Annotated in this window: 47 protein-coding genes and 1 pseudogene (2 of these 48 cut by a window edge); 11 read left to right on the plus strand and 37 right to left on the minus strand. The window is 71.2% G+C overall.

All coding sequences use genetic code 11. The annotated features are described in order from the left end of the window. A protein-coding gene (locus tag MB828_RS13960; RefSeq protein ID WP_301648416.1) for a 2-hydroxyacid dehydrogenase crosses the window boundary here: on the minus strand, positions 1 to 240 show its 5' end (the start). Its footprint begins 711 nt before the window's first position; the window shows 240 of its 951 coding nt (coding positions 1–240); its start codon is at positions 238 to 240; the stop codon falls past the left edge of the window. 74 nt (positions 241 to 314) lie between these two features. Between MB828_RS13960 and MB828_RS13965 the strand changes: the two genes are divergently transcribed. Both MB828_RS13965 and MB828_RS13970 read left to right on the plus strand, forming a co-directional pair. Continuing rightward, positions 315 to 1313 carry an aldo/keto reductase gene (locus MB828_RS13965; protein ID WP_301648417.1) on the plus strand — a complete coding sequence of 333 codons (999 nt, stop codon included), beginning with the start codon at positions 315 to 317 and terminating at the stop codon, positions 1311 to 1313. Positions 1314 to 1453: 140 nt separating this feature from the next. After that, on the plus strand, positions 1454 to 2605 hold the full coding sequence (locus MB828_RS13970; RefSeq protein WP_301648418.1) for a PQQ-dependent sugar dehydrogenase: 1152 nt from the start codon (positions 1454 to 1456) through the stop codon (positions 2603 to 2605). On the opposite strand, the gene MB828_RS13975 is transcribed toward MB828_RS13970, so the two are convergent. From MB828_RS13975 to MB828_RS13995, 5 genes and pseudogenes are all read right to left on the minus strand, one after another. Then, on the minus strand, positions 2593 to 5619 hold the full coding sequence (locus tag MB828_RS13975) for a helix-turn-helix transcriptional regulator (protein WP_301648419.1): 3027 nt from the start codon (positions 5617 to 5619) through the stop codon (positions 2593 to 2595). The genes MB828_RS13970 and MB828_RS13975 overlap by 13 nt on opposite strands. Positions 5620 to 5780: 161 nt before the next feature. After that, positions 5781 to 6026: a hypothetical protein gene (locus MB828_RS13980; RefSeq protein WP_430381378.1), complete on the minus strand. Its 246-nt coding sequence runs from the start codon at positions 6024 to 6026 to the stop codon at positions 5781 to 5783. 154 nt (positions 6027 to 6180) lie between these two features. Further along, complete coding sequence (locus MB828_RS13985) at positions 6181 to 6852, minus strand: hypothetical protein (RefSeq protein ID WP_301648420.1); 672 nt, start codon at positions 6850 to 6852, stop codon at positions 6181 to 6183. Between the two features lie 35 nt (positions 6853 to 6887). After that, positions 6888 to 7127 (minus strand): annotated as a pseudogene (locus MB828_RS13990) (GNAT family N-acetyltransferase); the annotation flags it as partial. An 11-nt stretch (positions 7128 to 7138) separates the two neighbouring features. Continuing rightward, positions 7139 to 7456, minus strand: a complete 318-nt coding sequence (locus MB828_RS13995) for a hypothetical protein (RefSeq protein WP_133027224.1) — start codon at positions 7454 to 7456, stop codon at positions 7139 to 7141. 186 nt (positions 7457 to 7642) lie between these two features. Here MB828_RS13995 and MB828_RS14000 point away from each other — a divergent pair, with 186 nt between their 5' ends. Then, complete coding sequence (locus tag MB828_RS14000; protein ID WP_301648421.1) at positions 7643 to 8440, plus strand: SAM-dependent methyltransferase; 798 nt, start codon at positions 7643 to 7645, stop codon at positions 8438 to 8440. A gap of 56 nt (positions 8441 to 8496) precedes the next feature. Here the strand turns inward: MB828_RS14000 and gatB are convergent, their stop codons facing one another. The 7 genes from gatB to MB828_RS14035 form a co-directional block, all read right to left on the minus strand. Beyond that, positions 8497 to 10011, minus strand: coding sequence for an Asp-tRNA(Asn)/Glu-tRNA(Gln) amidotransferase subunit GatB (gene gatB / locus MB828_RS14005; protein ID WP_133027222.1), 1515 nt, complete (start codon positions 10009 to 10011; stop codon positions 8497 to 8499). Positions 10012 to 10026: 15 nt separating this feature from the next. Beyond that, positions 10027 to 10269: a hypothetical protein gene (locus MB828_RS14010; RefSeq protein WP_133027221.1), complete on the minus strand. Its 243-nt coding sequence runs from the start codon at positions 10267 to 10269 to the stop codon at positions 10027 to 10029. After that, on the minus strand, positions 10266 to 11759 hold the full coding sequence (gene gatA / locus MB828_RS14015) for an Asp-tRNA(Asn)/Glu-tRNA(Gln) amidotransferase subunit GatA (protein ID WP_133027220.1): 1494 nt from the start codon (positions 11757 to 11759) through the stop codon (positions 10266 to 10268). The genes MB828_RS14010 and gatA overlap by 4 nt, the downstream gene beginning before the upstream one ends. Before the next feature lie 6 nt (positions 11760 to 11765). After that, positions 11766 to 12062 (minus strand): Asp-tRNA(Asn)/Glu-tRNA(Gln) amidotransferase subunit GatC, encoded by a 297-nt coding sequence (gene gatC / locus MB828_RS14020; protein WP_018544665.1) that lies wholly within the window; start codon positions 12060 to 12062, stop codon positions 11766 to 11768. A gap of 218 nt (positions 12063 to 12280) precedes the next feature. Next, complete coding sequence (locus tag MB828_RS14025) at positions 12281 to 14527, minus strand: putative bifunctional diguanylate cyclase/phosphodiesterase (protein WP_301648422.1); 2247 nt, start codon at positions 14525 to 14527, stop codon at positions 12281 to 12283. 213 nt (positions 14528 to 14740) lie between these two features. Further along, the gene (gene ligA / locus MB828_RS14030) at positions 14741 to 16936 is read right to left on the minus strand and encodes an NAD-dependent DNA ligase LigA (RefSeq protein ID WP_301648423.1); all 2196 of its coding nucleotides are present in this window, start codon (positions 16934 to 16936) and stop codon (positions 14741 to 14743) included. A 12-nt stretch (positions 16937 to 16948) separates the two neighbouring features. Further along, a complete protein-coding gene (locus MB828_RS14035) occupies positions 16949 to 17950 on the minus strand; it encodes a methionine synthase (protein WP_301648424.1) in 1002 nt (333 codons plus the stop codon). A 170-nt stretch (positions 17951 to 18120) separates the two neighbouring features. Here MB828_RS14035 and MB828_RS14040 point away from each other — a divergent pair, with 170 nt between their 5' ends. After that, entirely contained in the window at positions 18121 to 19329 is a 1209-nt protein-coding gene (locus tag MB828_RS14040; protein ID WP_301648425.1) for a cytochrome P450, read from the plus strand. A gap of 154 nt (positions 19330 to 19483) precedes the next feature. After that, complete coding sequence (locus tag MB828_RS14045) at positions 19484 to 20713, plus strand: cytochrome P450 (protein WP_301648426.1); 1230 nt, start codon at positions 19484 to 19486, stop codon at positions 20711 to 20713. 15 nt (positions 20714 to 20728) lie between these two features. Here the strand turns inward: MB828_RS14045 and MB828_RS14050 are convergent, their stop codons facing one another. Together MB828_RS14050 and MB828_RS14055 are read right to left on the minus strand one after the other, a co-directional pair. Then, positions 20729 to 21436 (minus strand): SDR family oxidoreductase, encoded by a 708-nt coding sequence (locus MB828_RS14050; protein WP_301648427.1) that lies wholly within the window; start codon positions 21434 to 21436, stop codon positions 20729 to 20731. Positions 21437 to 21443: 7 nt separating this feature from the next. Then, complete coding sequence (locus tag MB828_RS14055; protein WP_301648428.1) at positions 21444 to 21983, minus strand: TIGR00730 family Rossman fold protein; 540 nt, start codon at positions 21981 to 21983, stop codon at positions 21444 to 21446. Between the two features lie 120 nt (positions 21984 to 22103). On the opposite strand from MB828_RS14055, the gene MB828_RS14060 reads away from it, so the two are divergent. After that, on the plus strand, positions 22104 to 22430 hold the full coding sequence (locus tag MB828_RS14060; protein ID WP_133027212.1) for a DUF427 domain-containing protein: 327 nt from the start codon (positions 22104 to 22106) through the stop codon (positions 22428 to 22430). On the opposite strand, the gene mnmA is transcribed toward MB828_RS14060, so the two are convergent. Then, positions 22406 to 23542: a tRNA 2-thiouridine(34) synthase MnmA gene (gene mnmA, locus MB828_RS14065; protein WP_133027211.1), complete on the minus strand. Its 1137-nt coding sequence runs from the start codon at positions 23540 to 23542 to the stop codon at positions 22406 to 22408. The genes MB828_RS14060 and mnmA overlap by 25 nt on opposite strands. Before the next feature lie 71 nt (positions 23543 to 23613). Here mnmA and MB828_RS14070 point away from each other — a divergent pair, with 71 nt between their 5' ends. Beyond that, positions 23614 to 24306, plus strand: coding sequence for an N-acetylmuramoyl-L-alanine amidase (locus MB828_RS14070; protein ID WP_301648429.1), 693 nt, complete (start codon positions 23614 to 23616; stop codon positions 24304 to 24306). 223 nt (positions 24307 to 24529) lie between these two features. Next, on the plus strand, positions 24530 to 26143 hold the full coding sequence (locus MB828_RS14075; protein WP_301648430.1) for a multicopper oxidase family protein: 1614 nt from the start codon (positions 24530 to 24532) through the stop codon (positions 26141 to 26143). A 310-nt stretch (positions 26144 to 26453) separates the two neighbouring features. Here the strand turns inward: MB828_RS14075 and MB828_RS14080 are convergent, their stop codons facing one another. Beyond that, positions 26454 to 27194 carry a GntR family transcriptional regulator gene (locus tag MB828_RS14080; RefSeq protein ID WP_301648431.1) on the minus strand — a complete coding sequence of 247 codons (741 nt, stop codon included), beginning with the start codon at positions 27192 to 27194 and terminating at the stop codon, positions 26454 to 26456. 158 nt (positions 27195 to 27352) lie between these two features. Then, positions 27353 to 27532 carry a hypothetical protein gene (locus MB828_RS14085; protein ID WP_301648432.1) on the minus strand — a complete coding sequence of 60 codons (180 nt, stop codon included), beginning with the start codon at positions 27530 to 27532 and terminating at the stop codon, positions 27353 to 27355. A gap of 197 nt (positions 27533 to 27729) precedes the next feature. Here MB828_RS14085 and MB828_RS14090 point away from each other — a divergent pair, with 197 nt between their 5' ends. Next, positions 27730 to 28512 (plus strand): SDR family NAD(P)-dependent oxidoreductase, encoded by a 783-nt coding sequence (locus MB828_RS14090; RefSeq protein WP_301648433.1) that lies wholly within the window; start codon positions 27730 to 27732, stop codon positions 28510 to 28512. A gap of 278 nt (positions 28513 to 28790) precedes the next feature. Here MB828_RS14090 and MB828_RS14095 read toward each other — a convergent pair whose 3' ends face one another. From MB828_RS14095 to MB828_RS14110, 4 genes are all read right to left on the minus strand, one after another. Next, positions 28791 to 29651 (minus strand): intradiol ring-cleavage dioxygenase, encoded by an 861-nt coding sequence (locus tag MB828_RS14095; RefSeq protein WP_430381379.1) that lies wholly within the window; start codon positions 29649 to 29651, stop codon positions 28791 to 28793. 244 nt (positions 29652 to 29895) lie between these two features. After that, positions 29896 to 31059, minus strand: a complete 1164-nt coding sequence (locus tag MB828_RS14100) for a cysteine desulfurase family protein (RefSeq protein ID WP_301648434.1) — start codon at positions 31057 to 31059, stop codon at positions 29896 to 29898. A 179-nt stretch (positions 31060 to 31238) separates the two neighbouring features. Further along, positions 31239 to 31511, minus strand: a complete 273-nt coding sequence (locus MB828_RS14105) for a DUF4190 domain-containing protein (RefSeq protein ID WP_301648496.1) — start codon at positions 31509 to 31511, stop codon at positions 31239 to 31241. A 34-nt stretch (positions 31512 to 31545) separates the two neighbouring features. After that, positions 31546 to 31713, minus strand: a complete 168-nt coding sequence (locus MB828_RS14110) for a hypothetical protein (RefSeq protein ID WP_165941645.1) — start codon at positions 31711 to 31713, stop codon at positions 31546 to 31548. 121 nt (positions 31714 to 31834) lie between these two features. On the opposite strand from MB828_RS14110, the gene MB828_RS14115 reads away from it, so the two are divergent. Continuing rightward, complete coding sequence (locus tag MB828_RS14115; protein WP_301648435.1) at positions 31835 to 32464, plus strand: TetR family transcriptional regulator; 630 nt, start codon at positions 31835 to 31837, stop codon at positions 32462 to 32464. A 73-nt stretch (positions 32465 to 32537) separates the two neighbouring features. Here MB828_RS14115 and MB828_RS14120 read toward each other — a convergent pair whose 3' ends face one another. Next, positions 32538 to 32909, minus strand: coding sequence for a hypothetical protein (locus MB828_RS14120; protein WP_301648436.1), 372 nt, complete (start codon positions 32907 to 32909; stop codon positions 32538 to 32540). A gap of 194 nt (positions 32910 to 33103) precedes the next feature. Next, entirely contained in the window at positions 33104 to 33967 is an 864-nt protein-coding gene (locus MB828_RS14125) for a thioesterase family protein (protein WP_301648437.1), read from the minus strand. Positions 33968 to 34142: 175 nt separating this feature from the next. Here MB828_RS14125 and MB828_RS14130 point away from each other — a divergent pair, with 175 nt between their 5' ends. Then, positions 34143 to 35366, plus strand: a complete 1224-nt coding sequence (locus MB828_RS14130; RefSeq protein WP_301648438.1) for an alpha/beta hydrolase — start codon at positions 34143 to 34145, stop codon at positions 35364 to 35366. Here the strand turns inward: MB828_RS14130 and MB828_RS14135 are convergent. The 13 genes from MB828_RS14135 to MB828_RS14195 all read right to left on the minus strand — a co-directional run. Continuing rightward, positions 35275 to 35934 carry a trimeric intracellular cation channel family protein gene (locus MB828_RS14135; RefSeq protein ID WP_133027200.1) on the minus strand — a complete coding sequence of 220 codons (660 nt, stop codon included), beginning with the start codon at positions 35932 to 35934 and terminating at the stop codon, positions 35275 to 35277. The two genes, MB828_RS14130 and MB828_RS14135, sit on opposite strands and share 92 nt — an antisense overlap. A gap of 47 nt (positions 35935 to 35981) precedes the next feature. Then, on the minus strand, positions 35982 to 37373 hold the full coding sequence (locus MB828_RS14140) for a M1 family metallopeptidase (protein WP_301648439.1): 1392 nt from the start codon (positions 37371 to 37373) through the stop codon (positions 35982 to 35984). A 101-nt stretch (positions 37374 to 37474) separates the two neighbouring features. Continuing rightward, positions 37475 to 38491 carry a 3-oxoacyl-ACP synthase III family protein gene (locus MB828_RS14145; RefSeq protein ID WP_301648440.1) on the minus strand — a complete coding sequence of 339 codons (1017 nt, stop codon included), beginning with the start codon at positions 38489 to 38491 and terminating at the stop codon, positions 37475 to 37477. Then, a complete protein-coding gene (locus MB828_RS14150) occupies positions 38488 to 40095 on the minus strand; it encodes a hypothetical protein (protein WP_301648441.1) in 1608 nt (535 codons plus the stop codon). The genes MB828_RS14145 and MB828_RS14150 overlap by 4 nt, the downstream gene beginning before the upstream one ends. A gap of 5 nt (positions 40096 to 40100) precedes the next feature. After that, positions 40101 to 41240, minus strand: a complete 1140-nt coding sequence (locus MB828_RS14155) for a 2-oxo acid dehydrogenase subunit E2 (protein WP_301648442.1) — start codon at positions 41238 to 41240, stop codon at positions 40101 to 40103. Further along, the gene (locus MB828_RS14160; protein ID WP_301648443.1) at positions 41237 to 42250 is read right to left on the minus strand and encodes an alpha-ketoacid dehydrogenase subunit beta; all 1014 of its coding nucleotides are present in this window, start codon (positions 42248 to 42250) and stop codon (positions 41237 to 41239) included. The genes MB828_RS14155 and MB828_RS14160 overlap by 4 nt, the downstream gene beginning before the upstream one ends. Continuing rightward, entirely contained in the window at positions 42247 to 43182 is a 936-nt protein-coding gene (locus tag MB828_RS14165; RefSeq protein WP_301648444.1) for a thiamine pyrophosphate-dependent dehydrogenase E1 component subunit alpha, read from the minus strand. Before MB828_RS14165 ends, MB828_RS14160 begins: the two co-directional genes overlap by 4 nt. Further along, a complete protein-coding gene (locus MB828_RS14170) occupies positions 43179 to 43427 on the minus strand; it encodes an acyl carrier protein (protein WP_301648445.1) in 249 nt (82 codons plus the stop codon). Before MB828_RS14170 ends, MB828_RS14165 begins: the two co-directional genes overlap by 4 nt. Then, positions 43424 to 43621: an MbtH family protein gene (locus MB828_RS14175; RefSeq protein ID WP_301648446.1), complete on the minus strand. Its 198-nt coding sequence runs from the start codon at positions 43619 to 43621 to the stop codon at positions 43424 to 43426. Before MB828_RS14175 ends, MB828_RS14170 begins: the two co-directional genes overlap by 4 nt. 57 nt (positions 43622 to 43678) lie before the next feature. Next, positions 43679 to 45010 (minus strand): MFS transporter, encoded by a 1332-nt coding sequence (locus tag MB828_RS14180; RefSeq protein ID WP_301648447.1) that lies wholly within the window; start codon positions 45008 to 45010, stop codon positions 43679 to 43681. Between the two features lie 4 nt (positions 45011 to 45014). Continuing rightward, positions 45015 to 51248, minus strand: coding sequence for a condensation domain-containing protein (locus tag MB828_RS14185; RefSeq protein WP_301648448.1), 6234 nt, complete (start codon positions 51246 to 51248; stop codon positions 45015 to 45017). After that, positions 51245 to 52030 (minus strand): thioesterase II family protein, encoded by a 786-nt coding sequence (locus MB828_RS14190; protein ID WP_301648449.1) that lies wholly within the window; start codon positions 52028 to 52030, stop codon positions 51245 to 51247. Before MB828_RS14190 ends, MB828_RS14185 begins: the two co-directional genes overlap by 4 nt. Then, a protein-coding gene (locus tag MB828_RS14195) for a non-ribosomal peptide synthetase (protein ID WP_301648450.1) crosses the window boundary here: on the minus strand, positions 52027 to 57671 show its 3' portion. It continues 1183 nt past the right edge of the window; only the last 5645 of its 6828 coding nucleotides appear in the window; its start codon lies off the right edge, out of view; its stop codon occupies positions 52027 to 52029. The genes MB828_RS14190 and MB828_RS14195 overlap by 4 nt, the downstream gene beginning before the upstream one ends.

The following is a 57671-nucleotide window of genomic DNA, read 5'->3' on the forward strand; positions in this document are numbered from 1 at the left end:
CTGGGCCGCGATCATGTCGTCGACGCCGGCGGTGAGGGTCTGGATCAGCCGCACGTTCCGCATCCCCGCCAGCGGCCGCACCTTCGCGGACTGCCGCTTCATGTAGGGGACGACGTACACGGCACAGTCGGCGGGGTCACCGGGAAACTCCTGGTCGCCGTCCCAGAAGAGGTAGTCGAGCCCATCGGGCAACGCGGTGAACTCATCCGGCGGGATCGGCAGCCATACGTCTTGGGTCATGGTCAGGAGGCTATGTCAGGCACGTGGGCGTGCAGAGGTTAGGTTGGGGGGTCGAGAAGGAGGTTCACGGGCTGGTGGAGCGCAGGACGATCGGCGCGGGGGCGCTCGCGGTGGGGGCCGTCGGACTCGGGTGCATGCCGATGAGCTGGGCGTACAACGGGTCGCGGCAGCGGGGCGACGAGTCGGTGCGGGCGGTGCACCGGGCGCTGGACTTGGGCGTGACGCTGCTTGACACGGCGGACATGTACGGTCCGTTCACCAATGAGCTGCTGCTGGGACGGGTGCTCAAGGAGCGGCGGGCGGAGGCCTTCGTGTCGACGAAGGTGGGTCTGCTGGTGGGCGACCAGCACATCGTGGCGAACGGCCGCCCCGGGTACGTGAAGCGGGCCTGCGACGCGTCGCTGCGCCGGCTCCAGACCGACGTCATCGACCTCTACCAGCTGCACCGCGCCGATCCCGAGGTCCCGGTCGAGGAGACCTGGGGGGCCATGGCGGAACTGGTGCAGGCGGGGAAGGTGCGCGCGCTGGGGTTGTGCGCCGTGGGGGCGCGCGGGGGGCGCAGGTCGGGGGCGCGGATGCACGACGCCACGCTGCGGCAGCTTCGGCGGGTGCAGCAGGTGTTTCCGGTGACCGCGGTGCAGGCGGAGCTGTCGGTGTGGTCGCCGGAGGCGCTGGAGGCGTTGCTGCCGTGGTGCGCGGCGCGGGGTGTCGGCTTCCTTGCCGCGATGCCTCTGGGGAACGGTTTCCTCACCGGGACGCTCAGGCCGGGTGAGGGGTTCGAGCCGGACGATCTGCGGGCCCGGCATCCCCGGTTCACGGCGGAGATGATGGCGGCGAACCAGCCGATCGTCGCGGGGCTGCGGAGGGTCGCGGGGCGGTACGGGGACGAGGTCACCGCGGCTCAGGTGGCACTGGCGTGGGTGCTGGCGCAGGGGGCGCACGTGGTGCCGGTGCCGGGGACGAAGCGGGGGCGGTGGGCAGCCGAGAACGCGGGCGCGGTGGATGTGCGGCTGAGTGCGGAGGATCTGGCGGAGCTGGGGCGGCTGCCTCCGGCGCAGGGGTCGTGGGACTGAGAGGCTGCCCGGTTCCGTCGTCGGTCGGGTGCGGGTGTGGTGTGCCCGGTCGCGCAGTTCCTCGCGCCCCTTGGGCGCGCGCTGCACTAACGTCGGTGGAAGAGCTGCCGGAAGGGGCTGTGATCGTGCAACGTCGTGCTGTGCTCGCTGTGTTGGCCGCGGCCGGGGTCCTCCTCGTGGCCGGGTGTTCCTCCGGTGGCGGTGGTGAGGGGCTTCCCACGCCGTCGTGGGCCGGGAGTACGCCGGGGAGTACGTCGGCCGGGGCGTCGACGTCGGCCGAGGCCGTGGCGCCCGCCAAGGGGTCGGTCAAGGTGCTGCGTACGGTGGCCCAGGGGCTGAAGTCACCCTGGGGGCTCGCGGTGCTGCCGGACGGGGCCGGGCTGCTGGTCTCCGACCGGGACGACGGGACGATCAGCAAGGTGGACGAGAAGACCGGGAAGATCACCGAGCTGGGCACGGTGTCGGGGGTGGCCGCCGCCGGTGAGGGCGGGCTCCTCGGTATCGCCCTCTCCCCCGGCTTCGCCTCGGACCACATGATCTACGCGTACTTCACCTCGGCCTCCGACAACCGGATCGTGCGGATGCTGTGGGACGGGGGCAAACCGGCCGGAGAGCAACTGGGCGCCCCCGACACTGTCTTCAAGGGCATCCCCAAGGGGTTCATCCACAACGGCGGCCGGATCGCCTTCGGCCCCGACGGCATGCTCTACGCCGGCACCGGGGAGAGCGGCCGGCGCGGTCTCGCCCAGGACCGGAAGTCGCTGGGCGGGAAGATCCTGCGGCTGACCCCGGAGGGCGATCCGGCCCCCGGCAACCCGTTCCCCGACTCCCCCGTCTACACCTACGGCCACCGCAACGTGCAGGGGCTGGCCTGGGACGACAAGCAGCGGCTGTTCGCCTCGGAGTTCGGCCAGGACACCTGGGACGAGCTGAACGCCGTCAAGCCCGGCGGCGACTACGGCTGGCCGAACGCGGAGGGCAGGTCCAGCGACCCCAAGTACGTGAACCCGATCGCCGAGTGGCACACCGACGACGCCTCTCCCAGCGGTATCGCCTACGTGAACGGCGTGATCTGGATGGCGGGTCTGAAGGGGCAGCGGCTGTGGCGCATCCCCCTCAAGGGGACGACCGCGGCCGCCGCGCCGCAGGCCTTCCTCACCGGCGAGTACGGCCGGCTGCGGACCGTCGTCGCCGCGGGCGGCGACAAGGTGTGGCTGGTGACCAGCAACACGGACGGGCGGGGCAAGCCCAAGGCGGGCGACGACCGGATCCTGGAGCTTCAGGTCACCTGACCCGCCGGGAACAGCTCCAGCCGGTGCGCCATCGCCGCCGCCTCGCCCCGGCCCGCGACGCCCAGCTTGCCCAGGATGTTGGAGACGTGGACGCTCGCCGTCTTCGGGGATATGAACAGCTCCTCGGCGATCTGACGGTTGGTGCGGCCGTCCGACACCAGGCGCAGGACGTCCCGCTCCCGGCTGGTGAGACCGAGCCTTTCGGCGGGGTCCAGGGCCCGCCCGGACGTGCCGGCGGTGAGGGTCAGGCGGGCGCGCTGGGCGAGCAGCGCGACGGCCTCGGCCAGCGGCCGGGCACCCAGGTGCTCGGCGACCGCGCCGGCCAGCCGGAGCAGTTCCCTCGCGCGCTCGCGCTCCTCGTCCCCTGCGGCCTCCTCCAGCAGGGCCTGGGCGAGGCGGCGGCGGACCCGGGCCAGGTCGTAGGGGCGGTCCAGGGTCTCGAAGTCGAGGACCACGTCCGACCAGAGGGCGGCGGTGTCGGTGCCCCGGGCGCGGTGCAGTTCGGCGCGGGTCCAGCGCTCGTAGGCTCCCCACACGGGGGCGCCGGTGGTGAGGTTGCGGACGGCCTCGGCGATCCGGTCGAGGACCCCGGCGCGGCCGTCGGCCGCCGCGGGCAGGGCGCGGGCGTCGGCCTCGGCGGTGCCGGCGGCCAGCAGCAGCGGCCAGCCGTAGCGCTGGGCGCCGGGCGGGAAGCCGAACGCCAGAGCACGGTCCAGTTCGGTACGGGCGTCCAGCAGCCGGCCCTCGGCGGCGGCCACGCCGATGGCGATCCGGGCCAGCGGCAGCAGCGCCTGCGGCATCGGGTCGTGGGTGCCGTAGTGCGTGCGGGAGACGGCCAGGCGGCGGGCGGCCTCCTCGACGTCGCCCCGGGCGAGGGCGATGTGGGCGAGCTTCAGCGCGCCTGCGCCCCGGGGCTTGGCGCTGGCGGCGGAGCCGAGGGCACCCGCGGCGGCCTCGGCGGCCTCGTCCCACTGGCCGAGGGTGTACAGCGAGTCGGAGAGGTTGCCCCAGACCCACACCTCGGAGTCCAGCAGGCCGAACCGGCGGGCGAAGACCAGGCCCTCCCGCAGGATGGGCACCGCCTCCCGGGACCGGCCGACCGCTTCCAGTTCGGAGGGCAGGTTCACGTAGGCGCGGCCCGCGACATGGGTGATGCCCTCCTGGAGCGCGGCCTCCCTGACCCGCTCCAGCTCCCGCAGTCCGTTCGCCACGTCACCCGCGTCGACCATGAGGCAGCCGAGGGTGATGCGCGCGTTGAGCTCGATGTCGCGGGCGCCGACCATGCGGGCGTACTCGACGGCCCGTTCGGCGGCGGCGAAGGCCTCCGGGCCTGGTTCGTGGAGCATCGACCAGGAGGCCACGTTGGCCAGCACGTCGGCGTGCACCTCCGAGGGCGGCAGACCGCGCACCAGGTCCTGGGCGGTGCCCAGTTCCTGCCAGCCGTCGCCGCGGCCCAGGCCCTGGACCAGACGGGAGCGCTGCACCCAGAACCAGGCCGCGCGTTGCGCGTCGTCGTCCTCCCCGAGGATCCGCAGGGCCTTCTTGGTGATCTTCAGGGCGCGTTCCCGCTCGCCACAGTAGCGGCCGGCGACCGCCGCCTCCGCCATCAGGTCGAGGTAACCGAGCGGGGTGGTGGCCGGGTCACAGCCGCAGGGAGGGTAGACGTCGGTGTAGTCGACCGGCCGCAGGGCCGCGCGGATTTCCTCGGGGACGGTGTCCCACAGCTCCATCGCCCGCTCCAGGAGCCGCAGTTGCTCGCTGTAGGCATGCCGGCGGCGGGCCACGACGGAGGCGTCGAGGACGGCGGGCAGGGCCTTGGCGGGGTCGTGGGCCTGGTACCAGTAGCTGGCCAGGCGGGTCACCCGCGCCTCGGCCGGCACCAGGGTCGGGTCGGTCTCCAGGGCCTCGGCGTACCGCCGGTTGAGCCGGGAGCGTTCGCCGGGCAGCAGGTCGTCGGCGACGGCCTCGCGGACCAGGGAGTGCCGGAAGCGGTAGCCGTCACCTGCCGGGATGGCGGTGAGGATGTTGGCGCCGACGGCGACCCGCAGCGCCTCGATCAGGTCGTCCTCGGCGAGCCGGGCGACGGCCTCGATGAGCCGGTACTCGACGGTGGAGCCGCCCTCGGCGACGATCCTGACGACCCGCTGGGCGCTCTCCGGCAGTGCCTCGACCCGTACCAGGAGCAGGTCGCGCAGTGAGTCGGTGAGGCCGGTGCAGCAGCCCTCGGCGGCGGCGACGGCCAGTTCCTCGACGAAGAAGGCGTTGCCGTCGGAGCGTTCGAAGATCTCGTCGACCTGGGCGGGGTCGGGTTCGGCGGCCAGGATGCCGGCGATCTGGCGGCCGACCTCCTCGCGGTTGAACCGGGCGAGTTCGAGACGGTGGACGGTGCGCAGCCGGTCGAGCTCGGCGAGCAGGGGGCGCAGCGGGTGGCGGCGGTGGATGTCGTCGGAGCGGTAGGTGGCGAGGACGACGAGCCGGCCGGTGCGCAGGGTGCGCAGCAGGTAGGCGAGGAGGTGGCGGGTGGAGGCGTCGGACCAGTGCAGGTCCTCCAGGGCGAGGACCACCGTGCGGTCGGCGGCGATCCGCTCCAGGAGGCGGGCGGTGAGTTCGAAGAGGCGGGCCATGCCCTGTTCGTCGTGGCGGCTCGAGGTGGCCTCGCCGAGTTCGGGCAGCAGCCGGGCCAGCTCCTCCTCCTGGCCGGCGGCGGCCGCGGCCCACTCGTCGGGCAGGGCGGCCCGCAGGGTGCGCAGGGCAATGGAGAAGGGGGCGAACGGCAGCCCGTCCGCGCCGATCTCCACACAGCCGCCGACCGCGACGACCGCGCCGCCGCGGCAGGCGGCGGTGGCGAACTCCTCGACCAGCCGGGTCTTGCCGACGCCGGCCTCGCCGCCGAGCAGCAGCGCCTGCGGCTCGGCGGCCCCGGCACGGGCGAGCGCCTCGTTCAGTGCCTCCAACTCGTCGCTGCGGCCTACGAACACGGGACTCACGGACCTGGTCTCCACAGGCCAGAGCATCGCACGCGGCACGGAGGGGACGGCAGCGGTTTTCCACAGCACCGGTGCGCTTGTCGTACGAGCTGACGGTATGGAGGAGTACCGGCGGCCGACCCCCGTACGGCCGCCGGTGGCTGTCCTCCCGGTCTTCGGACGGGCGTCGGCGCCCGGCCGGGGCCCGGTCATGCCGTGCGCGGGAGCCGGCGCCCGCCGCGGCCGACGGTATGGGTGGCGTCCGGCTCGGCGGCGTCGCCGGCCGGCTCGGCTCGGCGCGCGGCGCGGCGGACGCGGACGGCCTCGCGGGCGAGGCGGGCGTCGGCGGCCTGCCGGCGCAGTTCGGCGGAACGGATCTGGTGGAGTTCGTACGCGAGCATCGGGTTCTCCTGGAAGAGGCGGTGTGCGGACTTCGCCGTCCGCGATGCCTCCACCTTCGTCTCCCAGGGGGGTGCGCCACATCGGGAGAGTTCCGCATCTTCGGGCGGCCGCCGGGCCCGGGACGCGCATAAGGGGCCTCAGGTCGTCCGTAAGGTACTTACGGACGACCTGAGGCCCCTGGTGACCTGCGTTGTTCCCGCCGCTTCCTCAGCTGGTCGAGGGCAGCCCGAGGAGCGCGTCGGAGTACTTGAGGACGGCCAGCAGCAGGCCGATGACGGCGAGCGCGACACCCGCCCAGGCGACCGACTTGATCCACGGCGCCTGCGTCCTGCCGGGGGCCCCGAAGGCGGGCCGGACCAGCACCACGACACCGGTGACCAGCGCGACCAGCGCGAAGAGGCCGGCCCACAGCGCGGTGGTCTGCCACGCGTCGCCGTAGACCTCCTTGACCTGCTTGGCGACGCTCGCCGTCGACGAGGTCTGGAGCTGGCCGATGAGGGTCTCGCGGGCCGCGGCGACCGAACCGATCCAGCCACCCGTGAGGGAGACCAGGCCGAGCGCGACGGAGACGACGGCGCCGGCGCCCTGCCCGACTCCGGACGGGCCCTCCGGCTCCTCCTCGGCGAGGGCCGCCAGTTCCTCCTCGGTGAGGTCGTCGAACTCGTCCGCGTCCGCCTCGGCGGCCTCCGCGGCAGCCTCACCCGCGGCCGGTGACTTCTCCTCGGCCTCAGCAGGAGCCTTCTCCGCCGTCTCGGCCGGAGCCTTCTCCGCGGTCTCGGCGGGAGTCTCGGTGACGGCAGCCGTCGCCTCCTCGGTCGCCTTGTCGTCGTTCTTCGCCTCGGCGCCGGTCCCGGCCCCGTCCACTGTCTTCGTTCCCATACCTCGCACCGTACGGACGCTGTCTGAGAGGTCTCTTAATGATCGTGCTGTGCGGTACGCGCGCGTGCCGCACACCACTCGGGGGCCAGCACCGACCAGACCTCGGTGTCCGTGCCCACGCCCCGGTGGGGGTGGTTCTCCCGCAGCACGCCGTCGCGGGTCATGCCCGGCCGCCGGGCCACGATGATGCCCGGTTCGCCGGCCGACGACGCATGCCACTCCACACGGTGCATGCCACGCTCGTCAAACGCCCAGCCCACAAGGACCGCATGCCCCGGCCGGCTCCTCAGTCGAACTGGTCCCCGAGGGCCATCACCATGGTCCCCAGGATCATCAGCCAGAGGGCCACCCGGGTGCGCCCCCTGGCCCCCAGCGCCGACGCCACCACACAGACGACGGCCCCGGAGCCGTAGGCGGTCGGTACGAGGGCGGGCACCCCGCCCAGCCGCATCGAGGAAGCGGTGAGCCCCATCAGGGCCAGCAGCGCTCCGGTGACGGTGGCGGTCCAGCGGGCCCGGCGGGCGTCCTCGAGGACGTCCTCGTCGTCGGCTGCCTCCACCTCGGCTGTCTCCGGTTCGGTGTCGGACTCGGCGTGTGCGGTCATGGCGGGCGAGCGTAGTACCCGCACCTGGGGAATGCGGCTGCGGAGTGCCTCCACAACTGCTAGCTTCCGCTGGTCAGCCTTGTCCGGCCCCTCGCCGACGACCGAAGCGGGTGCATTGTTTGCCGGTTCGAACGAGCTCCTACGCATCGCCTTCCACTACGAAGATCACAAGGAGCCCGTTCACCGATGTCCGATTCCGGGATCACGGACGACCGCCTGACTGACCGTCTCACCCTGCCGCGTTACCCCCTCAGCAGCACCTACGACGCCCGCTGGACCGTCGAGAACCAGATGGGTCCGCACGCCCTGTGGCTGCTGGAATGGCTGGCGCCTGCCCTCGGCCTGGACACCCTGCGCCCCTGCGCGCGCGTCCTCGACCTGGGCTGTGGCCGTGCGATGACCTCGATCTTCCTGGCCAGGGAGTTCCACGCGCAGGTCACCGCCGCCGACCTGTGGGTCAAACCCGACGACAACGCCCGGCGCATCGCCGAGGCCGGGTTCGCCGACCGGGTGCAGCCCGTGCACGCCGAGGCGCACGACCTGCCCTTCGCCGAGGGCGGCTTCGACGTGGTCGTGAGCATCGACGCGTACCAGTACTTCGGCACCGACGACCTCTACCTGCCCACGCTCACCCGGCTGTTGAAGCCCGGTGGCCGGATCGGCGTGGTGGTCCCGGCGGTGCGGGAGGAGATCACCGGCACCGAGCCGCCGGAGCACCTGAAGCCGTGGTGGGAGCCCGGCTACTGGTGCTTCCACTCCGCGGCCTGGTGGCACCGCCACTGGACCCGCAGCGGGGCCGTGGAGGTCGAGACGGCCGACTGGCAGCCGGACGGCTGGCGGGACTGGCTGCTGTGGTGCGAGGTGGTCATGGAGGAGAGCCCGGAGGAGTTCCATCGCACGATGGCCCGCCGGGTCGCCGAGACGCTCCGCGCCGACCAGGGACGCACACTCGGCTTCGTACGGGTCGTCGGCCGACGCGTCTGACGGTCACGGCCCCGGAGGCGATGCCTCCGGGGCCGTACCGTGCGTACCAGGGTTGCTCAGCCCTCGCTGACGCCCAGCTGCTCCAGGATCAGCTCCTTGACGCGGGCCGCGTCGGCCTGACCGCGGGTGGCCTTCATGACCGCGCCGACCAGGGCACCGGCCGCGGCCACCTTGCCGCCGCGGATCTTGTCGGCGATGCCCGGGTTGCCGGCGATGGCGTCCTCGACGGCCTTGCCGAGCGCGCCTTCGTCCGACACGACCTTCAGACCGCGCTTGTCGACCACCTCGTCCGGGGTGCCCTCGCCCGCGAGGACGCCCTCGATCACCTGGCGCGCCAGCTTGTCGTTGAGGTCGCCCTTCGAGACCAGCTCGGTGACCCGGGCGACCTGCGCCGGGGTGATCGCAAGCTCGTCCAGCGAGGTGCCCGACTCGTTGGCGCTGCGCGCCAGTTCGCCCATCCACCACTTGCGGGCCGAGGCCGCGTCGGCTCCGGCGTCGATGGTGGCGACGATCAGGTCCAGCGCACCGGCGTTCAGGATCGCCTGCATGTCGGTGGCCGAGATGTCCCACTCGGCGAGGAGACGGGTGCGGCGGGCCAGCGGCATCTCCGGCAGCGCCGCGCGGATCTCCTCGACCCACGCGCGCGAGGGCGCCACGGGGACCAGGTCGGGCTCCGGGAAGTACCGGTAGTCCTCGGCCTCCTCCTTCACGCGGCCCGAGGTCGTCGAACCGGTGTCCTCGTGGAAGTGCCGGGTCTCCTGGATGATCGTCCCGCCGGAGGACAGCACGGCCGCGTGCCGCATGATCTCGAAACGGGCCGCGCGCTCCACGGAGCGCAGCGAGTTCACGTTCTTCGTCTCGGAGCGGGTGCCGAACTTCTCGGTGCCGTTCGGGCGCAGCGACAGGTTCACGTCGCAGCGCATCTGGCCCATCTCCATGCGGGCCTCGGACACGCCGAGCGCCCGGATGACCTCGCGCAGCTCACGCACGTACGCCCGCGCGACCTCGGGGGCACGCTCGCCCGCTCCCTCGATCGGCTTGGTGACGATCTCGATGAGCGGGATGCCGGCGCGGTTGTAGTCCAGCAGCGAGTGCGAGGCGCCGTGGATACGGCCGGTCGCACCGCCCACGTGGGTGGACTTGCCGGTGTCCTCCTCCATGTGGGCGCGCTCGATCTCCACGCGGAAGGACGTGCCGTCCTCCAGCTGCACGTCGAGGTAGCCGTTGAAGGCGATCGGCTCGTCGTACTGGGAGGTCTGGAAGTTCTTCGGCATGTCCGGATAGAAGTAGTTCTTCCGGGCGAAGCGGCACCACTCGGCGATCTCGCAGTTCAGCGCGAGACCGATCTTGATCGCTGACTCGACGCCGGTCGCGTTGACGACCGGGAGCGCGCCGGGCAGGCCGAGGCAGGTCGGGCAGGTCTGCGAGTTGGGCTCGGCGCCCAGCTCGGTCGAACACCCGCAGAACATCTTGGTCTTGGTGCCGAGTTCGACATGGACCTCAAGGCCCATGACGGGGTCGTACGACGCCAGCGCGTCCTCGTACGACACCAGGTCGGTCGTGGTGGTCACGGTGAAACTTCCCTCTCAGCCCAGCAGGACGTCGTCGTCGCCCAGCCGCTTCAGCTCGCGGTAGAGGATCGCGAGGCCGGTCACGATCGCCGCGGCGGAGACCGTGGCGTCGATCAGCCGGAGCGTGTCGTGCTCGGCGCGGGCCTTCTTGATCTGCTTGGCGACACTCACCGCGCCGAACGCGGTGGTGGCCATGGACAGGTACGTACCGGACTTCGACTTCTTGAAGCCCTTGGCCTTCGACAGTGCGTTGCTCACAGCGACGGTGCCTCCTCCAGGAGCGGGTGCCCCCACCTTTCCACGAAGGCGGCCTCGACAGCGGCACCGACCTTGTAAAGGCGGTCGTCCTTGAGCGCCGGGGCGATGATCTGCAGGCCCACCGGGAGGTTGTCCTCCGGGGCGAGACCGCAGGGCAGCGACATCGCCGCGTTGCCCGCGAGGTTCGTCGGGATGGTGCACAGGTCGGCCAGGTACATCGCCATCGGGTCGTCGGCGCGCTCGCCGATCGCGAAGGCGGTGGTCGGCGTCGTGGGCGACACGATGACGTCCACCTGCTCGAAGGCCTTCTCGAAGTCGCGCGTGATGAGCGTGCGGACCTTCTGGGCGGAGCCGTAGTAGGCGTCGTAGTAGCCGCTCGACAGGGCGTAGGTGCCGAGCATGATGCGGCGCTTCACCTCGGGGCCGAAGCCCGCCTCACGGGTGAGGGAGGTGACCTCCTCGGCGGAGTGCGAGCCGTCGTCGCCGGTCCGCAGGCCGTAGCGCAGGCCGTCGAAGCGGGCGAGGTTGCTCGAACACTCGCTCGGCGCGATCAGGTAGTACGCCGACAGGGCGAGGTCGAAGGACGGGCAGTCCAGCTCGACGATCTCGGCGCCCAGCTCCTTCAGGAGGGCGACGGACTCGTCGAACCGCTGGATGACGCCGGCCTGGTAGCCCTCGCCGCGGAACTGCTTGACGACGCCGACGCGCATGCCCTCGACGCTGCCGTTGCGGGCGGCCTCGACGACCGGCGGGACCGGGGCGTCGATGGAGGTGGAGTCGAGCGGGTCGTGCCCGGCGATCACCTCGTGCAGCAGCGCCGCGTCCAGGACCGTACGGGCGCACGGGCCGCCCTGGTCCAGGGAGCTGGAGAAGGCGACCATGCCGTACCGGGAGACCGCGCCGTACGTCGGCTTCACGCCGACCGTGCCGGTGACGGCGGCCGGCTGGCGGATGGAGCCGCCGGTGTCGGTGCCGATGGCGAGCGGCGCCTGGAAGGAGGCGAGGGCCGCGGACGAACCGCCACCCGAGCCACCGGGGATCTTGGTGAGGTCCCACGGGTTGCCGGTCGGCCCGTACGCGCTGTTCTCGGTGCTGGACCCCATGGCGAACTCGTCCATGTTGGTCTTGCCGAGGATGACGACGTCGGCGGCCTTGAGCCGCTTGGTGAGGGTGGCGTCGTACGGCGGGATCCACCCCTCCAGGATCTTCGAACCGACGGTCGTCGGGATGCCCTCGGTGGTGAAGATGTCCTTGAGCGCGAGCGGGACGCCGGCCAGCGGGCCGAGCCGCTCGCCGCGGGCCTTCTTCTCGTCGACCGCACGGGCCTGCGCCAGGGCGCCCTCGCGGTCGACGTGCAGGAAGGCGTGCACCTTCTCGTCGACGGCCTCGATCCGGGCGAGGTGGGCCTCGGTGACCTGGACCGCGGTGAGCTCGCCGGAGGCGATCTTCGCGGCGGTCTCGGCGGCCGTGAGCTTGATGATGTCCGTCATGGCTGTCTAGTCCTCCCCCAGGATCTGCGGCACCTTGAAACGCTGCTGCTCCTGGGCCGGGGCGCCGGAGAGCGCCTGCGCGGGGGTGAGCGAGGGACGGACCTCGTCCGCGCGCATGACGTTCGTCAGCGGCAGCGGGTGGGAGGTCGGCGGTACGTCTTGGTCGGCGACCTCGCTGACGCGGGCGACCGCGCCGATGATGTCGTCGAGCTGGCCGGCGAAGTGGTCGAGTTCTTCGGGCTTCAGCTCCAGACGCGCCAGCCGGGCGAGGTGGGCGACCTCCTCGCGCGTGATGCCAGGCATGCAGCGTTCCTCTGGGGTGAGTGTGTGTGGTTTGGGGCCAATCCTATGGGGCGGGACCCGGTGGCTGTTAAACGGTTTGGCCGGGGCTGCTGACAGCGCCCCGCAGGGGCGCTGGGGTGTCCCCGGCCGAAGGCTGGGGGGAGGGACCGCGCGAGCGCCACAGCGGCCGGCCGGCCGCCGACGGCCGACGGCACGGCACCCCCGCCGGGGACGGGCGGCTACTCGGCGGCCGGGAGTGCCGCGCGCGGGCGCTGCCACCCCCGTGACCCCCGTGCCAGCAGCCACGCCGTGGCCTCCTCGGGCGGCATCGCGGCGGCGACCAGCCAGCCCTGGACGGCGTCACACCCCAGGTCCCGCAGCCGCTCCCAGGTCTCGTCGTCCTCCACGCCCTCCGCGACGACCAGCAGCCCCAGCGAGTGCGCGAGGTCGACCGTGCAGCGCACGATCTCCGCGTCCTCGTTGTCCACGGCCAGCCGGGCCACGAAGGACCGGTCGATCTTCAGCTCGCTCACCGGCAGCCGCCGCAGGTGCACCAGCGACGAGTACCCGGTGCCGAAGTCGTCCAGCGACATCTTCACGCCGTGCCCGGTCAGCCCCGCGAGGGTGTCCGCGGCCCGCTGCGGGTCCTCCAGCAGCACGTGCTCCGTTATCTCCAGCTGCAACGCCCCCGCCGGAACCCCGTGCCGGGCCAGCCGGGCCGCCACCGAACCGGCGAACCCGGGGGTGTGCACGTCACGCGGCGAGACGTTGACCGCCACCGGCACCCGCAGCCCCTGCGCCCGCCACTCGGCGACCTGCCCGAGCGCGGTCTCCAGGACGTACTCCGTCAGATGGGGCATCAGCCCGGAGGACTCGGCGATCGCTATGAACTCGTCCGGCGGCACCTTGCCGCGTTCGGGGTGCACCCACCGGACCAGGGCCTCCAGTCCGGCCACCTGACCGTCGAAGCGCACCTTCGGCTGGTAGTGCAGCTGCACCTCGTGGGCGTCCAGGGCGCGCCGCAGGTCGCCCAGCAGACCCAGCCGGTCCGGGGTGTTGGAGTCCCGCTTGGACTCGTACACCTCGACGCCGGTGCGGTCCCGCTTCGCCTGGTACATGGCCACGTCCGCCCGGCGCAGCAGCCCCTCCGCGTCGACGGCGTGGTCGGGGAAGACGGCGACACCGGCGCTGGCCTCCAGGACGAGGGTGAGGCCGTCGAGGTCGAGCGGGGAGGAGAGGGCGGTGACCAGGTTCCGGGCCACCCGGGTCGCGGAGGTCGTGGAGTCGGCGACGGGCAGTAAGACCGCGAACTCGTCACCGCCGAGCCGGGCCGCCTCCGCACCGCGCGGCAGCGCGGCCCGCAGCCGGTCGGCTATCTGGAGCAGCAGCCGGTCACCGGCGAGATGACCGAGCGTGTCATTGACCGAACGGAACCGGTCGAGGTCGATCAGCATGAGGGCGGAGCGGGCGCCGATGCGTTCGGCGTCGTCGAGGGCGGTCCAGATCCGCTCCAGGAGCCACTGCCGGTTGGGCAGTCCGGTCAGCGGGTCGCGCAGCTGTTCCTCGGCGCGGGCCCGGGCTATCCACAGGGTGGAGTCGAGGGCGACCAGCGGGATCGAGAACAGCGGGAGCAGCAGCGGCTGGGCGACGGCGACCACGCAGACGAGCGGGGCGATGCCGAGCAGCGCGACCGCGACCAGGCCCTGTCGCACCAGGGCGGTGCGGGCGACGGTGGGCACTCCGCCGCCGCGCGGGAGGTGCAGGTACCAGAGCAGGGCGCGGGTGACGGCGAGGTAGGCCACCGCGACGAGCACGACCTCGGGGGCGGTGGTGGCGCTCCAGCTGCCGGGGTTCCAGGGGGACTCGACGGTCGGTACCCGGCCGAAGGCGCCGAGCAGGAGGGCGCCGGCGCCGATGCCGAGGATGTCCACCGCGCCGTGCAGGACGCCCTGCCGCCAGCGGTGGCGCCGGGCTATGCCGACCAGGACGACGACGGTGAGGCTGACCATGCCGGCCGGGACCCAGCCGTACAGCAGCAGGACGGCGAGGGTGAGGGCGCCGCCGGAGCCGGTGCCGCCCCACCAGCGGGCGCGGCCGAGCAGCACCAGGTGGCCGACGATGATGCCGGTCAGCACGGCCAGCGACCAGCCGACCGTGCCGGAGGGGAACAGGGCGTGGTTGTCGGTGAAGGCGCGGTAGAAGCCGGCGCCGAGGACGAACGCGGCGGCCGCGACGACCCCGGCGGGCAGCGCGGGCCAGGACAGGTGCCGGTCGTGGTCGTGCTCGGAGCCGGGCAGGCCGGGCAGGTGGGGCGCCGGTTCGACGGAGGGCGGCGGCAGCGGGTCACGGGCGCCCGCCACGAGGCTGGTGACCGGCACGCCGAGGCGCCGGTCGCCCCGCGCCGTACCCCGGCTCTCCCGCCACGCGCACGCCCGTCGGCGCAGCGGCAGCCGTGCGCCCGGGGCGGCGCTCTCGGTCGGTTCCATTCCCGTCCCTCTCACAGCCGGCGGTGCCCACGCCATGCGGTCCGTGCCCTGCGGGAGCACGGGAATGCCCCGACCGCAGCTGGGCACGGCAGGCGCACGTCTCAACAGTAGGCCGCGGAAGGCTTTCGCGGGCAGCGGTCGTGGACGGTTGCCCGATTGCGACCCGGCCACCCGTATGCATCTGGTATGCGCCGAACGGGTGGCCTTCAACCGCTACTCCCCGGTCGGAAGGGCGACTTCGGCCGCCGCTTCCGGCCCCTGCTCCAAAAGGACGACGAATCCGTCCTCGTTCAGGATGGGGACCTTCAGCTGCATCGCCTTGTCGTACTTCGATCCGGGGTTGTCACCTACGACCACGAACGATGTCTTCTTGGACACCGAGCCGGTCACCTTGGCCCCGCGGCTCTGCAGTGCGTCCTTGGCGCCGTCCCGGGTGTAGTGCTCCAGCGTTCCGGTGACGACGACGGTGAGTCCCTCCAGCGGACGCGGCCCCTCGTCCTCGCCGGTGGACTCGTCCTCCAGCGGGACTCCAGCGGCCTTCCACTTTCGGATGATCTCGCGGTGCCACTCCTCCGCGAACCACTCCTTGAGCGCGGTCGCGATGATGCCTCCGACGCCTTCGATGCCGGCCAGTTCCTCCTCGGTGGCCTGCTCGATGCGGTCGATGGAGCGGAACTCGCGGGCCAGCGCCTGCGCGGCGACCGGTCCGACGTGCCGGATGGACAGGCCGTTGAGGAAGCGGGCGAGCGGACGGGTCTTCGCCTCCTCGATGTGCTGGAGGAGGGCGAGGGTGTTCTTCTTTGGCTCGCCCTTCTGGTTGGCGAAGACCGTGACGACCTTCTCCTCGCCCGTCTTCGGGTCGTGTTTGGGCAGTCCGCTGTCGGGGTCGAGGACGTACGCCTTGATGGGCAGCAGCTTCTCCACCGTGAGGTCGAAGAGGTCGCCCTCGTCGACCAGCGGCGGGTCGGCCGGCTCCAGCGGCCGGGTGAGGGCCGCCGCGGCCACCCCGCCGAAGTGCTCGATGTCCAGGCACTCCCGGCCCGCGAGATACGCCACCCGCTCCCTCAACTGGGCCGGGCAGGTGCGGGCGTTGGGGCAGCGGAGGTCGATGTCGCCCTCCTTCATGGCCCGCAGCGGTGTCCCGCACTCGGGGCACTCGGCCGGCATCACGAACTCCCGCTCGCTGCCGTCGCGCAGGTCGGCGACCGGGCCGAGGATCTCCGGGATCACGTCACCGGCCTTGCGCAGCACCACGGTGTCGCCGATCAGCACGCCCTTGGCCTTGACGACCTCCTGGTTGTGCAGGGTCGCGAACTCCACCTCGCTGCCCGCCACCGTCACCGGCTCGACCTGCGCGTACGGGGTGACGCGCCCGGTGCGGCCGACACCGACCTTGATGTCGATCAGCTTGGTGTTGACCTCCTCCGGCGCGTACTTGTAGGCGATCGCCCAGCGCGGGGCACGCGCCGTCGAACCGAGCCGGCCCTGGAGGCGGATCTCGTCGAGCTTGACGACGACCCCGTCGATCTCGTGCTCCACGGAGTGCCGGTTCTCGCCGTAGAAGGCGATGAACTCCCGTACGCCGTCGAGGTCGTCGACCACCCTGTTGTGCCGAGAGGTGGGCAGGCCCCAGGTCTTCAGCAGGTCGTACGCCTCGGAGAGGCGGCCCAGACCCTCGAAGCCCTCCAGGGCGCCGATGCCGTGGACGACCATGTGCAGCGGGCGGGAGGCGGTGACGCGCGGGTCCTTCTGGCGCAGCGAACCGGCCGCCGCGTTGCGCGGGTTGGCGAACGGCTTGTCACCGGCCGCCACCAGCCGTTCGTTGAGCTCGGCGAACTTCTCCATCGGGAAGTAGACCTCGCCGCGGATCTCCACCAGGTCCGGGACCTTCTCGCCGTTCAGGCGGTCCGGGATCTCCGCGATCGTACGGACGTTGGGCGTGATGTCCTCGCCGGTGCGGCCGTCGCCGCGGGTCGCCGCGCGGGTCAGGCGGCCGCGCTCGTAGGTGAGGTTGACGGCGAGGCCGTCGACCTTGAGCTCGCACAGGAAGTGGAAGGTCTGCTCGCCCAGTTCCCGGTGGATGCGCTCGGCCCAGGCCGCGAGGTCGTCGTCGTTGAACGTGTTGTCCAGCGACATCATCCGCTCGCGGTGCTCGACCGAGGTGAACTCCGTCTCGTACGAGCCCGCGACCTTCTGGGTCGGCGAGTCCGGGGTGCGCAGCGGCGGGTACCGGTCCTCCAGCGCCTCCAGGCTCTTCAGGAGCTGGTCGAACTCGGCGTCGCTGACGACCGGGGCGTCCTTCACGTAGTACCGGAAGCGGTGCTCCTCGATCTGCTCGGCGAGCTGCGCGTGCTGCTCCCGTGCCTCGGCGGGCACCGCCGTCTGAGCCTGCTGCTTGTCGCCGGCCACCTTTTCCTCCCGTTACTCTGGGTTGTCCGCGAGTGATCTCGCCGCCTGGACGCAGTGGGCGAGCGCCTGCCGGGCGTAGGCGGGGGAAGCACCCGCGAGCCCGCACGACGGGGTGACCGTGACGGTCTCCGCGAGCAGCTCCGGTCGCAGCCCCAGCCTGCGCCACAGCGTCCTGACCCCCATGACGCTACCGGCAGGGTCTGACAACGGGGTGTCCGTGCCCGGCACGACACCGGCCAACAGCCGGGTGCCCCCTTCCACGGCCTCACCGATCGCCTCGTCGTCACGTTCGGTGAGGAGCGAGAAGTCGAAGGAGACGGCGGCGGCTCCGGCCCGGCGCAGCAGCGCGAAGGGGACGTCGGGGGCGCAGGAATGGACGGCCACCGGCCCTTCGGCATGCACGCCGACGACGTCCCGCAGGGTCGACTCGACGACCTGCCGGTCCACGGCCCGGTGGGTGCGGTAGCCGCTGGCGGTCTTCACCTGGCCGCGCAGGACGGCCGTGAGGGACGGCTCGTCGAGTTGCAGCACGACACGGGCGCCGGGGATCCGGCGCCGTACCTCGGCCAGGTGCAGGCGCAGGCCCTCGGCGAGCGAGGCGGCCAGGTCGCGGCAGGCACCGGCGTCGGAGAGGGCCGACTCGCCGTTCCTCAGCTCCAGGGCGGCGGCCAGCGTCCAGGGTCCGACCGCCTGCACCTTCAGCGGTCCCTCGTACTCCTGGGTGAACTCCTCCAGCGCGTCCAGGTCCTCCCCCAGCCAGGACCGGGCCCGCCGGGTGTCCCGGCCCGGCCGGTCGCCGAGCCGCCAGCCGCTGGGCTCCACGCGCGCGTACAGCTCGACGAGCAGGCCCGCGGTACGGCCGATCATGTCGGCGCCGGGGCCCCGGGCGGGCAGTTCGGGCAGGAACGGGAAGTCCTCGAAGCTGCCGGTCGCGGTCTTCGCGGCCTCTCGGGCATCGCCGCCGGGAAGCGAGCCGACACCGGTGGCCGGACCGAAGGTGGGGTGTGCGTTCACATGAGGAGCCTATGCGGGCCGGCGCCTCGACCGCTCCAGCCCCTCGGGGCACTCCTGCCACCTCCTCACCCCGCCGTTCCGCTCAGTGGCACGGCGGGCGACACGGGGGCGTGCGCTCCCCAGGCTGGGTGCGTCGGCGAAACACGCCGCGCCGCCCCGGGAGGACACCCATGACGTCGTCGTCACCCTCAGGCCCCCGGCCCCGCGGGGCCGGCCCGGCCGTCCGGCGCGATGACGCGCTGGCCCTGCTGACGGCGGAGTTCGACGGCGGGCCCGGGGTGTGGCGCTCGGCGCCGGCCGGCGGGGTGTGCGTGGCCGATCCCGAGGTGGCCCGTGCCGTGCTGGGCAACCGGCACGGCGTCGTGGCGGACACCTCCGACTTCTACCATCACCGCGACGGCGTCTTCGGACCGCGTGCCGCGCAGGTCGCCATCGGCCGCGCGGCCCGCCTTCTGATCCAGCGTCACCTGCGGGAGCACCGCGCCGACCTGCCCCGTCTGGTCGCCGAGCTGCTGGCACCGCGCAGCGAGTGGCCGGACGCCGGGAACCGGCTCGTACTGCGGCACCTGCGCGATGTGCTGCTGCACCCCGACGCGCCGCCCCACCTGCACACGACCGTGGAGGCGATCGTCTCCCGCGCGGTGCTGGCGGGCGCCCGGGGGCGCCACTCGGCGCCGAGCCGGCTGCTGTTCCGGCGCCGTGCGCTGGCCGCCCTGCACGCGGAGATACGGACCCGGCAGCGGGCGGCCCGGACGGACGGACGGCGGTCCGGACCGCGCGACCTCATGGACGTCGTCGTCGGCGGGGGCGGCCCCGCGGCGGATCCGCGCGAACTCGTCGAGGTGTACCTGTCGTTCGTGTTCGCCACGGCCGGCTCGATCGGGTTCGCGCTGGGCTGGTCGGTCCACCTGCTGGCCACGCACCCCGGGCGGGCCTGCGCGCCGCCGTCCTGGATCGTGCGCGAGGCGCTGCGGCTGTGGCCGGTGGCCTGGCTGTTCGCCCGCACCCCGAGCCGGGCACAGGAGCTGGGCGGGGTGCGGGTCACGCCCCAGGACCGGCTCATGGTGTGCAGCTACCTGGTGCACCGGCACCCCGGGCACTGGGAACGGCCCGACGAGTTCGTCCCCGAGCGCTGGGCCGAGGCCGTGCCCGACGCCGCCTACCTGCCGTTCGGGCACGGGCCGCACACCTGCGCCGGCGCGACCGTGACCGTACGGCTGCTGGAGGACGTCGTAGGCATCCTGACCCGTGACTGGCGGGTGTCGTCCGCCCCGTCGGCCACCCCTGACGGCGCCGGGCCCCAGGTGGGTCCCGCGCTGGCTCCGCCGCGGTTCACCGTGACGCTGAGCCGTCCCGACGGCTGTCCCGAGAGGAGGTGAACCAGCATGCGCGCGCTGTACCTCAAGACGAAGTCGGTCCTCAACGTCCGTCGCACGTACGGGCAGTTCTGGTACCTGTACCACCACATCTGACCGGCCCGGCGCGGGGAGCCACCGGCCCGCTCCCCGCGCCCCCAGGAGGGGAGAGCCCACGATGACCACCCCGCAGCATCCCGAGGACTTCCTGAGCGGCCTGCGGCTGCGCAGCGCCCGGGAGGACGGCGTCTTCTGGGTCGACGACCAGCGGCTCGGCGTCTTCGAGCCGGAGGCGGCGCGCCGGGTCAGCGCCACGAACTGGCACCGGTTCGTCCTCCAGGACCGGCTGGTCGACATCGTCCGCCGGCGGCACAGCCCCGAGATGCGGTGGAGCCGGATCCGGTCGGCGTGGCTGACGCAGCTGCACGCCCTCGCGACGGCGGAGCAGCACGGCCTGCTGATCGAGCGCATGCAGCGGGCGCTGGACGCGCGGGCCGGGCAGGACACGGAGACCGACCTGACGATGCTGATGCAGGACGTGGCGCTGCGCTCGCTGCTGCCCGTCGCGCTCGGCGGGCTCACCGGCGCCGAGGCGGAAGTGGTGCGCCGGGACCTGGAGATGAAGCTGTCCCGGCTGGTGTCCGCCACCCCGGGCGGTGTGCTGCACCACCTCCGCCATGTCGGCGTCCAGATACGGGCCGGGCTGGTGGTCCGGCGGGTCCTCCGGCAGCGCGCCCGCGGTCGGCGCGGGCGCGAGCCGGACCTCGCCGACCCCTTCGTGGACCTGCTGCCCGAACTCGGCATGGACCGGGCGCTGGACGTGGTGACCACGGTCCTCACCGCCATCGGCGGCCCGCCCGGCACCGCCGCCGCGAGCGTGCTGTACGAGTTCGTACGGCACCCCGGGTGGCAGCGCCGGCTCGAGGCCGAACTGGGCGCCGTGGACCCGGTGGAGTTCCGTACGGCCCCCACCCGGGCGGCGCCGGTGACGCACCGGTTCGTGAAGGAGGTGCTGCGGATGTGGAGCCCGCCGCTGCTGCTGGTGCGCCGTTCCTCGTACGGGTTCGATCTGGGCGGGACCCGGCTGGAGCCGGGGCAGTGGTATCTGCTGAGCCCGCATCTGATCCATCGCGACGAGCGGGTGTGGCGGCGGCCCGACGTCTTCGACCCGGACCGCTTCCTGCCCGGCGCGCCGCACGGGCCCGCGGACCGCACCTGTTACGTGCCGTTCGGCTGGGCCCCGAAGAAGTGTGTCGGCGCGAACATCGCCGTCGTCCAGCTGATGGCCCTGTGCCACCTGCTGTGCACCCGCTACCGGCTGACCGTGGCCGACCCGGGGGCGGTCACGATGGCCCTCCGGTTCGCGCCGGTGCCGGAGAACTTCCGGGGCCGGCTGGACCTGCGGTGAGCGGGCCCGCCGGTACTAGCGCGGCTGCGGGCCGGGGCGCACGGTGAGGTCGTTGATCTCCGCGTCCCTCGGCAGGTCCAGGGCCGTGAGGATCGTGGTCGCCACCGACTCCGGGTCGATCCAGCGGGACGCGTCGTACTCCTTGCCCTCCTGCTGGTGGACCTTGGCCTGCATCGGGCTCGCCGTGCGGCCCGGGTAGACCGAGGTGACCCGGACGCCGTTGCCGGACTCCTCCTGGCGGAGCGAGTCGGCGAGCGCCTTGAGGCCGTGCTTGGAGGCCGCGTACGCCGACCAGCCCGCGTGGGCGCTCAGTCCGGCGCCCGAGTTCACGAACAGCACATGGCCGCGGGCGGCGCGGAGCTGGGGCAGGAAGTGCCGGGTCAGCTCGGCCGGTGCGATCAGGTTGACGTTCAGCTGGTGCCGCCAGGACTTCGGGGTCAGCTCGCCGACCTGGCCCAGGTCGACCACGCCCGCGATGTGCAGCAGCGAGTCCACCCGGTCCGGGAGCGACTGGTGGGAGAAGGCCCAGGAGAGCTTGTCCGGGTCCGCCAGGTCGCCGACCAGGGTGCGGGCGCCGGGGAACTCCGCGGCGAGTTCCTTGGCGCGGCCCGCGTCGCGCGCGTGCAGTACGAGTTCGTCCCCGCGCGCGTGCAGCCTGCGGGCCACGGCGGCGCCGATACCCGATCCGGCGCCGGTGATCACATGAGTTGCCATGGGGGCCATGCTCGCATCAGCGGTCCTGGCGGCCGGCCTCCAGGTAGGCGAGCGCGTCGGCGGGTTCGGCGGCGACGTGCATCAGCTCCGGCAGGGGGCGGGGCAGGAAGCCCTCGGCGGCCATGCGGCGGAACTGTTCGGCCAGGCCGTCGTAGAAACCGGCGGTGTTCAGCAGGACGACCGGCTTGTCCGTGCGGCCGTGCTTCTTCAGCTCCAGGATCTCGGTGGCCTCGTCGAGGGTGCCGGTGCCGCCGACCATGACGACCACGGCGTCGGCCTTCTCCAGCAGCAGCCGCTTGCGCTCCGCGAGGTCGGCCGCGATGACCATCTCGTCGGCGCCGGGGCGGGCCTTGTTGGCGAGGAACTCGACGGTCACGCCGATCAGCTTGCCGCCGCCTTCCGCGACGCCGTCCGCGACGACCTTCATGAGGCCGGTGTCGGAGCCTCCCCAGACCAGCGTGTGGCCGCCCTCGCCGATGAGCTTGCCGAAGTCGCGGGCGGGGCGGGTGTAGCGGTCGTCGAGGTCGGCGGCGGAGAGGAAGACACAGATGCGCATGAGGTCAGGGTATGCGTGGTGCTGTGCGGCGGGTGCGGGTGCGTGGGGGTCGCTCACGCAGTTCCCAGCGCCCCTGACAGGGCTCGGGAACAAGTGGGCGCCGAACGGTGTCAGCCCTACATGGCCTCAGGACACACCATCACCATCGAAGACAGTGACCGGCACGTGCGCGTGACGCACGGTGATCTGGTTCTCGCCGAGAGCGACCGGGCCCTCGTGCTGCACGAGACCGGCTGTCCCCCGCGCTACTACATCCCCGCGGACGACGTGCGGCTCGATCTGCTCGCGCCCTCCGAGTCGCACAGCGTCTGCCCCTTCAAGGGGACCGCGTCCTACTGGTCCCTGCCGGACGCGCCGGACCTGGTCTGGGCGTACCCCGAGCCCAAGGCCGACGTCGCCCGGATCAAGGACCACCTCTGCTTCTACGACGTCGAGGTGACCGACTGACGCCGTACCGTCGTCGCGATCGTCGCCGAGCCGACCACGCGGGTGCCGTCGTACAGGACGATCGCCTGGCCGGGGGCGACGCCGCGGACCGGTTCGGTGAACGTGACGTGCAGGGTGCCGTCGACCAGTTCCGCGCTCACCTCGGTCTCGCCGCCGTGGGCGCGGAGCTGGGCGGTGTAGACACCGGGGGCGGTGGGCGCGGTGCCGCACCAGCGGGGCTTGATCGCGGTGAGCCCGGTGACGTCGAGGGCGGCCGCCGGGCCGACCGTGACCGTGTTGTCCACCGGTGAGATGTCGAGGACGTAGCGCGGCTTGCCGTCGGCGGCCGGGGTGCCGATCCGCAGGCCCTTGCGCTGGCCGATGGTGAAGCCGTACGCGCCCTCGTGGGTGCCGATCTTCGCGCCGGACTCGTCGACGATGTCGCCCTCGGCCCTGCCGAGCCGCTGTGCCAGGAAGCCCTGGGTGTCGCCGTCGGCGATGAAGCAGATGTCGTGCGAGTCGGGCTTCTTGGCGACCGCGAGGCCCCGCCGCTCGGCCTCCGCGCGGATCTCGTCCTTGGTGGTGACCGTGTCACCGAGCGGGAAGAGCGCGTGCGCGAGCTGCTTCTCGTCGAGGACACCGAGGACGTACGACTGGTCCTTGGCCATGTCGGAGGCGCGGTGCAGTTCGCGGGAGCCGTCCGGGCCGGTCACGATCTGCGCGTAGTGGCCGGTGCACACCGCGTCGAAGCCGAGGGCAAGGGCCTTGTCCAGGAGCGCGGCGAACTTGATCTTCTCGTTGCAGCGCAGGCAGGGGTTGGGGGTGCGGCCGGCCTCGTACTCGGCGACGAAGTCGTCGACGACGTCCTCGCGGAAGCGGTCGGCGAGGTCCCAGACGTAGAACGGGATGCCGATGACGTCGGCGGCACGGCGGGCGTCGCGGGAGTCCTCGATGGTGCAACAGCCCCGGGCGCCCGTGCGGAAGGACTGCGGGTTCGCGGAGAGCGCGAGGTGGACGCCGGTGACGTCGTGGCCGGCTTCCGCCGCGCGGGCGGCGGCGACGGCGGAGTCCACGCCGCCCGACATGGCGGCGAGGACGCGGAGGGGACGGGAGCGCTGCGGGGTGTCAGTCATAGCCCTTCCAGGGTACGGGGGCGCGGGAACCGGGGCCCGCGAGTATCCGTTGGAGATCACACGGGGTGCACATGGGTGCGCTGGGGTGCGTATGGGGCCACAGGGGGAGGGGTCGGACAGTGGCGGGTGACAAGGACCGGCGGATCGGGCGGCGCGCGCTGCTGGTGGGCGGGGTGGCGGCGGCCGTCGGCACGGCGGCGCTGACCAGGGACGAACTGACGCGTCTGTACTGGCGGCTGCCCGGCGTGCGCAAGGCCCGGGTGGCGGGCGCGGTGGACTTCAAGGGTGCGCGCTGGGTGGCCGCGTCGTCCGCGAACTACCGGACCGCCGACCGGCCGGACGACTATCGCGTCGACCGGGTGGTCATCCATGTCACCCAGGGCGGTTACGCGAGCGCGGTGAAAGCCTTCCAGGACCCGGCGCACGGGGCGGCCGCGCACTACATCGTGCGCAAGGACGGGCGGATCACCCAGCTGATCCGCGAGCTGGACGTGGCGTTCCACGCGGGCAACCGGTCGTACAACGAGCGGAGCGTCGGGATCGAGCACGAGGGGTTCGTGGACCGTCCGCAGGACTTCACGGACGCGATGTACGCGGCCTCGGCCCGGCTCACGGCCGCGATATGCGAGCGGTACGGCATGGCCCTGGACCGCGAGCACGTGATCGGCCACGTGGAGGTTCCGGGGACGGACCACACCGACCCGGGCGAGCACTGGGACTGGGATCGCTACATGCGGCTCGTGCGGCGGGTCGGACAGGCCTGACGCCCAGTTCCGCCTGTGACTCAATCGTTATCCTTTGGTCGTGCTGCGCGCCGCCTGTGTCCGTTGCGTCCCGCACCGGGGGCGCTAGCTGCGCTTGATCAACTCAGCCTTTTTCCAAGGGAGTTCAGCATTACCAGCGTCCACGGGCACCTCACAGTCCCCCGGGTTCGCTCCTAACTTCGCCTCATATTTCACACAGTCCCCAGGTCAAACATCCGGGGCCATGACCCACACCACAGATCCCGCCTTCGAGGCGGACGGAACCGACGAGCAGGTCACCGGCGGCAGGCGACGGCGTGCCAAGGGTTCGGAGCACACCAAGGCCGAGCGCGTCACGGACGCCGAGCATTCCAGGACGGCGACGGCCAGGCGCGGCAAGGGCGTGCACCGCCGGAAGTTCCTCGGCGGCATGGCCGGCGTCGGTCTGGGTGCCGTCGCCGCGGGCGGCGCGTCCTTCGCCCTGCTGACCGACGCGAACGGCAACAAGGCGGGGGCGGCGACCAACACCGCCACCCTGTCGATCCCGGACCTCCTGGAGGGCACCACCTCCGACAGCACCACCACCTTCACCCTGGAGGCGAAGACCGGCACCGCCGAGGTGCTCAGCGGGGTCTCCAGCACTACCGCCGGCTACAACCAGTCGTTCCTCGGCCCGACCATGAAGTGGACGCAGGGCAACACCAACGTCCTCAACATCACCAACAGCCTGGGCGAGGACACCACCGTCCACTTCCACGGCGCGCACGTCCCCGCCGAGATGGACGGCGGTCCGCAGGTCGCCTTCTCCGACGGGGACACCTGGTCGCCGACCTTCACGGTCAAGGACGACGCCATGACGCTCTGGTACCACCCGCACGCGCTGGGCACCACGGCGAAGCAGGCGGTGCACGGTCTGGCCGGCATGATCATCGTCGAGGCCGACGACGACACCAGCTCCGCGCTGCCCAGCACCTACGGCACGGACGACATCCCGCTGATCTTCCAGTGCCTGGCCGTGGACAGCTCCGGTGACATCAAGTACGACCTGAGCGGCTACCTCACCAGCGGTCTCAGCTACCCGCTGCTGGTCAACGGCACCAACGTCGACGACACCACCCTCACCTTCACCGCGACCAAGACCCGGACCCGGTTCCGGCTGCTCAACGCCTCGCCGTCGGACATCATCACCGTTCAGCGCAGCGACGGCGGCACGATGACCCAGATCGCCACCGACCAGGGATACCTGGCGTCGGCGGCCGACGTGACGGAGATCCGGCTGGTGGCGGGGGCCCGCGCCGAGATGGTCATGGACCTCTCGGACGACGTCACCCTCCAGGCGGTCGTCACCACCGGCTGGGTGCGCGGCGGCAGCGGCACGTACGACTTCCTCGCCGTCACCGCGAGCGGCTCGGACACCCCGGACGACCTGCCCAGCTCGCTCAGGACCATCGACCGGTACGACACCAGCGACTTCACCGCGCGGACCATCACCCTCGGCCAGTCCGGCACGAAGATGCTGATCAACGGTTCGGCGGGCACCAGCATGAGCTCGATGGCCATGATCAGCACGACCGTCGGGTCCAAGGAGATCTGGACGATCACCAACTCCACGCAGCTGGAGCACTCGTTCCATCTGCACGACGTGCCGTACCAGCTGGTGTCCATCAACGGCGAGGATCCCACCGGCGTCGAACTCGGCTGGTACGACACCTACGAGGTGGTCGGCGGCGGCACGATCAAGATCGCCATGGAGTTCACCGACTTCTCCGACGACACGTACATGTACATGCTGCACTGTCATCTCCTGCAGCACGAGGACGAGGGAATGATGGCGTCCCTCATGGTCACGGACAGCTAGGTCACGGGCGGACGGCCGTCCCCCGGGCCCCTCGGGCAGGCTGCCGCCGGCAGTGGAAGTGCCGGCGGCAGCCGTTCGTGGGGTTCCGGTCACCGGCAGGCCCCCCGGAACACATCGACCCGGCCGTCCGTGCTGTCCGGCAGCGCGGGTGTGGCGTTCGCAGTCTGCCCGAAGAAGGGCGCAGTGTCGACACCTCGCGCAGTGAATGGCCCGATACCCCTTGACTGCTCGTTACTGTCGACACTAGACACTCAGTGAGACGTTTCCGCCCCCGGCCGGCAGGCCACGGGTGCCCGGGACCCGTGGGCCGTCACGTCGGCGGGGTGCGCCGCCGGCGTGACGGCTTGCGCCCGGCCTCCTGCTCCTGGATCTGCTCCTCCACCGAGCGCAGCGCCCGCACCGTCGCCCCCGCGATCAGCGCGGACGCCAGTTCGCCGTCCCGCTCCTCGCAGGCCTGCATCAGCCGCTCCTGGTCGTCCACGCTGTAGGCGAGCCGGCCGGGGCGGGTCAGGCTGAGGTGGCGGAGCATGAGGGTGCGCAGCGCCAGGGAGTCGAGGATCTGCTTGAGGGTCGCGTTGCCGACGATCTCGGTCATCCGCTCCTGGAGCTGCACGTGCCCCCAGAAGTACGCGTCCACGTCGCCCTCGTCGGCGAGTCCGCGCATCTTCTCGACCCGGCCGCGCAGTTCGGCGATCTCGTCGTCGGTGGCCCGCTCGACCAGCAGGGCGGCGAGCATCGACAGGAGTTGGCGGCGGACCTGGTAGATGTCCCGGATGTCCTGGAGGGACGGCGCGGCGACCCGGGGCCTGCGGCGCGCCTTCATCTCGACCAGGCCCTCCTGTTCGAGCACCATCAGGGCCTCGCGCACGGGGGTGCGGCTGGTGTCGAACCGCCGTGACAGGTCGACGCTGTTGAGGTCCTGGCCGGCCGCCAGCCGGCCCTCGATGATCCCGGCGCCCACCCACTCGGCGATCTGCGCGACCAGCGGCTCCCGCCGGTCGCGCAGCCGCAGCAGACGGGCCAGCACGACATGCGTGTCCTGATCGGCCATCCGGCGACCTCCCTGATCCGTGTCCGTGTCCGGGCCCGGTTCCGGGTTACACAGCGGACACAACGGTGTCGACACTATCGCACTCCGGCACCACTCAGCACACTGGCCCTGCGCACCATTGCCCGTCGTCTGTCGACAGCGAGTCACTTCTCGGGCCGTCAGCTCCACCAGTCCCGTCTCGCCGAAGTCCGCGCACAGGGCGTCGAACAGCTCGTCGGGGCGCGGACCTCGCAGGTCATCGCGTCGGCGCGCTCGGCGACCGCGGTGATCCGGTTGCCCTCGACCAGGACCTGGGCGGGAAACGGGTCGCGGCCGGTGTGTCGACAGACAGCCTTCACTTGGCCCGCGTGATCGTCAATAGATGCGCGAAGTGTGGACACAAATTAGGACGGTGACTTACCGTCCGAAGCATGCGGACCACATGGGACTTCACGGGAACGAGGGCGCTGGCCGCCGGGGCCGGGGCCGGCCCGCTGCTCTGACCGGGCCCGTGCTCTTCGTCCGAACCACCGACCACGATGACCTTGGAGGCCGTATGACCGCCGTGTTCGAACGCTTCGCCGGGAAGACCGTGCTGGTGACCGGCGCGGGTACCGGATTCGGTGCCGAGATCGCCGTCCGGGCGGCGCGGGAGGGTGCCGATGTCGCCGTGCACTACCGCGGTTCCCGCGCGGGGGCCGAGGCGACCGCGGAGCGGGTGACCGCCCTCGGCCGCAAGGCGCTCGTCGTGCAGGCCGACATCTCCGAGCACGCGCAGATCACGCGGCTCGCGGAGGAGGTGTGGGCGCACTTCGGGCGGCTGGACGTGGCGGTCAACAACGTCGGGGACGTCGCCCGGGAGCAGATGTCCTGGCGGGACATCACGCAGGAGTCGATCGACCATGTGCTCGCCGTCGACGTCAAGGGGACGTTGTTGTGCACACACGAGTTCGGGGCGCGGATGCTGGAGCAGGAAGGGGGTGGGGCGATCGTGAACATCGGGTCGACGGTGGTGGTGCGGGGCAGTGCGCGGGCGCCGCAGTACGCGGCGGCGAAGTACGGGATCATCGGGCTGACCAAGTCCTATGCGCACGCGTTCGCGCCGAGGGTGCGGGTGAACGTCTTCGCGCCGGGGTTCATCGAGACGGCGGCGACGCTGGGGCGGGAGGACTGGAAGAACGGGCGGGGGGATGCGCTCAGGGCGGCTACGCCGCTCGGCCGCATCCCCGGGCCGGAGGAACTGGCCGGGGCCGCGCTGTTCTTGGCGACCGAGGATGCCGGGCACATCACAGGTGGCTTCTTGGTGGCTGATGGGGGATACAACATGATCGGGGCGTAGAGGTCGTGGGTCGGGTGCGGGTGAGTGGGGGCTGATCGCGCAGTTCCCCGCGCCCCTGAAAGCAGGTGGGTGCGCTCATCCCCCATCGAAAGGTGCTGAAAAGCTCCGGCCCCCGGGATTCGGTTCGCATCCATCCCCGGGGGCCGGAATCCGGCTGCCGCCGGCGACGACGACCTGCGGGAGCCGGCCCGTGAACCGGGGTGAGCGGGACCGGCCCGGTGACCATGACGGGTGGGGTCACCGGGCCGGCGGTGTCAGGAGCTCCGGGCCCGTCGGCCTCAGGAGGTGCTGACACCCACGGTGAGCGTCGCCTTGTACCCGTCGGAGACGCTGTCACCCAGTGCGGTCAGGGTCAGCAGACCCGAGGCGGCACCGCCGTCGTCGTAGATCGTGTCGTCGGCGAGCGCGGTCTCCTTCGTGGTGTTGTCGGAGTACGGCGAGGTCGCCTGGACCTGGGTGTTGATGTCCGCGTCGAAGAACAGCTGACCGGTGTGGATGATCGAGCCGCCCGTGTACGAGTCGTCGGTCAGCGTCACGTCGGTGTGCACCCGCATGTGGACGTGGACCGCACGGGACACGTAGTGGCCCGGCCAGATCGAGATGAGGCTGACCTGCCCGTCGGAGTCGGTCAGCTGACCGCCGCGCAGGAAGGTGCCGTCGTCCGTCTCGGTGTGGCCGTTCTTGCCGACGAAGCCGGAGTACTCGCCCAGCGCGTCGCAGTGCCAGATCTCGACCAGCGCGTTCTCCAGCGGGGCACAGTCGTTGGCCTCGTCGACGACCGTGAAGGTGTACTGGACCTCGACACCCTCCTTGTCCTCGCGGACGTCCTCGCGCACCAGCGCGCCCGTGAGCGAGTAGGGGCCCTCGGTGACCTCGGCGGTGAGGGAGCAGATGCCCGCGGAGGCGTCGGAGGTGACGGTGGTGGAGGCGTCGGAGTCGGTCTCCGAGGTGGTGGTGTCGGCGGAGGCGAGGCCCGCGGCCATCAGCCCGCCCGCCGCGGCGATGGTGGCGCCGCCGATCAGCACCCGTCGCCTTTTCATGGTGTTGTCCATGCGGTGGCGGCCGGTCGCCTGGGCGGCGGAGTCGTCGGAGGAAAGGGGTTCGGGGGTCTGCCCGGAGGCAGCGGCGTTGTCTGTCATGTCTGCAGAACCTAAGGACCGACCTGAGGCGGGCCATGGCCACGCACTGTGAGGACGCTAGGGAAGAACCCCTCAACTCACCTTCTTTGGAACGGAGTTGGGGTCAATTCCGCGTGTCGCGCAAGCAGCGCGGACGTCACGGACACGACAGACGACAGACGACGGACGACAGACGACAGCCCCGGCGGACGGCCCCGGCGAGGGCTGGCGGCGGGACTTCGGCCCGGCTTGGCTGAGTGGCGGTTTACGTCAGCCCGGCGGCCCGCGCCCGCTCCACCGCCGGGCCGATCGCCTTGGCCACCGCGTCGACGTCGGCCTGCGTGGAGGTGTGGCCGAGCGAGAAGCGCAGGGTGCCCCGGGCCAGTTCCGGGTCGGTCCCGGTGGCCAGCAGGACATGGCTCGGCTGGGCGACCCCGGCCGTGCACGCGGAGCCCGTCGAGCACTCGATGCCCTGCGCGTCGAGCAGCAGGAGCAGCGAGTCGCCCTCGCAGCCCGGGAAGGTGAAGTGGGCGTTGGCCGGGAGGCGGTCCACCGGGTCGCCACCGAGGATCGCGTCCGGTACGGCCGTGCGCACCGCGTCGACCAGCCGGTCGCGCAGGGCACCGATCTCAGCGGCGAATTGCTGCCGGCGGTCGGCGGCCAGACGCCCGGCCACCGCGAAGGAGGCGATCGCCGGCACGTCCAGGGTGCCGGAGCGGACGTGCCGCTCCTGGCCGCCGCCGTGCAGCACCGGTACGGGACTGTACTCACGGCCGAGCAGCAGGGCGCCGATGCCGTACGGGCCGCCGACCTTGTGGCCGGAGACGGTCATCGCGGCGAGGCCGGAGGCGGCGAAGTCGACCGGGACCTGCCCGAACGCCTGGACCGCGTCGGCGTGCAGGGGGACGCCGAACTCGCTTGCCACTTCGGCGAGTTCACGGACCGGGAAGATGGTGCCGATCTCGTTGTTGGCCCACATGACGGTGGCGAGGGCCACGTCGTCGGGATTGCGGGCGATCGCCTCGCGCAGCGCCTCGGGGTGGACCCGGCCGTAGGTGTCGACGGGAAGGTACTCGACCGTCGCGCCCTCGTGTTCGCCGAGCCAGTCCACCGCGTCCAGGACCGCGTGGTGTTCGACGGGGCTGGCCAGGATGCGGGTACGGGCGGGGTCGGCGTCCCGGCGGGACCAGTACAGGCCCTTGACCGCGAGGTTGTCGGCCTCGGTGCCGCCGGAGGTGAGCACGACCTCGCTGGGGCGGGCGCCGAGCGCGTCGGCCAGGGTCTCCCTGGATTCCTCGACCGTGCGGCGGGCCCGGCGGCCGGAGGCGTGCAGGGCGGACGCGTTGCCGGTGACGCGGAGGGCCGCCGCCAGGGCGGTGGCCGCTTCCGGGAGCATCGGGGTCGTGGCTGCGTGGTCGAGGTAGGCCATGGTGGGGTCGATTCTACGGGGGGCGTGGTGCGGGTCGCCCAGCGCCGTAGGGGTCCATGACCGGTTGCGGGTGCCGGTGGGCTGTGGCTGGTCGCGCAGTTCCTCCCCCAGCCTCCGGCCGGGGGTACCCCCAGCGCCCCTGACGGGGCGCTGCCCTGAACGGGGCTTTCAAGATCCGCTCAGAGACTCCACGACACCGTGTTCGACAGCTCCATCGCGACGCCCAGGACCGCGAGGTCGGCCACGCCCAGGAACAGGCCCAGGTACGCGCGGCCCCTGCGCTGGGTGCCGCGCCACAGGGAGACGGCCGCCAGGGCGATCGCGATCGGGCCCAGGAACAGGTTCAGGACCAGGAGGCCGAGCAGGCCGAGGATGAAGGACGCCACGGCCATGCCGTCGGCGTCGCGGGTGCGGGGCTGGGGTCGGGCGGTGGCGGGGGCGGTGAGGTGCATCATGGTCGGCTCCTCCGGCGAGCGGGGACGGGGGTCAGTTGGCCGAGGTGCGGCGGTGGCGGGCGATGCGCTCGCGGACCGCGAAGACGGCCAGCCAGACGGCGATGACGGCGGCCAGGGCCACGGTGACGTCGAGCGGCGCGTGGGCCACGGTGCCCAGCACCACGCCGAGCAGCATGAGTGCGGCGACGAGGAACAGCATGGGTTTCGATCCCCCTCCGTTAAATTTGGGTGAACGGTTGTAGTAACAGTTGTTCACTGACTTCGAGTCTAGCAACCCCGACGGCTTTTCAATTCCGGAGAACAGTTGTTAACTGGATGACATGAGTCACACCGTTGGCATCCGACAGGCCCAGAAGCAGAAGACCCGCCAGGCCTTCCTGGACGCGGCGCTCGCCCTGCTGGAGGAGCAGAGCCTGAGCAGCCTGGGCCTGCGGGAGGTCACCCGGGCCGTCGGAGTCGCCCCGACCGCCTTCTACCGGCACTTCCGCTCCACCGCCGACCTCGGTGTCGCCCTCGTCGACGAGGCGCTGGGCAGTCTGCACCCCATGGTCCGCACGACGGTCGCCACGCCGGGCGCGGAGCGCATCACCCGGGCCGTGCGGCTGATCGCCGACCACGTGGCCGCGCATCCGGCGCACGTCCGGTTCATCGCCCGGGAGCGGCACGGCGGGGTGCAGCCGGTGCGGCAGGCGATCCGGGAGCAACTGGCCCGGTTCGCCGAGGAGGTCAAGACCGAGCTGGCCAAGGACCCCGAGGCCGAGGGGTGGAGCGACGAGGACCTGCTGATGCTCGCCCACCTCTACGTGGACCAGATGCTCATCACCGCCTCGCTGTTCCTGGAGACCCTGGAGTCGCCGGAGCCCTCGGAGGCGGCCCGGCAGCGCGTCGCCCACATCGCCGCCCGCCAGATGAGACTGATCAGCCTCGGCCGCCAGCACTGGCTGGACTAGGGGCCGTCCGGCAACGCGAAGGGGCGGTGCGTCCGGTCGTCGGACACACCGCCCCTGGCGTACGGGCCCGGTGTCAGCTCTTGGTGGCCTGGGCCTGCTGGGTGGGGGCGCCGCTGGGGGCCGCACCGCCCCCGCCGGGGCCGCCGCAGCCGCCGCCCTGACCGCCGCCGGGGCCGCCCTGGCCGCCGCCGCCCGGTCCGCCGCTCGGCATCCCGCTGGGGGTGCCGGTCGGCTTGGCCGTGCCGGTGGGGGCACCCGAGGGGGCGCCGCTGGGACGGCCGGACGCGTTGCCGGTCGGCATGCCCGAGGGCTGCTGACAGGACTGCGACTGGCCGGAGTTGCCACTGCCGGAGGAGGACGACGAGTCGCCCGAACCGCACGCGGTCAGCAGCAGCGGAGACACGGCGAGCAGGGCCACCGCGGGGACGAGACGTACACGCTTCATGAGAGCCAACTCCGTAAAGGATGAGGGAGTCCTGAGGCGTGGCACTCAACCAAGGGCGCTTAGGGCGAACTTGGGCCCGCACTGTCCCCAGCCTGTGATTCGGGTAAAGCGCTACCCAAGTCACCGCGCTGACCTGCGCGTTCCCCGGTGACGGCGGTCTACCCGCTGGTACAGGCCCGTGACAGAACCGTGGGTCAGCCGCGGCCGGAGCCCAGCCGGACCCGGGCCAACTGCCGTGACTGGGCGACGAGTCGGTCCGCGCTGTCCCAGACCTCGGCGTCCTCCTCCAGGAAGCCGCCGGCCAGGTTGCGGGTGGTGATGGAGACCCGGAGCGGCCCCGGCGCCGGCCGGTGCCGGACGTGGACGGTGAGTTCGACCGTGGGGACCCAGCCCGTGAGGCCGATCTCGAAGGCGGTGGGCGGCAGCGCGTCGACCGCGAGGAGGAGCGAGAGCGGGTCGGGGTCACGGCCGTCCGCGAGGCCGAACCAGGAGCGCATCTCCCCCTTGCCGGAGGGCGCGCCGAGGGCCCAGCCCAGGGTCGACGGGTCCAGCTTGAGCATCAGCCGGTCGGTGATGGCTGAGCTGCCGTCCACCGGGGCGGGCCCGTCCTCGGGGCCGAAGCACTGGTCCATGGGCGGGATGACGGGCGGGACGGCGGTCGTACGGACGTCGTCGGGGAGGGCGTCGAGGTCGCCGTAGGAGGCCAGGACGCGGATGCGTTCCACCTCGTTGCCCTCGTCGTCGTACTGGAAGAGGGAGGCCTGGCCGGTGGAGAGGGTGCGGCCGGCGCGCACGGTGTCCGTGCGGATCACGGCCGGGCCCGGCTGGGAGGCGGTCAGGTAGTGCGCGGAGACGGTGAACGGGTCCGGGTGCGGCAGCGCGTCCGCGAGGGCCCGGCCGAGCACGGCCAGCAGATAGCCGCCGTTGACGGCGCTGATGATGGTCCAGCCGGCCGAGAGGTCGATGTCGTAGACACCCGGGGCACGCCGGGTGACCGCGGTGTCGCGGTCGAACTCGCTGTCGCCGATCAGGGCCCGCATGGTTGCTGCTTCTGACATGCCTGAACAGTACAAGAAGTGATTACTAAGCGGTAGCTTTTGTGAGCGACCCGGCGGTGACCCGGCAGTGACCCACCGGTAAGGGATCCGTCGCCCGAGTGAGGTTCCGGCAATTTCTAGGTAAGTGTCCGGACACGTCCGTAACCCGGACCCGGGAACTCCCCTCTATGGGGACATGAGCCTCACCGGGACTCCGTTCCTCTACACGACCATCGTCCTGTCGGTGGTCGCCCTCATACTGCCGCTCTTCCTGTGGTCGAGGATGCGGGGGCCCCAGGCCGTGCGTACCGCGGCCCGGGTCCTGATGCTGCTGTTCGCCCAGGCCACGGCGGTGACCCTGATCTTCGTACTGGTCAACAACCAGAACAACCTGTACGACAACTGGGCCGACCTCCTCGGCACCGGCAACCACGTCCAGCAGGCCGCGAACCTCGGCCGCGACGGTACCGGTGGCATAGCGCTGAAAACGCTGCCCAAGGTGAAGCAGTCCTTCACCGCGGCCAGCGGACCGGGCATGCGCGGGGTGCGGGTCACCCAGCTCAAGGGCCGGATCTCCGGGGTGAACGCCGAGGTCTACGTGTGGCTGCCGCCCCAGTACGGCGAGCCGAAGTACAGGAACCACAGGTTCCCGGTCGTGGAGCTGCTGCCGGGCTACCCCGGCTCGGCCAAGGCCTGGTTCGGCTCGATGAAGGTGACCCAGCAGCTGGAGCCGCTGATGAGGAGCGGCCGGGTCGCGCCCTTCATCCTGGTCGCGCCGCGCACCAACCTGCTGGCCGGCGTGGACACCGGCTGCGCCAACATCCCGGGCACGGTCAACGCCGACAGCTGGCTGAGCATCGACGTCCCGAAGATGGTGACCGACAACTTCCGGGCCGCCGCCGCCCCCGCGAACTGGGCCACCGCCGGCTACTCGGCCGGCGCGCACTGCGCGGTCAAGCTGGCCGTCGCCCACCCGGACCGCTACCGGGCCGCGGTCAGCCTGTCCGGTTACAACGACCCGATCGGCGAACGCAACTCGCTCGCCGCGCAGAGCCTGACCCTGCGCGAGCAGAACAACCCCTACCTGCTGCTGAGGAAGGCGGTCAGCCCGCCCCCGATCGCCCTCTACCTCTCCGGCGAGTCCGGGGACGGCTACCAGGCCGGGGTGGCGCTCGAACAGATCGCCAAGGCACCGACCACCGTGCACGTGGTGTACCTGCCGCGCAGCGACGGCGGCCACAACATGGCGCTGTGGCGGCCCCAGGTGACGACCGTGTTCGAGTGGCTCACGGTGAACATGGGCCAGAGCCACGTCAGAGGCCGCTCCACTACTCCTCCCGAACCGTCGAGCGCCGGTTCCACGCACGCGGCGCTCGCCAGTGGTACCGCATCGCGAGCAGGCGCAGTACGAAAGCGGTGACCACCGCGAGCCCGCTGGTGAACGGGGTCAGCGCGTCGTAATGGATGCACAGCACCACCGTCGTCGCCCCGACGATCGCTGGGACCGCGTACAGGTCGCGGTCCCAGCGCAGCAGCGAGGGGACCTCGTTGGCGAGGACGTCCCTGAGCACGCCGCCGCCGACCGCGGTGGCCAGGCCCAGGGCCGCGGAGGCGGTGAGGTTCAGGCCGTAGGAGTACGCCTTCGTGGTACCGCTGACGGCGAACAGACCGAGGCCGGCCGCGTCGAACACCAGGACCGCCGACTGCGTCCGCTCGACGTGCGGATGCAGGAAGAAGACCACCAGGGCGGCGATGAGCGGGGTGAGGAAGTACCCCAGGTCCGTGAAGGCGGCCGGGGGCACCGCCCCGATGATCACGTCCCGGAAGATCCCGCCGCCCAGCGCGGTGACCTCGGCCAGCACCGCGATGCCGAAGACGTCGAAGTTCTTGCGGACGGCCAGCAGGGCGCCGGAGATGGCGAAGACGAAGATGCCGATGACGTCGAGGGTGTGCTGGACGGACGGGGAGAAGAGTTGCTGGAGCTGCACCCTGACATTGTGGACCGCCAGGGTGCATGCACCTTACAAAGCCAGGCCTACAGGGTCGGCTTGCCCGTGGTGAAGAGCCAGGTCTGGAACAGGTCGTCCAGCTGCTGTCCGGAGATCTTCTCCGCGAGCCGGATGAAGTCGGCGGTGTCGGCGTTGCCGTAGCGGTGCAGCTTCGTCCAGGCGGGCAGGAGGCGGAAGAAGGCGGTGTCGCCGATCCGTTCGCGCAGCATCTGGAGAGTCATGGCGCCGCGCTGGTAGACGGCCGAGGCGAACATGGTGTCGCGCTGCGGGTCGGCGACGGTGATCCCCCAGAAGGGGTTGTCGGCGGCCCGGGCGTTGTAGGCGGCCAGGAACGAGTCGTGGGCCGACCTGGTGCCCTGGTGCTCGGCCCACAGCCACTGGGCGTAGGTGGCGAAGCCCTCGTTGAGCCAGATGTCCTTCCACTGCGCCACGCTCACCGAGTCGCCGAACCACTGGTGGGCCAGCTCGTGCACGATCGTCGTCTCGTTGCGCACCGCCGAGTAGGCCGGCTTGCTCTGCACCTCCAGCGAGAACCCCGCCTGCGGCATGTCGTCGACGATCGCGCCGGTCTCCTCGAAGGGGTACGGGCCGAAGAGCGAGGCCCAGTAGTCGGTGGCGGCCGCGGTGACGGCGTACACGTCGACGCTGTTGCTGTTCGCGAGGGTCGGGTCGATGGCCACGTAGACCGGTATGCCGGAGGGGGTCTTCCCGGTCCGGACGTCGAACTTCCCGATGGTGGCGGTGGCGAGGTAGGTCGCCATCGGCTTGCCCTCGCGCCAGTGGGTGTACGTCGAGTCGCCCTTGTCGTACGTCGAGACGAGCCGGCCGTTGGAGACCGCGGTCAGACCCTTGGGCGCCTTGACCCGGATGTCGTAGGTCGCCTTGTCGGAGGGGTGGTCGCTGGACGGGAACCAGGTGGAGGCCGCGTTGGGCTCGCAGGCGACGAAGACACCGTCGGGGGTCTTCATCCAGCCGTAGTCGGAGCCGAAGACGATGGGTCCGTTGAGGGGCACGGGCGTCCCGCCGTAGGTCACGGCGACGGTGAACTCCCGGCCCTTGGCGAGGGCGTTCCGCGGGGTGACGGTGATCTCGTCGCCGCTGCGCGTGAACTCGGCGCGTCTGCCGTTCACTTCGATCCGGGTGACGTCCAGTTTCTGGAGGTCGAGGTCGAAGGACGAGAGGTTCTGGGTGGCGCGCGCGGTGATCGTCGTACGGCCGTCCAGGCGGCCGGTGTCGGGAGTGTAGGCGATGTCGAGGTCGTAGTGGCGGGCGTCGAAACCGCCGTTGCCGAGCTGCGGGAAGTAGGGGTCGCCGATGCCGTCGGCGCCCGGGGTGGGGGCGGGGGCGGCGGCGATGACGAAGGAGGCGGCTGCCGCGGTCGCGACAGCCGCCAGACGTGCCGAACGGGAGAGGCGCATGGTCGTCCCTTTCGAGCGTGCCGGTCAGTGGACGGACACGGACGACTCTGCACTCTGCAAACAAAACATGCAGATGCCTTTACCTCATTGTCATGTTCCTTCTAAGTGCGCAGTATCGTGCACGCCCAGTGCATGCCGGTGCCCGTGCTGGTCAGTGCCACGAGTTCACCGCGGTCGAGACGGCCGTCGTCGAGCAGCCGCTGGAGAGCGAAGAGCTGGTCGGCCGTGCCCAGGTGGCCGTGTTCCATCGCCAGTTCGGCATTGGTGCGTTCCAGGTCGAGCCCGAGGTCCCTGGCGAAGGCCCGGAGTGCCTTGGCGTTCTCGTTGAGGTGCAGGACATGTCGCACCTCACCGAAGTCCACCTGGGCCCGCTTGCAGGCCCGGTCGATGACTTCCCTGGTGTTGGTCTGGACACGGCGTGCGTACTCGAGCATCGTGCGAACGTCCCGGCCGAAGTGGTCCTGCATCCGGTCGAACGGGCTCGCCAGCACTCCGGGATCGGAGTGGCGGGGTGAGAACGGCTGGGCGGTACCACCGCCCGGCAGAAGCGCGAACTGAGCGTACCTGCCGTCCGAGATGGTCTCGGTGACCAGCCAGCGGCAGGCGTCGTGATCACGCACCGCCACCGCGGCGACCGCACCGTCGGAGGCGACAGAGGTGTCGGACTCCATGCGGTTCTTGTACGTCTCGCAGACTCGGCTGGCGGTCACCAGAAGAGCCACGCGGTAGTCCGGATGCGTCGCGAAGCGACCTGCCAGGAGGTCGAAGGCGACGACACCGCCACTGCACGCCTGATTGACCAGGACCGCCTCGGCCCGGGTCGCGCCCAGGCCGGCCTGACAGGCGGCAGCGGCGTCCCAGTACAGGTGTTCCGACAGGTCCGGGATGGCCAGGACCAGCAAGTCGACCTCGTCTGCCGTCAGGTTCGCCTTCGCCAGCGCCGCGGCCCCGGCGGACACCGCCAGGTCCGTCACGCCGACCGCGTCCTCGGCCCGGTGGAAGCCACGGTAGCCCCAGTCCCGAATCCGTTCCAGGTCCGCCGTGTAACGGGGGGCCGCTTCGATGACGTTCTCCGCTGCACCCAGTGTGTGGGCGAGCGCCACTATGCCGTACGTCACCGGTCGGACTCCTTGCGTACGGTCTTCATCCGCACCTCCCTGCCGGACGGTGCCTTCCAGGTGCGTTCCGCCGCGGCACTCAGGAAGTCCGCCGCCACCTGGTTGCGTCCCGTTTCCTCGTACTCGACCAGGACGGTGTGACAGCCGTCGGCGTCGGCCCGGGCAACGATCTCCCAGAGGACCCGCTCCTCGACTCCACGGCCCATGGCGGGGCACGACACGGAGAACACGTCGACCTCGGCGACGGCGTCCGCGTAGTGCACAGCGGCAACGGCGCTCGTCCCGTAGTCGCCCAGCCTGTCGGTGACCCGCGCGGCCACGGAGAAACCGGGCCCCGACGCGTGGGGTGTCCGGTTCTCTCCGAGGGTGAAGTCGTGGGCGCGCGCCACCAGTTCACTCGTACGGTCGTCCAGGGCCCGGTCGACCTCGTCGAAGGTCACCTGGACACCGAGTCCCTCGATGAAGTCCGCCAATGACACCTGACCGCCTGCCGCGTATGTCGGCGCGTCTCCCTCAGGCGGCACCCCGTGGGGCGCCGCCCCCGGCTCCTCGGGCACCGGAAGGGCGTCGAGCACCCCGGCGGCCACCACGTGCGCTGTCCAGTCGGCGGGCTCGCCGATGAGGCGGACGATTTCCGCGGGACCTGCGTCGAGGGGAGCGGCAGCCGCCGTGAGCAGGATGGTCGACTCGCTCGGCACCTGCAGTCGCGCGGCGACGGACGCGAGCTGTTCGGCGAGCGGTCTCCCGTCGGCGACCAACTCGACACGGGAGTCGGCCAGCAGCTCCGGAAGAGTTCCGGCCAGCACCGCGCCGGTGTGCGGGGACCGGTCCGCGGCCCTGATCGCCAGGCGGTGCCCCCGCCGCCGCAGTAGCTCCAGCGGTTCCCGCAGCTCCGCCAGACCGTCCGCATCTAGACCGGTCACGTCCAGCACGACGGCGCGCCGGGTCCGGCCCAGCCGGAGCCGCAACAAGCCGACGAGCTGTCGCCCGAGGTGGTCGAAGACCGCCTCCGCGTATGGCACACGGGCGAGCCGGTACATCACCGGCCGGTGCGCCACACCCGCGCCGACCGCGCGCACCGCCCGCTCCGCGTCGGCCAGCAGTACGTTGGGCCGGTCCGCGAGCAGCACCCGCAGGTGCTCGCGCAACGCCGCCGCGCTCGCCGCGGTACCGGTGCGACGGCCCTCGTCGCCGATGCCGAAGGGGCGCTGTTCCGGCACCGCGGGCAGTACGAAGACCAGGCACGAGCGCCATCGCTGTGCCGCGGCGAGCGCTGCGTCCGCAATCTCCACGAGGTCACGGGCATCGCCGCCCGCGAAGTCCTCCGGCCGGGGCGCCACGACCAGCACATCGGGCCGCAGGCGACCGGTCTCGGACGAGTCGTCCAGGCACTGCTGGAGAATCTGGTGGTAGGGCCCGACGCTCAGGCGGACGGGCACACCCGCGTCATGCAGGTGTACTCCGGTGTACGGCACCAACGGATCAATGGTGTAGCTGGCCAGCAGGTGCACGCTCGTCCCTGAGGGAGCGGAGCCGTCGCCGGCCAGCCGCGTCCAGCGGGTCCGCAGCGCCAGCAGGTCGGGGGCGGACGGATGCACGGCCATCCTGGTCACCCCGCCGCCACGTCGAGGACCGTCGGCGACTCCAGGTCCGCCTTGAGAGCCTGCAGGAACGCCATCGCGTCGCGGCCGTTGACCACCCGGTGGTCGTAGACGAGACCGATGTGCACATACCGGCTGGCGACCGGACGGCCCTCGCCGTCCAGGACGAGTCGCTCCTCGGTGCCGCCCAGCGAGACGACGCATGTCTGGCCCGGAAAGACGATGGGAGTGGCCAGCACCACGCCCTCGGTGTTGTGCAGCGCCACCATGATGTTCGCGTCGGTGAGTTCACTCGCTCGGAAGGCTCCGCGCAGCGCCTTGATCCGATACTCCATCAGCAGCTCGCCGAGCCGTTCGGCGCCGACGGCGGCCGCGTCCCGGACGACCGGCACGAACAGCCCCTTGCCCAGGTCCATGGTCACGCCGACGTCCGCGGTCGGCGGAATGTGGACGTTGCCGTCGTCGAGCAGGCGGGCGAAGAACAGAGGGTGGCCCGCATGTCGCCGGGCCACCGCCGCGACCAGCAGCTCCGGCAGCCCGAACGGTGTGCCGCCGCGATCGGACACCTGCCGGCCGAGAGCCAGGGCCTCGTCCACGTCGACCCGGACGTAGGCAGCCGCTGCCGGGATGGTTCGCATCGACTCGGAGACGACGGCACCGACCGCCCGCTGCCACTGCGGCAGCTCCCGGGCCTCGGCCGTGTCCGTCGGCTCGCCGCGTGCGAGCAGCGCCTCGACGTCGGTCCGCCGGATCACCTTGCGTCCGACGCCGCGCAGCACGTCCTCGGAAAGACCGTGTTCGTCGACCAGCGCCTGCGCGTCCTTGGTGATCAGCAGCCCGGACGCGGGCGGCTGATCGTGCTCGGCCGCATCCGCCGAAGCCTCCCCGTTCCGCACGAACTCCGCGCGTTCCTCGGCGGAGGCGAAGACATGGGCGATCACCTGGCCGGGACGGCAGTCCTGCCCGGGTTTGACCAGACTGTGCAGCACTCCCTCGCCGGGACTTTCGATCTCTTCCTGGGCCTTGGACGTCTCAATGACGACGAGCGGCTGCCCGGTCGTCACTTCCGTCCCGTCGTCCACGAGCCACTCCACCAGCACATAGCTCGTGTCGTTGTTGTTGAGTTTCGGCAGCTCTACGTCGATCACTTGGTCGCCTCCGCGATCGCCCGGTGGATGGCCGTGTCCTGCAGGACCACCTCGCGCTCCAGGTGGGCCGCCGTCGGAATGATGCTGGGCTCGGCACTGAGCAGCAGCACCGGGCGTTCCAGGCGTCCCCAGAGACAGGTGTGCACCTGCTGGGCCACCAACTCACCCCAGGTACCGCCGGCCGTGCCGTCCTCCACCACACAGATGTTGCGTGCCCGGGACAGCACCGGAAGCAGATCCGCCACATCGAACGGATACAGGCGCGAGGGCACGAGCAACTCGCAGCTCAGTTCCTCTTCCAGCAGCAGCGACCGCATGGCCTCTACGACGCGTTCGGCCATACCGCCGGGTGCCACGAAGATCCAGTCCGGATCGGCTTCGTCCACCGACCGGACGTGAGCGGTCGGATTGTCGTCGCCGACCACCTCGTAGTGGAACAGGTCATCGATGACACCGTCGGAAAACAGGGGCCGGGTGTAGAGCACTTTGTCCTCGAACAGGACGCAGGGCTGCTCGCGGCTCAGCATGGCCGCGAACACGTCCTCGTTGTCGTGGAAGGGCGTGGTCTCGTAGAGGCTCAGTTCGGGAATGCCTATGAAGTGCTTCTGAAGGCTCTGGCTGTGGGTGGGCCCGTAGCCACGGTTGCCGCCGGTTGGACAGCGCACGACCATGCTCAGCGGGATCCGCCTGCCGTACATGGAAACCGACTTGCTCGCGAAGTTGAGCAGTTGGTCGAAGGCGAGGGAGGCGAAGTCCCCGAACATCATCTCCACCACCGGACGGTTCCCGGCCAGGGCGAGCCCGGCTCCGACGCCGGTGATGCCGCTCTCGCTCAGCGGTGTGCTGATCACCCGCTCCGGATGGCGTTCGGACAGCCCCTTGGTCACTTTGAACGCACCACCGTAGGGGTCGGCTATGTCCTCGCCGAGCACATACGCGCGGGGATCGTTGTCGAGCAAGGTGTGCAGGGCCCGATTGAGGTTCTCGCCCACGCGTTCGCGCCGGGTCATCGGTCCTCCCAGCGAGCGGCGGGCCGCCCCTCGATCTCACGTACGACGGCAGCCATGTGTTCCCTCTGAGTACGGTCCGCCGCCTCGAAGTGCTCGGGGTGATCACACCGATAGCGGCGGTACCAGTCCTGTTCGGCGGCGAACTCGACCGTCTCGGCGGGTCTGGAGTCGTCGCCTTTGCTGTGCGGACCGACCCGGTGGGTGAGGAACTCGACGACGCAGGGCCGTCGCAGGTCGCGCACTCGTTGCACCACTGGGTCGAGACCACGCCTGATCACCTCGACGTCGACGGAGTCGACCAGGTGGTGGTCCACACCGAAGGCTGCCGCGCGCGCGGCGATCGTGCCGGCCATCTCCTTCTCAGTGGGCGTCGACTGGGCGATCCCGTTGTTCTCCACCACCACGAGCACCGGGGCCTGCCACAGGGCCGCCATGTTGAGGGCCTCGTACACGGAGCCCTCGCCCCACGTGCCGTCGCCGATGTGGACGACGGCAAGCCGTCCGGGTTCGGCCCGTTGCAGGTGCAGGGCCACGCCCACGGCGACAGGCAGGCTCTGACCCTGTACGCCGGTGGACAGGTAGCGGTCACGGTAGATGTGCTGACTTCCGCCGACACCGTTGCACACCGCGCCCTGCCGGCCCATCACCTCCGCGAGCAGGCCGTGCGGATCCCGGAAACGGGCCAGGTAGTGGCCATGGCCACGATGGTTGCTGAAGATGTGATCGCCGTCGTCCAGCAGAGAGTAGAGGGCAACCGGGACGTACTCCTGGCCGAGACAGGTGTGCGTGGTGCCGTTCAGCCTGCCCTGGGAGAACAGGTCCAGCAGGGCCAACTCGAAGTGGCGGATCATCAGCAGATCCGCGAGATCCCGGTCCGTGAGCCGGGTCAGTCCGGTCGTCAGGCGCGTCGGGTCAGCTGCCGTGGTGGTCATGCGGTCACCCCGTGGGCGGCGAGTATCTCGCGTACGGCTGCAACACTGCGCATGGCCTTGATGTCCTGCTGCGAGAGCTGGACGCCGTAGACCTCTTCCAGGGACACCACCAGCTCCAGGTGCTTGAGGCTGGTCCAGCCTGCGACCTGGTTCGGTCCGGAGTCGTCCTGCAGGTCCGCCGCATCGACGTCCAGTACCTGTCCCATGACGTCCTTGAGGGCGGCGCTTTCCGTGATGTCGCTCATCGTGCCTCCCGCAGACTGCGCGGACGCATGTCCTGCCAGATGTCCTGGATGTGGTCCAGGCATTCCCCCCTCGTTCCGGAACGGCCTTCGGCCCGCCATCCGGCAGGGAGTTCGCGTTCCGCGGGCCACAGGGAGTACTGCTCCTCGTCGTTCACGACGACGAGATGACGCGACTCGGCTGGGTTGTCGTGCACTGTCGACTCCTCGAACTTGTCGTACGGAAAAACTTCGCGGACGGTGGCACTTACGGGTCAGGCGACCTCCACGGCCTCCGCGGGCTCCTCGGGGGCGGGGATGAGGACCTCGACCCTGCGGATCAGCGGAACGAGATAGCCGAGCAGCCCGACCACCATCAGGACTCCTCCGCCGAGCACACACATCAGCGCCATGCCGGCTCCCGGGCCGGTGCCGACCAGACCGCCGAAGTAGCCGGTGAGAGCTCCGCCCTTCTTCATCCCGGGCACGAAGAAGTGGTCGGCCAGCAGACCTGACATGCCCAGGGCAAGCGGCATGGACAGGTTCTCGACGAACTGCTGGGCGGCGAAGACCCTGCCCTGCGCCCCCTTGTCCACCTTCTCCTGCCAGATCGACTGGGTGTACCCGTCGATGACCGGGATGGCACCCCAGCCGACCAGCAGCGACAAGGACCAGACGAGGACCGAGTCACCGAATGCGAACACCACGCGGCCCAGAAGTCCCAGACCGATCACACCGGCCAGGACGTACTTCATCTTGTCGTCGCGTCCGCCCAGGGCTCCGACGAGCAGACCGCCGAGCACCCCGCCGACCGCACCGACCGTCTGGACCACTCCTGCCTGAGCGGAGCTGTTACCGGTCTCCGACAGAATGAAGGGGATCATCACCGTCCAGGTGACTGCCGCGGTCAGGCCCACCACGAAACTGAGTCCGAGCAGGAAGACCAGCGGAGGCCGGCGCAGGATGTACCGGAAGCCGAAGGCGGAGTCCCGCCACATGCCGGGCCGGCCCGCGCTCGCCTCCCGGCGCTCGTTCTGCGGGATCGCGACGACGAAGACGGTGGCGAGGGCGAACAGATAGCTCAGCGTGTCGACGGCGACGATGACCTGGATGTCGGTCACTGCGAGCAGCAGCGCAGCGAGCGTGGGCGCGGCCACCGCGGGCAGCGACCGGACCAGGGACATCATCGCGTTGGCGCGGGGAAAGTGCCCGCGTTTCATCATCTGCGTGATCGCCGCGGCGTACGCGGGATATTGGAAGGCGAGGAACGCCCCGGTCACCACCGCGATGGCATACAGCATCCACGGGTGCACCGTGGTGGTGAGGAAGAGCACCAGCAGCGCCCCCGTCGCCGCAAGTGATCCGAGGTCGCTCATGACGATGGTCAGGCGCCTGTTCCAACGGTCGATCAGGGGGCCGGCGATCGGGCTGAAGACCACGGTCGCCGCGAAGGAACAGAACGAGAGGAGCGCGATGTCCGACACACGCCCTGATTCCTCCCAGACCCACAGCCCCAGTGCGAAGGCCGTCATCCGGGTACCTACCGCTGAGACGATCTGTCCCAGCCAAATGATGCTGAAGGCACCGAAGCCTTGCGGCCTGTGCATCACGTCACCTGTTTCCTTCCGAGATGGGTCGTCGAGACGGCTCGGCTGCGCGCCGTAGCCGACCACGGAGTTCGGCGAGGATCCACTCGACCGTCGCCGGTTCGTGGCAGTGAAGTCCGTAGTTGACATCGATCCGAAGCCGGCTTCCGGTCATGGAGGCCACGAAGTCCAGGTCGAACGGGGCCACTCCGTCAGGGTCCTGTTCCAGGCCGTACGGCTCGTGGCAGAGCCGGAAGACGTCCGCGCCCTGGCGGCTCTCCTCGAAGTTGAAGTGGCCCATGTAGTTGAAGCTGACGCGGGGCAGCGGGAGGCCGGCGAGGGCCGCACGCGCCTCAGGGTCCGCGCAGCCGTAGCGCAGGGCGCTCCAGCCCATGCCGGAGCCAGGCACCCGAGCCAGCTGGCGGGCCAGGTCGGCAGCCGCGGACACGTCGTCACGGTGTTCCGGCAGGGTGAGACGCAGGGGGTAGAAGACCTGGAACCAACCCGTGGTCCGGGAGAGGTCCATCCCGTCGGTCAGGTCGTCGCGGCCGTGTCCGGTCATCGCGAGGACGCAGTCCTGCCGGCCCGTCCAGTCGCCGACGAACCCTGCCACGGCCCACACCAGCAGGTCGTTCACCTTCAACCGCATGGCGCGGGCGCGCTCCAGCAGCCCTCTGGTCTCATCCTCCGTGAGGTGGAAGCCCTGGTGCCGCAGGGTGCCGAAGGTCATCCTGCCGGGAAGGTCCATGGGGATCCCGGGGCCGCTCGAGTGCTGTGCACGCCAGAACGGCAGTTCCGCGCGGAGCTCGGGAGACTGGGCATAGGCGTCGAAGGCGCGCACCCAGCTGAGGTAGGGCGTGGTCCCGGTGACGCCGACGGCACGGTCCGGGCCGTCCCGGAGCAGTCGCCGCAGATCCTCCAAAAGGATGCCGCGCGACACACCGTCGGTCACCAGGTGGTGATTGACCATCAGGATCCGGTCGCCCCCGGAGCCCATGCGCAGATGCAGAACGCGGGAGAGACGGCCGTCCAGTTCGAGCGAGGCCTGCGCCCTGGCGGCCAGCGCCTCGACGGTGCGGTCCCGTTCGGCGGCGGGGAGACCGGAGACGTCCACGCTTTCGAAGGGCAGTCCGTCCTGTTCCGGTCCCCGGCGCAGGCACCAGCGCCCCTGCTGGTCCCGGTACAGGCCGAGCCGCAGGGAGTCGTGGGCCGCGGCCAGGGCGTCGACCGCCGCACGGACGCGCTGCGGGTCGGCCGGTCCGGTGAGCTGCAGATAGTACGGATGATTGAAATGGGCGGGGTGTGCCATGCCCGGAGCGACCTCCGCCATGAACCAGTGCTGGCCCGCGCCGAGCGCGGCTACCTCGTCGGCTTCGTCCGTCCGCTCGACCGTCCCGCCGCCGCCCTCGGAGAGCAGCGCGGCGAGTTCGGCCACTGTGGGGTGGTCGACGACGGTCCGCGGGGAGAGGTCGAACCCGGCCTCGACGGCCCGGTAGGCCAGTTCGATGGCCAGCATGGAGTCACCGCCCAACTCGTAGAAGTTGTCCCGCGGGTCCACGGCCGGTACGTGCAGCAGGTCCTGCCAGATCTGGGTGAGTTGCTCGGCGACGGCGGCGGCCGCCTCGTCGACGGCGACGGCGGTCCGGCTCTCGGGCCGGTCGGTGCCGGGCGGTGTCAGCTCGGACAAGGGACGGTGGCCGGGCGCACCGAGCGGAGCGTCGAGCGGCCAGCAGTCGGCATCCTCGCGTGCCGGATCCGCCGACAGGACCATGACTCCCGGCAGCCTGCGGCGCGCCGCTTCGGGATCGCCGGTGAGCACCAGTCCCTCGGAGGCGGTCAGCTCACCGTCGGCCACCAGCCGGCTCAGGTCCTCGGTCAGGTCACCGAGGAAGGTCACATCGGTGAGGGCGTCGGCTCCCGGCAGCGGTTCACCCGCCGGTGCGATCAGGACACGCCGCGCGTAGGCGAGCTGTCCGGCGGCCGTCCGCAGGAGAAGCAGCTGGTCGAAAGCCGCGCCGTCGAGGGCCACCCACCGTGGGGAGTACCCGCAACTGTGCGGGAGGCGGCGCAGCACGTGGCGTGCGACGGCCGCCGTGCCTCCTTGGGCGTCCATGACGGCCACCTCCACGTCGGCGAGACCGGACACCGCTGCGGTCAGCCGGTCACCGAGGGCGTTGAAGACGTCCTCCAGCCCGTCCCAGGGCGCCGATGCCGGGCTGAGGACGAGCAGCAGTGGCAGACCACGGCGCGCACGGAAGTCCCGTAGTGCCGCGGTCAGGTCCCACAGCGCCTCGTCGACGTGCCAGAGTGCCGCCCGGCGTCCGTCGGACGGCGCCACCGAAGGCGGCAGCAGGTCCTCCGTGCGCAGCACGACGACCCCGAGGTCCGCCTCGTCCGCGCAGAACGCGGACTCCTCGTCCATGAGGGGCCGGATGACCGATCCGACCGGTGCAGGAGAAACGCGCACCGGGATGCCGAGAGCGCGCTGCCACTCGCTCCCGTGCTCGCCGAGGTGTCCGCCCGGGAAGGTGGTGGCCGTCGCGAGCCGTGCCACGGGAGTGTCACCGCCTTCGGGCACCTCCGTGAGGAGGGCGTCCGGCTCCTGCCGGACGGTCAGCAGGACCGACTCGATCGAGCGCAGCATCTCCAGCACGGTCCCGGGAGCGAAGACGTCGACCGCGTAGTCGGCGTCCAGCACGAGCCGGTCGCCTTCCCAGGAGGCGTTGAGGAAGACGTCGAAGTCGATACTGGTGTCGTGGGCCGGCAGGTGTTCCGTGACCAGACCTGGCAGGACCGGCTCGGGTTCCAGTCTCTCGACGTAGTTGAGAACCCACTGGAACAGCGGGTGGTGCCCCGGGTCCCGGGCCGGACGTACGGCGTCCAGGATGCCCGTGAAGGGGATGCCCTGCATGGCCGTGGCCTCTGTGGTGGTCTGGCGGACGCGTCGCAGCAGGCGTGCGAACGCCGGTCGGCCGCTCAGGTCCAGTCGCAACGGAAGGAGGTCGGCGAAGTAACCGATGACGTGGTCGAGTTCGGGCTCCGCACGGCCGCGGCTCGGTACACCGATCACCAGGTCCTCGCCGCCTCCGGCACGATTGACCGCGACGGCGAGGGCGGCCAGCAGCACGTTGAACGGGGACACGCCCTCTCGTCGGCCGACACTGCGCAGCGCCTGTGCCGCCTGCGGATCCACGGGAAGACTTACGTTGGCGGCGCGGCCCGACCACTGTCGCGGCCTCGGACGTGCCTCACGCAGCTGCAGCACCGCGGGCGCCTCGTCGAGCGTCCGCCGCCAGAAATCCGTCTGGCGCAGGGCCTCTTCCCCCTGGAGCCAGGACTGCTGCCAGGCGGCGAAGTCGACGTACTGGACGTCGAGTGCGGGCAGTCGGGGCTCACTCCCGGTGCTGAGGGCGCCGTACGCCTCGGCCAGCTCCCCGAGAAAGAGGTTCCACGACTCGCCGTCGCAGACCGCGTGGTGCATGCCGATCAGGAGATGGTGCACGTCGTCGCCGGCCCGCAGCAGTCGGGCCCGGAGCAACGGTCCCTCACCGAGGTCGAACGGGGTGGCGAGTTCCTCCCGGACCAGCTCCCGCACCACCTCCGTCCGCTCGCTGCCGGGCCGGTCGCACAGGTCCGTGTCGGGTAGCCAGGGTGCCGTGTCCTGATGGATCCTCACCTGGGGTACCCCGTCATCGGTGATGAAGGTGCTGCGCAGGATCTCGTGCCGGTCGGTGACCACGGCAAGCGCCCGCCGCAGGGCAGGGACGTCCAGCGGTCCGGTGAGGGTCACCGCGTAGACGGTGTTGTGCGTGGCCTCGCGTTCGGCGAGTTGGGCCAGCGTCCACATCCGACGCTGGGTGGACGAGAGCGGCAGGACGCCCTCGCGGGGTATGGGCCGTAGGCGCGGTGCATCCGTCGACTGACGGTGCCCGTCCAGCAGGTGTGCCAGGGCCTCGATGGTGGGGTGCGCGAGGAACTCGTGCAGCGACAGGGCCACCGACAACTCGGTACGGATACGGGACACCAGGCGGGTGGCCAGCAGTGAGTGGCCGCCCCATGCGAAGAAGTCGCTGGTGACCCCGATCTCGTCCACGCCCAGCGCCTCGGCCCACAGCTCGGCGAGCCGTCGCTCCGTCCCGGTGCGCGGCGCAATCGCCGGGCCTGTGTCCGGTCCCCTGCCGTCACCGGTCTGGGCGACCCGTTCGGCCACGGCTGCGGCGTCGGCGAGCCAGTCGGCCATGAAGGCGGACCGCTCCCCGCTCCGGGGCCAGACATCGGTCGCCCACATCCGGTCCAGTCGCCGGACGACACCGGTGCCGAGCGCGGCATAGAACTCCGGGGTGTACGGCACGTGACCCAGTTCGTCGGCACCCGGGTCGTAGGGATCGCCGATCCCGGACCGCGCCGCCCACTCGGTGGCGAAGACGATGTCCGTCCCCGGGACGCCGCGTGTCCTGCGCACCAGCAGATCGTCCAGCCGCCCGTACAGGGCGTCGAGCTCGGCATCGCCCGGGGCAGCAGGGCAGATGACCAGCAGGAGCGGCACCGGGGTACGGTTCCGGAAGGTTCGGACGGCGGTGACCACCGCGTCCAGCACATCCGTCAGGAAAGCGGCCCGGTCCTTGCCTTCCCAGTGCCGCAGCCAGTCCGCCCACCGCAGGTAGCCCACAGTGGCGTGGCAGGGATCGCCGGACAGCAGGTGCTGCAGCAACTGGCTGTAGGGCGCCGCTTGCACGTCGATGGGGAAGCCGAGGAAACCGGACCAGAAGCCGATGACGTCGTGCACCGGATCGATGGTGAAGGAAGCCGCCTCGGCCAGGTGGTGACGGCGCAGTGAGGGAACTTCCGCCAACGGGAGGTCCGGTGCCGCCGCGAAGTGCTCCAGCGTGGTGATCAGGGACCTCACCAGCACGTCGATGGTGTCGTCGAGGTAGAGGTCGGCACTGTAGGTGAGGGTGCCGCACAGTTCGCCGCCCTCGCGCCGCAGAGCAAGGAAGACGTCGAAGTCGGTACGGCCGAGTTCCAGTTCCTCGGGCACGAACTCGACGCCCCCCGCGTGCCGTTCAGTGTCACCGGTCAGCTCGTTGACGCTGATCATGACCTGGAACAGAGGGTTGTGCCCCGGGGCGCGCACAGGCGCCACCGCCTCGACGACCCGGGCGTACGGCGCAGCCTGATGGGCGTATGCCGCGCGCAGCGAGCGGTGTGTGCCGTGGATGAGGTCCCGTACGGACAGGTCCGTTTCCAGCCTGTTGCGTACCACCAGCGTGTTGGCGAAGCAGCCGACCACCGTCTCCAGGTCGGTCCGCTGGCGACCCGCGACGGGTACACCCAGCTGCAGGTCGGCCGGGGCTCCCGCGTGGTGCAGCACCGCCGACATGGCCGCGAGCACGACGACGTTCACGGTGGTCCGTTCACGTCGGGCCAGGCCGTCGAGCCGCTCGGTGAGATCGGCCGGCACGGTGACGGCCCGCCAGCCGCCGCGGTGGCTCTGTACGGTGGGCCGGGGCAGGTCGGACGGGAGCGTCGACAGCGCCGGAGCGCCGGCCAGTTCCTCGCGCCAGAAGGACAGGTCCCGATCCAGGTACGCGTCCGTGACCGTGTCCCGCTCTCGGGCCGCGTGGTCCGTGAACCGCACGACGGGCTCCGGCGGCGGTTCGGCGCCACCGGCCGCGTGTCCATAGCAGGCGACGAGGTCTCTCAGCAGCAGTTCGCTGGACCAGCCGTCGAACACGATGTGGTGGACGGCCACCAGGAGCAGATGGTCCTCCGCGGCGCGGCGAACCAGCCTTGCCGCGAGCGGCGGTCCCGTTCTCAGGTCGAACCGGTGGCGGGCGTGGCCCGCGGTGACGGCGGCGAGTTCGGCGGCCGGGTCCGCGGCGGTGCGCAGGTCGGTCAGCGGCAGGTCGACCGGGGACGGGGGACGCACGGTCTGCCGGACGCCCTCGGGGTGGTCCGTGACGACGGTGCACAGTGCGGGGTGGCGGGTGATCACGGCGGTGAGCGCCCGCTCGAGTGCCGCGCGGTCGAGCGGGCCGGTGAGGCGCACCCCGAAGGTGATGTTGTAGGCGGGGTCCCCGGGGTCGAGGGAGTCGAGGAACCACAGGCGTTCCTGGGCGTGCGACAGCGGCGCCTCGGCCGAACCACGCCCTTCGGTGACGGTTCGCCCGGGGCCGCGGCGTTCCCGTGCCCGCAGGGCCAGGACGCGGCGCTGCTCCGGGGTCAGCGAAGCGAGTCGCGCGGCAAGGTCTTCGGTCATCGTTCGCACCTCTCTCGGTCCGCTGGCCGGCGCACGTCGAGCCGCTGGTCCAGCTGTGCGAGCAAGAGTTCGTGATCATGGAGGAAGAAGTGGCCGCCGGGCAGGGTGACCTGCTCGAACTCACCGCGGCTGCAGTCCGCCCAGCCAGGGATTTCGGCGGCGGGGACCGTCGCGTCGTCCGCGCCGGAGAAAACCGTCAGCGGACACTCCAGCATCGGTCCGGTGCCGGGGACGTAGGTCTCCCGCAGGGTCAGGTCGGCTCGCAGGACGGGCAGGAAGGCCGCTACGAGTTCCTCGTCGGCGAGGACTTCGTCCGGGATACCGCCGAGCCGGGCCAGGCCGGCCAGCATCCCGGTGTCGTCCAGCCAGTGCAGGGGAGCCGCGACGCGTCGGTCCGGGGGGCGGACCGCCGACACGAACAGGTGCTCGGGCCCTTGGCCCCGGGCGGTCAGCTCCCGAGCCGTCTCATAGGCGACGAGCCCGCCCAGGCTGTGTCCGAACAGGTACAGCGGCCCTGCCAGCACGGACTGGATGTCGTCGGCGAGGGCCGTGACGATCTCGTCCATACGGATGCGTGGCGGCTCGGTGAACCGACGGCCGTGGCCGGGCAGATCGACGCCGAGAACCTCGACACCGGGAGCGAGTCCGTCCGCCCAGGAGCGGAAGACGGCCGAGGAACCGCCTGCGTACGGCACGCACAGCAGCTGCACCGTGCGGACGCCGGCGGCCGGCCAGCGCAGCAGCCAGCGCCCCACTGGCTCAGGGGTGGTACGCACGTTCATGGTCGGCCTCCTGCCGGGGCGCCCGGGTCCCGAACGATCGCGGCGAGCGTGGTGAGGAAGGCGTCGGACGCGCGTTCGGCGACGACCGGCTCCAGGTGGCGGGGGTTGACCCGGACGAAGAGGTCGAAGGCGTCCGACTGCGGGCGCGCAGCCAGTTCGACGTCCAGGGCGAAGGCGGTGCGGGCCGAGAACCACCAGTCGAGCGGACGGACCATGCGCAGCGCGCCCAGCCGGTCGAAGTCGTGGAAGTCGGCGTAGTTGAACATGACGTCGAAGAGTGGTCCGTCGGCCTCGGCGCGCATCCGCGCGACCGGATAGCGACGATGCGGCAGCATCTGCCGCTCGGCATCGAACACGGCGGCGACGGACGCCTGCCAACTGCCCTCGTTCAGCGTCAGGTAGAGCGGCAGGGAGTTGAGGAACAGGCCGGCGACCCGCTCGGATCCCTCGGTCTCCGTCCTGCCGTTCCCGACGATGCCGGTGGCCACGTCTTCGCTGCCGGTGAGCAGGCGCAGCGTCCACAGGTGGGCGGTGAGGAAGACACTTTTGGCCGGCAGGCCGAGCAGGCCCGCCACTTCACGTGCTCCACCGACCAGTTCGGCCGGTACGGGCACGCACACCTCCGGATCCACTCCCGGGTCGCCACCCGTGCCCCGGTCCGGTGGGAACATGGTGCGCCGCCGGGCGCCGACGATGCGCTTCCTCCAGAAGCCGGCCGTCTCCGGTTCGTCGACCGAGCGCCGTTCCAGTGCCACGAAGTCACGGAACCGGGTGCGGGGCAGCGGCTCCAGAACGGCGCCGGTCCCCAGTTCGCTTTCGTAGGCGAGCAGCAGGTCGCCCACGATCACGGCCATGCTCCAGCCGTCCTCCACCGCATGATGCATGGACAGCGCGATGCTGAACGTCCCGTCGGCATAGGTGAGGACGTGACAGCGCGCGAGCGGTGCCTCCGCGAGGTCGAACGGGCGTTTCCACTCCCCCGCCCACCACTCCCGCAGAGCGGTCCCGGGGTCGACGCCGTCCGGTGCGACGAGATGGCTGAGCGGCATGGACGCCGAACCGTGGACCACCTGGAGCGGGTCGGGAAAGGCATCGAGGTCGAAGGAGGTGCGCAGCATCTCGTGCCGGTCCGAGATCCGGTCCAGGGCCCGACGCAACGCGGCGAGGTCGAGCGGGCCGACGAGCCGGACGCTGGTGAGCGTGTGGTAAAGGGTCGGGTCGTCCGACACCTCGCATTCGTAGATGATGCCGAGCTGCATGCTGCTGACGTGGTACGCGTCGATGTCCGTGGGCGGCGGGGAGACAGGCGTTTCCTGCTTGTGTCCGGCAGCGGGCTGCCGGTCCCGGTCGCCGCACAGGACGGCCAGTTCCGCCACGCTGGGGTGCCGGTACAACTCCTCCACAGTGATCGCCAGTCCGGCATCGCGGACGCGCGCGACCACCCGGATCGCAGTGATCGAGTCGCCTCCCAGAGCGAAGAAGTTGTCGTGCACACTGACCTGGGGTACATCGAGAGCGGTACACCAGGCCTCGGCGATCCGGTGTTCGGCGGGAATGCGCGGCGGCACCGTCACGGGCGCCTGGTCCGTGCGTTCCCGCTGCACCACCTGTACGGGCAACGCGGCCCGGTCCAGCTTGCCGTTGACCGTCAGCGGCAGCCGCTCCAGAGGGACGAAGGACGCGGGAACCATGTACGCCGGGAGCCGGTCGGCCAGTGCAGCCCTCAGCCGGTCTGCGGACAGCGGGCCGGAGTCGGTGACGACGTACGCCACCAGGCGCTGCTCGCCCTCGTGATCGTCGCCCACCACCACGGCCGTCTCGCGGACCCCTTCGTGGGCGAGCAGCGCGGCCTCCACTTCGCCCAGCTCGATCCGGAAGCCCCGCAACTGCACCTGGTCGTCTATGCGTCCGCGGTAGACGAGTTCACCGTCGGGGCGCAGGACGGCGAGGTCGCCCGTGCGGTAGAGAGTGCGGCCCGGCCCCCCGAACGGGTCCGGCAGGAAGCGTTCGGCCGTCAGAGCGGCCCGTCCCAGGTAGCCGTGCGAGACGCCGGCCCCGTTCACGTACATCTCGCCCACGGTGCCGACAGGCACGGGCCGCATAGCCTTGTCGAGTACGGCGATGCCGACTCCGGGCAGCGGCGGACCGATGGGGCTCACCGGTGACGCGGCATCGGCGGCCCGCAGCGGGCGCAGGGTGACGTGGACCGTCGTCTCGGTGATGCCGTACATGTTCACCAGCGAGGGCGAGGTGTCGCCGTAGCGCTCGAACCAGGGGCGCAGCATCGCCGGTTCGAGTTCCTCGCCTCCGAAGACGATTAGGCGCAGCGCCGTGTCCGGCCAGTCCACCCGGTCGGCCGCCCGTATGAGACCGCGGAAGGCGGAAGGCGTCTGGTTGAGTACCGTCACCTTCTCCCTCAGCAGCAGGTCGAGCACGGCCTCGGGGTCGCGGCTGACGGAATAGGGGACGACGACCAGACGGCCGCCGTGCAGCAGGGCGCCCCACATCTCCCAGACGGAGAAGTCGAACGCGAAGGAGTGGAAGGCGGTCCACACGTCGTCCGGGCCGGGGCGGAAGGCGTCGTGTGTGTTCTCGAACAGCCGGGTGACGTTGTCGTGGGCGACCATCACCCCCTTCGGCCGGCCTGTCGATCCCGAGGTGTAGATGACGTAGGCGATGTCCTCGGCCTGTACCCGTACGGCCGGGTCCGTGTCCGGCTCCGCGGCGAGATCCGCGGCGTCCGGCGTGAGCCAGAAGACGTCGCCGGCTGTCTCACGGTGCCGGTCGGCTCCCACGACCAGGTTGCAGTCGGCGTCGGCCAGGACGGAGCGGGTCCGAGCCGTGGGGTGGGCCGGGTCCAGCGGCAGATATCCTGCACCCGTCTTCAGCACGGCCAGCAGGGCGACCACCGTGCCGGCAGCGCGCTCGGCGCAGACGCCGACCAGCCGCCCGGGGCCGGCCCCGTGCCGGAGAAGACGGTGCGCCAGCCGGTTGGCGGCCCGGTCCAGTTCTCCGTAGGTGAGGTTGGTCTCGCCGTCGGTCACGGCAATGCGGTCCGCGAACCGTGCGGCCTGCTGACTGAACCAGGTGTGCAACAGGCGTCCTGGACCGGCCCGACGGCTCGGCGGGGTGACCGCCAGGGACAGCTCGGCGTCGGTGAACAGCCGCAGCCCGGACACCGTGGTGTCGGGGGCGTCGACGACCGCCTCGACCGAGCGGATGTACCAGTCCAGCAGCCGCTCTCCGGTCTCCGTGTCGAACAGGTCGGTGTTGTACTCGGCGGTGCACACCAGGTCACCGGCCACCTCCTCGACCTCGAAGGTGAGGTCGAACTTGGCCGTGCCGTTGTCCACCGGCAGGGGCTCGCAACGCAGGTTTCCCAGACGGGCGTAGGGGCGTCGGGGCCCCTGGTACGCGAGCACGACCTGGATGAGGGACGAGGCAGGGGCGCCGGTTGCCCCGCCGAACTCCCTGGCCAGCCAGTCGAACGGCACGTGCTGGTGTTCGAAGGCGTCGAGCGCGGTCCGTGCGGCGGCTCGCAGCAGCGTGCGCGGGGACGCCCCGGCCGTGCGCAGCCTTAGGGGCACCGTGTTCACGAAGAAGCCCATGACGTCGTCCATCCGCGGGCCAGGCCGGCCGGCAGTGGGCGAGCCGATCACCATGTCGTCCCGACCGGTCACGCGGTCGATCAGGACCGCCAGCGCGACGAGGAAGACGGCGTAGGGTGTGGTGCCCTCGGTGCGGGCGAGTTGTGTGATGCGGCGGGCGAGCAGGCCCGGGAGAGTACGGGACGCGCGCCGCCCGGCGAAAGTCGGTGCGTCGGGCCCGGGCCTGTCGTAGGGGAGCGGGATGTGACCAGGTGCCCCGGACAGCTCCTCGCGCCAGTACCGTTCGTCGTCCGCGCGGCTCCCGCTCGATGCCAGCGAGCGCTGCCAAGCGGCGAAGTCGCGGTAATCCGGCCCCTGTTCCAGCGGCCTGGAGCGCAGAGGGCTGCCGCTGTAGGCGGTGGCCAGTTCCCGGTCCAGGAGGTCCACCGACCAGTTGTCCGTGACCAGATGGGAGAGCACGAGCACCAGCAGGTGCTCGTCGTCGGCCAGACGGATCAGCGCAGCCCGCACGAGCGGTGCGTCCGCGAGGTCGAACCCTGCGCCCGCATGCGCCTCCGCGAGCCGCAGGGCGGCCTGGAAGGGATCGGGTTCCCCACTGGCGTCCTGGAGGACGAACGGAACCTCGGCGGCCTCGTTCGTCACCATCCGCAACTCGCCGTCGCGCAGGACGAACCCGGTGCGCAGAGCCTCGTGCCGGGAGACGACCTCTGCCAGCGCGGAGCGCAGCGCCTCCGGGTCCAGGCGGCCGACGAGCCTGGTGGCGACCGGCACGTTGTAAGCGGCCGCTGCACGGCCGCCCAGTGTGCTCAGGAACCACAGCCGTTGCTGCCCGGGCGAGGCGATGTCGTCCTGGCCGGTGACGGTGTCCAGGGCCGGCAGGACGGCGGCATGGCCGGTGCCGTTCGTCAGCAGGGCGGTTGCCTCGGCGAGGGTCCCGGCGGCGAGGAAATCGGCGAATCCGATCCGCCGGCCGTCCTCGTCGCGCAACCGGGCGAGAACTCTGGCGGCCTGCAGGGAGGTGCCGCCGAGCGCCAGGAAACCGTCGTCGCGTCCGACGGCCGGCAGGCCCAGGGCGTCCGCCCACAGCTCGGCCATCCGCCGTTCCGCCGGGTCGGCGGGCGGTTCGGCGGACGTCGCGCCGACCAGCGCGGTGGCCGCGAGCTCCCGCAACCGCCCGCGGTCGGCCTTGCCGCCGTGCGAGGCGATGGGCAGTTTGTCGACTGGTACGACCAACGCGGGGAGCATGACCCGGGGCAACCGGGACGCGAGAGCCCGGGCCAGGGCGGTCGGATCCAGGTCGGTACCGGCGGCGAACGCGACCAGTCTGAGGTCGGCTCCGTTGCCGTGCGGAACCACCGCGCAGTCCCGGACTCCGGGCAACGCGGCCAGTGTCTGCTCGACCTCGCCGAGTTCCACACGCTGTCCTCGGATCTTCAGCTGGCCGTCCGCGCGCCCCAGGAACTCGAGTTCTCCGCTCGGCAGCCAGCGGCCCAGGTCACCCGTGCGGTACAGCCGCGCGCCCGGGCGGTCGGAGATGGGGTGCGGCCGGAAGGCGTCGGCGGTCAGCGCCGGAGCACCGAGATAGCCGCGGGCCAGGTTGCCGCCGCCGATCCAGATCTCACCGGTGATACCGGCGGCGACCGGTGACATCGCCTCGTCCAGGACGTACATCTCCACGCCCGGCAGCGGCCGGCCGATGGCCGGCGGCCGGTCGTCGAGCAGCCGGTCCCCGGTGCAGGCGATGAGGGTTGTCTCGGTCGGTCCGTACCCCACCAGGAAGCGACGGCGACGTCCCCAGCGGGCGAAGACGGCCGAGGACACCACCTCGCCGCCCACGAGCAGGGTGTGCAGGGCGGGCAGCGGGTACTCGTCGGACAGGACCGACAACAGGGACGGCGGCAGCATCGCGGTCGTCACCCGTGCCGAGCGCAGGAAGTCCAGCAGGCCGGGCCCGACGGTGTCGGTGTCCGGGGGTGGTACGACGACGGTGCCGCCGTTGACGAGCGGACCGAAGATCTCGCACACGGTCGCGT

This window comes from Streptomyces arenae (assembly GCF_022343545.1).
GTDB classification, from domain to species: Bacteria; Actinomycetota; Actinomycetes; order Streptomycetales; family Streptomycetaceae; genus Streptomyces; species Streptomyces humi.

Excerpts from the sequence above, each read along its gene's own strand:
- MB828_RS13975 (WP_301648419.1), bottom strand. The coding sequence starts at position 5,619 with ATGCTCTGGCCTGTGGAGACCAGGTCCGTGAGTCCCGTGTTCGTAGGC.
- MB828_RS13985 (WP_301648420.1), bottom strand. The coding sequence starts at position 6,852 with ATGGGAACGAAGACAGTGGACGGGGCCGGGACCGGCGCCGAGGCGAAG.
- MB828_RS13995 (WP_133027224.1), bottom strand. The coding sequence starts at position 7,456 with ATGACCGCACACGCCGAGTCCGACACCGAACCGGAGACAGCCGAGGTG.
- MB828_RS14000 (WP_301648421.1), top strand. The coding sequence starts at position 7,643 with ATGTCCGATTCCGGGATCACGGACGACCGCCTGACTGACCGTCTCACC.
- gatA (WP_133027220.1), bottom strand. The coding sequence starts at position 11,759 with ATGACGGACATCATCAAGCTCACGGCCGCCGAGACCGCCGCGAAGATC.
- gatC (WP_018544665.1), bottom strand. The coding sequence starts at position 12,062 with ATGCCTGGCATCACGCGCGAGGAGGTCGCCCACCTCGCCCGGCTGGCG.
- MB828_RS14025 (WP_301648422.1), bottom strand. The coding sequence starts at position 14,527 with ATGGAACCGACCGAGAGCGCCGCCCCGGGCGCACGGCTGCCGCTGCGC.
- MB828_RS14040 (WP_301648425.1), top strand. The coding sequence starts at position 18,121 with ATGACGTCGTCGTCACCCTCAGGCCCCCGGCCCCGCGGGGCCGGCCCG.
- MB828_RS14045 (WP_301648426.1), top strand. The coding sequence starts at position 19,484 with ATGACCACCCCGCAGCATCCCGAGGACTTCCTGAGCGGCCTGCGGCTG.
- MB828_RS14050 (WP_301648427.1), bottom strand. The coding sequence starts at position 21,436 with ATGGCCCCCATGGCAACTCATGTGATCACCGGCGCCGGATCGGGTATC.
- MB828_RS14055 (WP_301648428.1), bottom strand. The coding sequence starts at position 21,983 with ATGCGCATCTGTGTCTTCCTCTCCGCCGCCGACCTCGACGACCGCTAC.
- MB828_RS14060 (WP_133027212.1), top strand. The coding sequence starts at position 22,104 with ATGGCCTCAGGACACACCATCACCATCGAAGACAGTGACCGGCACGTG.
- mnmA (WP_133027211.1), bottom strand. The coding sequence starts at position 23,542 with ATGACTGACACCCCGCAGCGCTCCCGTCCCCTCCGCGTCCTCGCCGCC.
- MB828_RS14070 (WP_301648429.1), top strand. The coding sequence starts at position 23,614 with ATGGGTGCGCTGGGGTGCGTATGGGGCCACAGGGGGAGGGGTCGGACA.
- MB828_RS14075 (WP_301648430.1), top strand. The coding sequence starts at position 24,530 with ATGACCCACACCACAGATCCCGCCTTCGAGGCGGACGGAACCGACGAG.
- MB828_RS14080 (WP_301648431.1), bottom strand. The coding sequence starts at position 27,194 with ATGGCCGATCAGGACACGCATGTCGTGCTGGCCCGTCTGCTGCGGCTG.
- MB828_RS14090 (WP_301648433.1), top strand. The coding sequence starts at position 27,730 with ATGACCGCCGTGTTCGAACGCTTCGCCGGGAAGACCGTGCTGGTGACC.
- MB828_RS14095 (WP_430381379.1), bottom strand. The coding sequence starts at position 29,651 with ATGACAGACAACGCCGCTGCCTCCGGGCAGACCCCCGAACCCCTTTCC.
- MB828_RS14100 (WP_301648434.1), bottom strand. The coding sequence starts at position 31,059 with ATGGCCTACCTCGACCACGCAGCCACGACCCCGATGCTCCCGGAAGCG.
- MB828_RS14105 (WP_301648496.1), bottom strand. The coding sequence starts at position 31,511 with ATGCACCTCACCGCCCCCGCCACCGCCCGACCCCAGCCCCGCACCCGC.
- MB828_RS14110 (WP_165941645.1), bottom strand. The coding sequence starts at position 31,713 with ATGCTGTTCCTCGTCGCCGCACTCATGCTGCTCGGCGTGGTGCTGGGC.
- MB828_RS14115 (WP_301648435.1), top strand. The coding sequence starts at position 31,835 with ATGAGTCACACCGTTGGCATCCGACAGGCCCAGAAGCAGAAGACCCGC.
- MB828_RS14120 (WP_301648436.1), bottom strand. The coding sequence starts at position 32,909 with ATGAAGCGTGTACGTCTCGTCCCCGCGGTGGCCCTGCTCGCCGTGTCT.
- MB828_RS14125 (WP_301648437.1), bottom strand. The coding sequence starts at position 33,967 with ATGTCAGAAGCAGCAACCATGCGGGCCCTGATCGGCGACAGCGAGTTC.
- MB828_RS14130 (WP_301648438.1), top strand. The coding sequence starts at position 34,143 with ATGAGCCTCACCGGGACTCCGTTCCTCTACACGACCATCGTCCTGTCG.
- MB828_RS14140 (WP_301648439.1), bottom strand. The coding sequence starts at position 37,373 with ATGCGCCTCTCCCGTTCGGCACGTCTGGCGGCTGTCGCGACCGCGGCA.
- MB828_RS14150 (WP_301648441.1), bottom strand. The coding sequence starts at position 40,095 with ATGGCCGTGCATCCGTCCGCCCCCGACCTGCTGGCGCTGCGGACCCGC.
- MB828_RS14160 (WP_301648443.1), bottom strand. The coding sequence starts at position 42,250 with ATGACCCGGCGCGAACGCGTGGGCGAGAACCTCAATCGGGCCCTGCAC.
- MB828_RS14165 (WP_301648444.1), bottom strand. The coding sequence starts at position 43,182 with ATGACCACCACGGCAGCTGACCCGACGCGCCTGACGACCGGACTGACC.
- MB828_RS14170 (WP_301648445.1), bottom strand. The coding sequence starts at position 43,427 with ATGAGCGACATCACGGAAAGCGCCGCCCTCAAGGACGTCATGGGACAG.
- MB828_RS14180 (WP_301648447.1), bottom strand. The coding sequence starts at position 45,010 with ATGCACAGGCCGCAAGGCTTCGGTGCCTTCAGCATCATTTGGCTGGGA.
- MB828_RS14185 (WP_301648448.1), bottom strand. The coding sequence starts at position 51,248 with ATGACCGAAGACCTTGCCGCGCGACTCGCTTCGCTGACCCCGGAGCAG.
- MB828_RS14190 (WP_301648449.1), bottom strand. The coding sequence starts at position 52,030 with ATGAACGTGCGTACCACCCCTGAGCCAGTGGGGCGCTGGCTGCTGCGC.